Source organism: Natrialba swarupiae, from assembly GCF_008245225.1.
In the GTDB taxonomy this organism is placed as follows: domain Archaea; phylum Halobacteriota; class Halobacteria; order Halobacteriales; family Natrialbaceae; genus Natrarchaeobius; species Natrarchaeobius swarupiae.
On sequence record NZ_VTAW01000014.1, the window covers coordinates 57,672 to 115,342 of the forward strand.

The following is a 57,671-nucleotide window of genomic DNA, read 5'->3' on the forward strand; positions in this document are numbered from 1 at the left end:
TTCTCGCTCAGACCGAGACGGAGATCGACACGGAGACGTTCCACGAAACCGGCCTCGGTCGGTTCGCGGCCTTCGACCTCCAGTTCCTGCTCACCAGCCACCGCTACTACGTCTACTCCGAGGAGCTCGACGCAGTCTCGCCGCCGGAGCTCTGCTGTCACACGCTGTTGATCGACGACGGCAGCCGCCATCGCTCGTACTGCCTCCTCCTGCTCAGCCACGTCGACGTCGACGAGGCGGACCTCCGAGAGCAGGCGGCGAAGTATGACCTCGAAGACGAAATCGACGCCTTACTGCGCTACCTCAAGACGCACGGCGAGGTCGACAACGAACAGCTCCCGGAGTGGGACGGGTTCCAGGAGCTGGCGGCTGACTACGAGGTGCCACTACCATGAGACCAACATTCGGACGCGAGTATATCGAGAACGAATTCCAGCGAATCGCGGATGGCCTATCTGAACCGCTCACGGTCTACCTGATCGGTGGTGGTGCGATGTCGCTGCGCGACCTCAAGGGAGCGACGAAAGATATCGACCTGGTCGTTCCAGATGGCGATGCGTACGGCCAGCTGTGGGCCGTCCTGATGGATCTCGGGTACGCGGAGGAGGAGTGTCATAGAAAGAGTTGCATGGCGTTCCCGTCGCTACTCCGAGACTAGTCTATCCGTTCGCTGTATCTATAAAGGGATCTTCAACCGGTTACGAATGATAAGTCTCTTCGACTTTCAGTTTGGAATCACCTACCTTTACTCGATAATCTTCAATGTTGAAAAGAATAGAAACGTCTTCATCACTAGAAACTAGCTTATCGAGGGCATCAGGATCAACGTAGTCATGTAATCTAATACCACAAGCCGTTGGAAGAGTTTCTGGGTCAACCCCCTCAAATGTTGCTAGAGCTTTGGCTATTACGATGCTCGGTTTTGAGTCTATATTTTCATCTTGCAGGTTAACCTCAATAGTCTCATTAGAATCCCCCATGAATAGGGTTATCAATAGAAGACGATTGTTTGTTCTGGTACAATCATCGAAATCGAGGAATTGATCGGTGTGAGTTACACTTGCTGGTTGATGAGAAACCATAGAGATAGTATGCGAACTGGCTATCTCACTAACTTATGAATAATTGAGTGAAATAATTTAACGACGGGTATCACGGCGTCATCTACTGGCTACGACAACCAAAGCCAGCCAATCCCTCGATAGACGTCGTCCTCCCACAAGAATATCTAGCTGATAGGGATTATCGTAGCCAACCGGTGCGTTCGAAACCCGTTCCTTTGACCGTGTCTTGCTTCTTCCAGGGAGAACTATGGACTCCTCCGATACTCCCTATGAGCACAGCAAGATTCTTCGTTGAGCATGGGAGTACGGGAAGTTCGATCAGAGAGGCCAATCGGACTGGAATGATCTAGGATTCTGGTGGTTGAGTGTCTCGTATGACCCGTACCAGAAGTGGATCAAACTAACCGAGACGTCCGACGGGCGGACGATGCTCCAACTCGGAAAACAGGTCAACGGCACTGAGCACGTTCTCGCTCCAGTCCAAACCGAGCACTCTCGGAATCGGGGTAAGGTTCACAGCTTAGCTTACGAGGTTGATTCAGCAGATACCTCCGCTGCCGAATGGGCAGATATCGAAAAGGCGTGGCTTGAAACCGGGGTGCAGAGTACTTCGGTTATCTTCAAGCTCGTTGCAACCCCGAGCGGGGATCTCGATCTTTCGTTGGGAAAGTACAAGGAGAACAGCGACCACAGCGAATTCATCACTGTATCTACCGAGTTCAACCGCAATCTCAAAGAGAACCTCCACGACCTCGCCAACCTTCTGGGTTGACCTCACTCGGGCTGAAAACTCGCCCACAACGGTAAATGGAAGGACTACAAACAGCAGTCAATAATGTCGGACAAAGCTGACGATTTGTATGATAAATATATCGACTACGATGGCAGAGATCTCGACACTCGGAATGTCGGTGATGGGAAAGTAATTCGGCCGATTACGGCCGAGAACTTCGAGATGGAGAAACAGACTCTGGGCGAGGTTCTCACCGATCAGAAGTTCAACGTACCAGAGTACCAGCGACTGTACTCGTGGAAGAACATCCACCACGAACAGTATTGGTCGGACATCGAGCAGTTCGTTAATGCCGACCTGGTCACTGACCGACGCGAGGTGTCTGACGTGTTCTTCAGTTCGATGTACTTCGCGGTCAACGACGACAAACAGGTGTACGAGGTCATCGACGGCCAACAGCGGCTGACGACGACACACCTGCTGTTGCGCGTCCTTATGGAGCACCTCGAGGATGTCGACACAGCTTCTATCGAGGACGATACTCTGGCGAAATTTCGGGACTACGGGATCGGACGAATCACCGATATCCTCTATGTAGAGGAATCGTTCGGGAAACGTGAGCCCCGCCTCACGCTGAACAAACACGACGCTGAATTTTTCAAAGCTCTCATGATGGGCCCGTCCGCCCAGGTGGATTACCTCAAGAATGAAGCCGACTTCAGCATTCACGGGAACAACAGTGACGCAGTGCAAGTCTCGGAATGCCTGGACCGGTTCGGCACTACGGACGGCGAACTCGCGGACTTAGATACGGATTCCCTCTCATCGGGGGCGTTCTTCAAGCTATACCGCTCACATCGGCGGTTGTTGAACGCCTACGAGTTCTATGACGAGAAGATTAGCGACGTCGTCGCCGACGCTGAGACGCCAGATGAGACGGTGCGAGCGCTTGTGAACGTCCTCAATTACGTCTACAACTCCTACCATGTCGGGGAATACCTGATTCGAGAGGCGGAATCGGACTTCCGGATGCAGATTTTCGAGATTTTGAATGACCGTGGCGTCGATCTGACGAAGATTGACCGTATCAGGGCCGCAGTCGTGAACGCCTTCTTCGATACCGACGTGAAAGACGAGTACGTCGACAAGTGGGAAGACATCGTGGTGGCGTTTGCAACTGATGATGATGCCATCGACGACTACCTCTCTATCTATCTGAGTATCGTCGACGATGGCATCGACAGGATTGGTGACGCGAGTGCCGAACTGACCAACGCCTTCGACACTCGGAACATCGACTCGGATGTCGTCCCGCGCCTCCGAAATCTCGATGAAGCGAAGGCTTTCCTCGACTACGCACACGACCTTGTCGGCTACTATCAAGATATCACAACCACGGAGCTCGCCGCTACCGACCTTGAGTTAGCCAGCCACCGAGAGCAGTGTCGGGAAATCCTTGTTCGCCTCAATAACCAACAGATGGACCAGTGGCGGCCATTCGTCCTGGCGCTCTACTATCACACCAATCCTGAATCGGAGCATGATGCAGCACAGTTTTACCGCGTATTAGAGACCATCGAGAAGCTCAACCTTCGACGCCTCCTTATTTCTGAACGACCAAGTATTTTCCGCGAGGTCTTCATTGCGGCCGTCGAAGAGTTCAACCTTGCACCAACCGCCGACGCCACTCCAGATAGTGTGTACGAGGCTTCTCGAGAGCATCTCATCACCGAGATGCGTTCCTCTACACCAACGCTGTTTGGCGATCGGTTCATCGATACTGTCGTTCAGACTCAGTCCTGGAGTACCGGAACGGCGCGACTGCTCTTCGGGAAGATCGCTCAGGATCACTTCGACGACGGTAGTCATGCCGTCGAGCGAGACCTGAATATGGGGAACATCCATCTCGAACACGTCCTACCGCAGACTCCCGTCAGCGACCCAGACGACCCTACGTGGCTTCGCGAGTTTTTCAAACTCGATTCGGAGCCGGATATCGAGATTGCGTCAGAGATCAAGCGCTATATCGAGCTGGTGCAGCGCTCGGATCTCGATGAAGAGGAGGAGCGACTGAAAGACAACATCTCGGAGTTCATCACACAGGGGTTCATCGACGATATCGGGAACTTCCTCCTACTCCGTGATTCCGATAATATCGGAGCGAGCAACCGGCCACTCGCCGAGAAGGTGACGAAGTACTACACCGAGATCGACGGTTTCGCGAGTATCTACCCCAATCGGTATTTCACAGCCGAATATGGCAACGTCGATCGCGAACCCCTTGACAAACTCCGTGAGCAGCACGATGGCGGTGATGTTTCGAATGTGGACGCCGATGTAGTGGCGTATTTTAATTCCTTCTGGACTTATGAGACTCTACAGGATCGACGGATCGAGCTCCTGCTGGATATTTTGACGACGCTTGGATTCGATTCGTTTGAAGACGAGTTCGGGATTGAATCCGACCAAACCGAGGTACGTCAAGAAATTCGAGAGAAGACTGACCAAGAGTTCGAGAAACGTCTGTCCGTCCGATCTCTTTGATCTCTCTAAGAAGTCAGCTTTGTGAGGACCTGTAGAACCCTTCTCAACGGACTCTCTTTCCAGCTTCGCCATCCTCACAGAAGGTACCGACCACTCTTTGCCGATCCTATAGAAACGAACGAAACGAATGGAACGAAGAGAATGAGCTAAACGAGGGTGATGAAATGAATTCTCCAAACGAACCGGTTTGTCCATGATTGGTCCGTGGTGGAAACGAACAAAACGAACACAACGAAGGTAGTGATTGAAACGAAAGGGTGTAGTTCAACGAGCGGAACGAACAGTTGGTTTTATTATCGTAGTAATCCACTCAGCGAGTGAAACAATCTCACCGAACGCACCGAACTAAACGAACAAAACGAACGTAACGAAGGTAGTGATTGAAACGAAAGAATACAGTTCAACGATCGGAACGAACAGTTGGTTTTATCATCGTAGTAATCCTCTCGGCGAGTGAAACAACTTCACCGAACGCACCGAACTAAACGAATTAAATGAACGAAACGAACAAAACGAACACAACGAGAGAAACGAGGGCAATGACCGACACCAATACCGCACGAATCACGGTGGCGAATCAGAAGGGAGGCGCGGGGAAGACAACAGACGTCATTCATACTGGCGGTGCACTCTCCGCCCGAGGCCACGACGTCCTCCTGGTCGACATCGACTACCACGGGGGACTCACCTGCTCGCTTGGCTACAACGATCTGTACTACGACACCGACCGCACAACGCTGTTCGACGTCCTCGACTTCGACCAGATGGAGTCGGTGAGCGATATCATCGTTAAGCACGAGGAATTCGACATCCTCCCCGCGAGCGAGAAGCTCGCGAACAACAAGAATATCCAGACGCTCCTTGAAGCGCCAAAGAGTCGAGAGCGGTTGGGGATGACACTCGACGAACTCGAGAGAGACTACGACTACATCGTCGTTGACACGCCCCCATCCTTGAATGTCCTTACCGATAACGCTCTGGTCGCGACTGGCAACGTCGTCATCCCTGTCATTCCCGAGAAACTCAACGCGAACAGTCTCCAAATTTTCGCGAAGCAGTTGAGTTCTCTCGAACAGGCGTACGGAGACATCAATCGGCTCGCGATTGTTTGCAACCGTGTCGAGCAGAATGCCGAACATCGTAAAACTATCGAGGAGATCAAATCGGCGTATTCACTGCCTGTTTTTGAGATCCCAAAGCGGACCGACCTCTCCCAGTCGATTGGCGAAGGAGTGTCCGTCTTCGGCTTCGGCAAGGAGAACCAGCGCGTCGAGGATGCACGCGACTTGTTCAACGAGATTGCCGACCTGTTCGACGAGACGTTCGAGAAGACCGCACCTGTGGAGGTGGAGGCATGAGCAACGGCTGGGGTGATGCGTCCGGCATCGAGGGCAACTACGAAGAGGAAGCAAATAAAGACGAGTCCAACGAAACCAGTGGAGCGAGTGAAACGGTGGAAACCAGTTCATCGACCGAAACGACCTCAACGAGAGAAACGAGCGAAACGAATAAAACGAAGACAAATATCAAGGACGAGTGGAACGGGCGAACGATCTACATTCCGGACGATGTCCTCAATGAGATGGAGGATACCTACCTCGAGACCCAGTTGAAGCTCCGAAAGGCAGGCCAGGACGAATTCAAGAAAAATCGTCACTTCTACCCACTTCTTGTACAGTTCGGTGCTGAGGCACTTTCTGATACAGAAGCTGAGGAAATTCAAACCCAACTTTCGGAACTTGGTGACGATTGACATCCTCCTCCGCGTTCACGCGGAGGAATCCCGAGCGGACGGAAATCAAAGATTTCCGGACATCGCGGAATCTTCGATTCCGCTCAGCGGTGGGAGTTTCAGGTTCGCAACCAAGGACGCCGCCACTTCTCGGGAACCCGTTTAACCCAGTCGTCGTGGTCGGTGGCTGACTGGCGGTGCCAAACCGCCGTTACTCCTATCCTTGGCGTCGTCGGCGTTCGTGGTTGTTTTTGCCCAGCGAACACCGAGTCAGCGTCAACAGACTCAGAGGTATCGTGGGGTTGCTGAAACAGGAGACACGCGACCGCACTCTTCTGGAATGCGGTATTCATCACCTGTCTGTCGGATACTGCCTTGTTACATGGGCGGACAGGCCGCCTCCGACGGTCGTTCGGAATCCGCTCCGTTCCGACCTGACCTTACCCACGTATAGGGAATCTTGTAACTTGAACGTTAGGATCGGAAAATCGGCCATGCTCTTGACGGTGGAACGTGGCACTAAGTGACGGCGCGTATCCACGGCTTGAAGACCGTGGTATTGCGCCTGTTCAGCGTATAAAACCGTACCGGTTGATCAGTTACCCGGCCTTCCGACGAGTTATAATAAAACCGACAATAAGTAGAGCGAGTGCAGTGATAGCAGTTCCGGTACTAAGTCCAGGAGTGGCATCTTCATCTGTGTCGCTGATGTCTCCGGCATCGTCGTCGCTGGGGTCCGGTTCGACGGACTCGAGCGCGATCGACACCGACTCGTCGCCGTCGACAGTGAGTGATGTGTGCTCTTCGTGGTAGCCATCAGCAGCCGTCTCGAGGGTGTACGCACCCTCCGCGAGATCGAACACGGTTGTGCCGCTGTCGTCACTGGTAGCCGTTTCGTCGCCGACGTCGATCGTCGCGTCCGGAATCGGTGCTCCATCCTCGTCGGTGACCATCACCGTAAGTTCGGACATTGTCTCTTCAATCGAAAGCGTCCCTCGAGCTTCGTCGTCGTCGAGTCCAATGGTATACTCGTACTCGCCGGGATCGAACTCCTCGAGCGCGATATCGGTGAGTTCGACGGTCTCGTTTTCGCCATCTTCGAGGTCGACGGACTGGCTGACGAGCACCGCATCGTCGACGATGAACTCGAGATCGGTTTCGCCCGATGCGTCACCAGTGTTTTCGACCTCGGCAGTGAGCCGCCCGAGCGAATCGTTGACCTCGAGGATGGTGTCGCTGAGTTCCGTCTCGGCGAGTTCGAACGTCGCGGTTCCCGCAGAGGCTTGCCCACCGCCAGTTCCACCACCACCACTACCGCCACCATTGTCGTCATCGTCGTCATCGGATGCTTCGCCGAACACGCCAAACGTCGAGAACTCGGTGACGTTTGCAGTTACGACGTTCTCGTCGGTATCGACACTGGATTCTTCGAGTGCCGTCCAGTTTCCATGGCCGTCGTCTTTCCACAGGCCAATCGTCGATGGATCGATATCGTTGGCAGGATCATAGGACAGTTCGAGGTCGGACAACTCGCCGTCGTCGCTCGTATTGGTTGCCTGGAAGTGTCGGTCGAGCGGCTCGTATCCCGCAGGCCCGTCCGCTGGATCGTCTACCGCCCCGACGACGACGTCCGTTCCCTCGAACGAGAGCGTCGTCGGTGGCGACGAATTGGCGCTTTCGAGTGTTACCGACGCTACGTTGCTCTCCGAACTGCCAGTTAGATCGACCGCGTGAGCGTCGGGATCGTGAACGACAGTCAGATTCGAAATGGTCACGTTTTCGACGCCCTCCGCGTCGATACCAGTATCCTCACCCTGGTACGTGATTGTGTGGCCATCGCCATCGACGACGACATCGTCACTCGAAATTTCGAGGAGTGTTTCATTACTGAGAACGTCATCGACGTACTGGTATGATCCTGATTCGTGAATCTCTCGGGTGTCGTTGATCTCTGGATCAGGGTGTACCGTGACGACGTCAATATCTGTCTCATCGTCACTGCGAACGGTCACCTCGTCAGTTCCAGCGTCGCCAACTGCTGGTGTCCAATTGAGCGTCCTTGTCTCTTCGTCGTCGCCGTCGAGGGTGAGTGACGTGTCATCAACCGTGTCTCCGTCGAAATTCTCCAGTTCGATATCCTGGGTGTCGCGCTCCTCGCCGGTGTTCTCGATGGCTAGCTCAACCGCTAGTTCGTCGCCTTCAGTCACCGGCTCGTTCGTATCGACGAGTTCGATATCGAAGAACGGCTCTTCTGGCTGTTCCGCGACGGTGAAGGTCTCGTCGCGGTCGACGGCGTCGGCGTTGTCTGCTTCAGCGGTCACCGTCGCCGTGTACTCGTCGGCCGCCTCGATTGTCCCGACATCGAAACTGAACTCGTCGCTCTCGCCTGCGAGTTCATCGTCGTCAATTCGCTCCTCGAAGAGGAGGCCTTGCTCTTCGCCCTGAATTTCGAGGGATACGTCGAGATTCTCTGTTTCGATGCCCTCGGTCTCCTCGATGGCGATAGCGACCTCGCCGTAGTCGTCACCTTCCTCAGCGTCGGGCAACTCCTCGGCGAACTCATCGATACTGAGTATCGCATTGGCTTGCTCGAACGTGGCGCTCGCAGTGTCAGTTCCGGCGTCTGGCTCGGTGAATTCGACAGTGAACTCGCCGGCGTTGGCCGAGGTCGCGGTGAACGTCGCTTCGCCATCCCCGTCGGTCTGAGCTTCGTCACCGGCCTCGATGCCGCCGAGGTCTGCAACGTCCTCGCTTCCGGTGACTTCGATCGTGATACCCTCGAGTGGGTCGCCGTTGCTGTCCTCGATGGTGACGGTGAACTCGACCTCATCGTCACCGTCGGCGGTCGCCTCGTCGGCGGTCACTCTGGCGTCGATCGTCCCGGTGATCGCCTCGACGGTGACGGTGAACGAATCGTCGGCAGGGGAATCGTCGGCACTTGCATCGATCTCGTCGTAGGTTCCGGCATTGACATCCTCCGTCGCCGCGCTATCGAGGACCTCGTCCGTCGACGCGCCGGTCTCGTCGAAGTCGACGGTGATTGTTTCAGGGTCGTCGACTCCATCGAGAGCGTCAACGTCGACGGTCACTTGCTCCTGTCCATCGAACAGTACACCGGCCAGATCCTCTGCGTCACTGAACTCGACATCGAGTGGCTCGCCTTGCTCGATCGTCACGTCCTCGACTGTGAAGTCGTTCAGGACGGCATCGACAGTCACGGTGAACTCGGCTGTGGCGTCACCGCTCTCGACCGACCGATCGGTGTAGGTGTCCGCCGAGACAGCGTCCGTCTCGGTGTCTTCAAGTACTGTCAACGCAGTCGCCTCGCCGCCGCTGAACGTAACGTCGTCGGTCGATGGGTCAAGCCCGTCGACGTCATCGATTTCGAGGTCGACCGTTCCCTCGAAGTCGTCGTCGGCTGCGTCGAGCGCATCAGTCACGTCGATCGTGAGCGAGTCGCCCTGATCGATCGCCTCGTCGTCTACCGCGAAGTCGGTGAGGACGGGTTCGACGGTCGTGGTGAACAAATCCTCCGCAGGTGCGTCATCAGCGCTCACGACGATGTCATCGTAGGTGTCCGCGCTGACACCTTCCGTCTCTGATCCATCGAGAACTTCATCCGTCGACGCACCGTCCGCGTCAAAGTCGACGGTGATCGTCTCGTCCTCGTCGATGCCATCGAAGTCGTCAACGGCGACGGTTACCGCTTCTTCTCCTTCGAAGGTCTCTTCGGCCAGGTCCTCTGCATCGCTGAACGCGAGTTCGAGTTCATCGCCTTGGTCGATCTCTTCGTTGCCAACTTCGAAGTCGTCGAGTACGGCGTCTACGGTCGCGATGAACGAATCGTCGGCAGGTGCGTCATCAGCGGCTACACCGATGTCGTAGGTGTCCGCACTGATACCCGCCGTCTCGGATGCGGCGAGAACTTCGTCCGTCGACGCGCCGTCCGAATCGAAGTCGACCGTGACCGTTTCAGCCTCGTCGACTCCATCCAGCTCGTTGATGCCGACGGTCACATCCGCTTGCCCCTCGAACATCTCTTCAGCCAGATCCTCCGCATCGCTGAAGTCAACGGCGAGTGATTCGCCCTGTTCGATCGTCACGTCATCGACCTCGAAGTCGTCCAGCACTGCGTTCACGGAGAGTGTAGCGTCGTTCCGCGTCGCGCCGTCCTCAACGTCGGGCTGGACGTCACTCTCGATGGTGTAGTCTCCAGCACGGGTGGTCGCGAACGTCATCGTGTCTTCTGCATCGGTTACGTCATCGATGGTGATGGAATCACCCTCTCCGGTGAACGTCTTGCCGTCGAGGTCAGCCTCGTCCACGTAGCCTTCGGGGGCGTTCGTCAGCGTGTACTCGACGTCGAGTTCGTCGATGTCGTCATTATCGAGCGTCGCAGGAACGTCGTCTTCGAGAGTCAGATCGAGGCTATCGGTGTCACTGTTGTCCGCCTCGGTTTCACTGCTATCGAAGTCGACCGCAACCTGATCAGGGTAAACCGTGATGTCGCCGTCGTCACTGTCCTCGGTTGCGTCGATTTCGGCGATGACGGTCAGGTCACCGACGGCGGTTGCAAGGTCGTCAGCCCCGGCAGCATCCTGATCGTCGATGGTGACTTCGGCGTCGCCATCACTGATGTCGACCTCGGTAACCTCGTCGGAGTGTTCCTCACCCTCGATGTCGAGAGTTAGCGCGCCGGATTCGTCCTCAACGGGATTGCCGAACTCGTCTTCAGCCTCGACAGTCACTGTCGTCGATCCGGCGTCGTAGGCGAACTCCTCGTCGGCGACATCGACCGATGCGATCTCATCTGCCGCCGCCGGGTCGATATCGAACTCGTCGGTCGTGTCCGTGTCGCTTGATTCGACGTTCCCATCACTCTCGTCGATGGAGAATTCTAACTGATAACTGTCGTCAGCATCCTCAATAACGAGGTTGCCGAACGTCGCTATGCCATCGCCGCCAGTGGCGACTTCCGTGTCTCCCTCGTCGATTGTCCCACCTTCTATGCCAACTTCGTCGACCTCCACGTCAACACCTGCGACCGGATTCCCGAATTCGTCAGTCACTTGTGCTTCTGGATAGTCATCGTCAACACTCTCGATCGACTCACCGGCGATCGTCCCGTCTAGCTGGGTTTCGACCGTCACCGAGTCCGCATCACCGGCCACGAACGTCGCCGTGGCAGTGGCCGTGTTCTCGTCTTGCTGGTCTTCGAACTCGACGATGAACTCGCCAGTGTCGGTCGAGGTGGCGGTGAACGTCGCCTCGCCGTTCTCGTCGGTCGCTGCGTCGTCGCCTGGCTCAATGCCGCCGAGGTCAGCAACGTCCTCGCTGTCGGTAACTTCGATCGTAACACCCTCGATCGGGTCCTCGTTGCCGTCTTCGGCGGTGACGGTGAACTCGACCCCGTCCTCGCCGTCGGCGATCGCCTCGCCAGCCTCGGCGTCGATGCTCTCGACGCCCGCCTCGATCGTCACTTCCTCACTTGCGGTGTCGTCGTCGCTTTCGACAGTCACCTCATCCGTGCCCGCGTCGCTGGTCTCGGTGTCCCACTCCAGGGTCTCCTCGCTGGAGTCGCCGCTGTCGAGGGTGACCTCGGCGCTGTCCTGCTGGTCGTCGTCGAAATCCAGCAGTTCGATCGTCTGTTCGCCGCCGTCAGCGGCCAGGTTGGTGACCTCGGTGATCACGTCGAGGGTGTCACCCTCGTCGACCGGCGCGTTCGTCTCCTCGATGGTCACTTCGTAGAACGGATCGGTGTCCTCCCAGGCGAGCGCGGGGTAGGAGTCGGTGACGTGCCAGGTGCCCTCGCCGTCTTCGGGGAACCCGAAGCCGTCCATGTTGTCGGTGGCATTCGGGCCGGTCATCTGGTCGGTCGTGAGTCCGGTCACGTCACCGTCGCCGTCGCCGATGCCTTGGTCGTCTTTTTCATCCTCGCCTTCGGTGACTGTCGCCGCCTCGTCGTCCCAGTAGGTGTTGGCGATGTCCGCTTCGTCAGCGCTGTTTTCTCCGATGAGACCGCCCACGTCTTCGTCTTCGCCGCCGTCGACATCGCCGGTAGTGTAGGAGTCCTCGATCGTGCCGGCGAAATTCTCTCCGACGAGGCCGCCAACTCGCTCGTTGCCGTCGACATCGCCGGTGGCGTAGGAATCAGCGATTTTGCCGGCGTTGTCTCCGACGAGGCCGCCCACTCTTTCGAAGTCGCCGGTGACATCACCGGTGGCGTAGGAGTTCTCGATTTCGCCGGCGTTGTCTCCGACGAGGCCGCCCACGAACTCGTCGCCGGTGACATCACCGGTGGCGTACGACTCCTCAATAGTGTCGGCGTTGTTCTCCCCGACGAGGCCGCCTACTTCGAAGTCGCCAGTGACGTTACCGGTGGCGTAGGAGTCTTCGATCATGTGATCGACTTCGGTCAAGCCGACGAGGCCGCCAACGGAGTTGAAACCGTCAACATCGCCAGTGACGGAGGAGTCCTCGATTGTGCCGTCTTCGCTCCACCCGACGAGACCGCCCGCTCTATTGTCACCGTCGACATCGCCGGTGGTTGAGGCCCCTCTGATCTCGCCGTAGCTGTTCTGGCCGACGAGACCGCCTACATCGGAGTTACCGTCGACATCGGTGGTGGTAGAAGAGTCCTCGATCGTGCCGTGGAAGTTCTCCCCGACGAGGCCGCCCACAAAGAAGTCGCCAGTGATGTCGCCGGTGACGAATGAGTCCTCAATTGAACCGTCGTCCTTGAAGCCGACGAGGCCGCCAACACGCTCGTCGTCACTCTCTATGTCGACATCCACAACCTCGACATCGGTAATCAGCGCATCGTCGGTGTTGCCGAACAGAGCGACGCCATCGTCATCGCCCGGATTCCGGTCGATTTCGAGGCCGACGATCTCGTTACCCTGGCCGTCGAAGGTGCCGGTGAACTCCTCATCGGAGTCGCCGATCGGCTCGAAGCCATCCTCGGGATCGCCAACCAGGTCGTTGTAGCCGTCGCTCTCCTCGTCCAGATCGGCGTTCAACGCGAACTCGCTATCGAGATTCTCGCGGACGTTGTCGAGTTGCTCCCAGTCTTCGATTTCGTAGGGGTCACTCTCGCTGCCGTCACCCGCGGCGAAGCCGCCGACGGTCACAGTCATCACGTCGTCGGGGTCGTCTTCGGCACTGGCAGTAACATCGACAGTCGCGTCGATCGCACCCGAGAACACAACGTCCTCGAAGGTGGCAACGCCATCCGAATCGGTCGTCGCCTCGTCGTCGTCGGAGAGACCGTTGACCGTGACATCGTCACCACCGTCGTCGAGGGCGTCGATCTCGATTTCCCGGTCCTCGATCGGCTCACCGGTTTCGTCTTCGACAGTCACGTCAACGTCTACCGTCTCGCTGGTCACCACCGTCGGTGCGTCGTCGTCGTCGATCGTCGCCGTCACCGAGTCGGTGCCTGCCTCGATGGTCACTTCCTCGCTTGCGGTGCCGTCGCTTTCGACGGTCACGTCATTCGTGCCCGCGTCGCTGGCCTCGGTCTCCCACTCCAGGCTCTCCTCGGTGGAGTCGCCGCTGTCGAGGTCAACGGTCTCAGTGTCCTGCTGGTCATCGTCGAAATCCAGCAGTTCGATCTGTTGCTCGCCGCCGTCGGCAGCCAGGTTGATGACCTCGGTGGTCACGTCGAGGGTCTCACCCTCCAGGATCGCTGAGCTCGTCTCCTCGATAGTCACTTCGTAGAAGGGATCGGTGTCTTCCCAGGCGAGCGCGGGGTAGGTGTCTGTGATGTGCCAGGTGCCGTCCTCGCCGTCTTCGGGGAACTCGAAGCCGTCCATGTTGTCGATGGCGTTCGCACCGGTCATCTCGCTGGTCGTGAGCGCGGTTACGTCACCGTCGCCGTCGCCGATGCCCTGACCGTCTTGCTCCTCGTCGCCTTCAGTGACTGTCGCCGCCTCGTCGTCCCAGTAGGTGTTGGCGATGTCCGCTTCGTCAGCGCTGTTTTCTCCAACGAGACCGCCCACGTCTTCGCCGCCGTCGACATCGCCGGTAGTGTAGGAGTCCTCGATCGTGCCGGCGAAATTCTCTCCGACGAGGCCGCCAACTCGCTCGTTGCCGTCGACATCGCCGGTGGCGTAGGAATCAGCGATTTTGCCGGCGTTGTCTCCGACGAGGCCGCCCACTCTTTCGAAGTCGCCGGTGACATCACCGGTGGCGTAGGAGTTCTCGATTTCGCCGGCGTTGTCTCCGACGAGGCCGCCCACGAACTCGTCGCCGGTGACATCACCGGTGGCGTAGGACTCCTCAATATCTCCGTCGTTGTTCTCTCCGATCAGGCCGCCTACTTCGAAGTCGCCGGTGACGTTACCGGTGGCGGAGGAGTCCTCGATCGTATCATCGAAGTCGGTCAAGCCGACGAGACCGCCAACCACGCTGACACCGTCGACATCGCCGGTGGCGGAGGAGCTCTCGATTGTGCCATCTTCGCTCCACCCAACGAGGCCGCCCGCTCTACTGTCGCCGTCGACATCGTCGGTGGTTGAGGCCCCTCTGATCTCGCCGTAGCTGTTCTGGCCGACGAGACCGCCTACATCGGAGTTACCGTCGACATCGGTGGTGGTAGAAGAGTCCTCGATCGTGCCGTGGAAGTTCTCCCCGACGAGGCCGCCCACAACGAAGTCGCCAGTGATTTCGCCGGTTGCGGACGAGTCCTCGATAGTACCGTCGTCATTGAACCCAACGAGGCCGCCAACACGCTCGTCGTCACTCTCTATGTCGACATCCACAACCTCGACATCGGTAATCAGCGCATCGTCGATGTTCCCGAACAGCCCGATACCATCGTCGTCGCCCGGATTCCGATCGATTTCGAGGCCGACGATCTCGTTACCCTGTCCGTCGAACGTGCCGATGAACTCGTCACCGTCGGAGCCGATCGGCTCAAAGCCATCGCCATCCTGGAGGTTCCCGTCAGCGTCGAGGACAACGCCCTCCTCGCCGTCGCCGCCGTACCCGTCGGTCTCCTCGTCCAGATCGGCGTTCAACGCGAACTCGGCGTCGAGGTTCTCGCGGACGTTGTCGAGGTGTTCCCAGTTCTCGATCAGGTACGGATCTTCGTCGGTCCCCTCGCCGCCAGCGTAGAGTTCTTCGGTGGTCTGGCCGGGTGCTGGCTCCTGTTCGTTGTCGACGAGGAACGGATAGGAGACCTCGAGTTCGCCGTTCTGGTCTTCATTAACCACGTCCCACGTCGAGCCGAAGTCGAAGCCGTCCATGTTGTCTTCGGCCTCGTCACCGGTCATCTCGCTGGTCGTGAGCGCGGTCACGTCACCGTCGCCATCACCGATGCCCTGGCCGTCTTGCTCCTCGTCGTCTTCGGTGACTGTCGCCGCTTGGTCATCCCAGTAGGAGTCGGTGACGGTGCCACCAGAGTCGTGCCCGACGAGGCCACCCACATCATCGTCGCCTGTGACGTCGCCGGTGGCGTAGGAATTCCCAATCTCACCGCTGTTCCACCCGACGAGGCCGCCCACATCATCGTCGCCGGTGACGTCGCCGGTGGCGTAGGACTTCTCAATGTCGGCGTTGTCGTTGTTGAACCCGACGAGGCCGCCCACGTATTCGGAACCGGTGACCTCACCGGTGGCGTAGGACTCCGCAATGTGGCCGTCGTTGTTGTACCCGACGAGGCCGCCAACACCCCGCGCATCTTCTTCGCCGGTGACGGTGCCTGTGGCGGAGGACGCCGCAATGTGGCCATCGTTGTTCTCCCCGATGAGGCCGCCCACGCTCTCGTCGCCGGTGACGGTGCCGGTGGCGGAGGACGCCGCAATGTGGCCATCGTCGTTCTGCCCGACGAGGCCGCCCACGCGTTCGTCGCCGGTAACTGTGCTACTCGCGGACGTATTATTGACGTCTCCCTCGTTGACGCCAATGAGACTACCGATACCCCCACTGAGAGTATCCCCCTTTCCAGTCACGTCTGCGTTCTCCAGGTGGACGTCCCGGATTTCAGCGTCGGATTCTGCCGAAGCGAACAACCCGACGCGGTCCTCGTCTGGCCGATCGATTACCAGCTCCGCGATGGTGTTGTTCGCGCCGTCGAACCCGCCCGCGAAGTCCACGAGATCCGCGGCGATCGGCTCGAAGCCATCCTCGGGATCAGCAACGTATTCGTTGTATCCGTCGGTCTCCTCGTCTAGATCGGCGTTCAACGCGAACTCGCTGTCGAGATTCTCGCGGACGTTGTCGAGGTGTTCCCAATTTTCGATTTCGAAGGGGCTGCCCTCACTACCGTCACCGCCTGCATAGAGTGGTTCTTGAATCTCAAATTCGTCTGTCGTGACCTCGTCGTTCTCCTCTACGTTCCCATCACTGCCGTCGATGGAGAACTCCAATTCGTAGCCCTCGTCAGCTTCCTCGATGACGAGATCGTCGAACGTCGCTACGCCATCACTGTCAGTCTCGACCTGGGTCGTGCTTTCTCCGTCGACAATAGCGTTGGTGTCTGGCTCTTCGACGGTCACTTCGACGTCTTCGACCGGGTTCCCGGAGTCGTCCGTCACTTCGGCTTCGGGATGGTCGTCTCCCTCACCGTCGATCACTTCACCCGCGGTCGTATCGACAGGCTGGGTTTCGACATTGACTGAATCCGCATCGCCGGGTTCGGTCTCGAACGAAACGGTCGTCGAGTCAGAACCGCCGCCGGATTCGTCGAGCGTCACTTCGATACCTTCGGTCTCGACGCGGTCTGAGTTCGTAATCGCACCGGCGTCATTATCGTTGAGGGAGACTACTATTTCCTCGCCAGATTCTACTGCCTTTGGGTCAGATGGGATGGCATCCGCGGCAATCTGAATTTCTTCGCCGTCTTCGAGTTCGATCGTAACGTCTTCGTCTACCGTTACGTCGACGGAGTCGATATTATTTTCATCATACTCTTCTTCATCGGTCCCGACCTCAATCGTCACGTCCTCAGGGTCCATATCGTCTATGCGCGTTAAGGCGTCGGAATCTTCCGAATAATCGAACTCGAATTCGGCTATTTCACCGATCTCCGAACCATCATCCAATTCGATCGTAAACTCGTGCGTCGAGTCCTCATCCACTGTCGCGGGGTCTGCCTCGACCTCGGTCTCGTCATCGTCAATCTCCGCCTCTTCGGCCACGGCCGTGGCAGCGAACCCGCCGACCGAGAGCGCGACGACCGCGAGTGCGACCGCCACCACGACGGCCCAGCGCCGGCTCATCGCACCCCCTCGAGTAGTTCACTCCCAGCCCGGAGTGCTATGCCATCGGTGTGTCGCCGGACAGTGCCCACACCGGACTGTCTCCACCGCTGTCGGCGCACGCCACAGCAAGGCCCGCTCCAGCACCTAGTCCTCCGATACATGTCCCGCATCCCCAACGGCGGTCGCCACAGCATCCCCTCGTTCATTGTCACTGTAATGAGAACCGGTTGTAAAAAAAAGGAATATCTGCATAGGCAGATACTAATTTGATACGCACCAAGAAACAACTGTTACAACACATGCTCTGGCACGAACGCCCGGTTCTGCCATCGCGTCCAGCTGTTCGAGAGGGCCCACCATGAGCGACGCCTCGAGCGACTCGCTCCCGTCGTTCGAGACTCCCGTCGACGTGTTGCTCGTCGACGACGACGAGGCGTGGGCCCGAAGCACCGCTCGGCTACTCGAGCACGATGTCGAGGCCGCCCGCGTCGAGACGGCTACCAGCCTCGCGGGAGGCCAGGACCGCTACGCCGTGACCGATCCCGACTGCGTCGTCTGTGACTACCAGCTCGGCGACGGCACCGGGTTCTCCCTGCTCGAGACCGTCCGGGAGGCCGACCCCGACTGCCCGTTCATTCTCGTCACCGGCCGCGGCGACGAACACGTTGCCAGCAAGGCCACCCGCAAGGGCGTCACCGAGTACGTCGTCAAACATGACGGTGGTGCCGATCTGCTGGCCACTCGTGTCGCCAACGTCGTCGACTCGGCCCGCACCCAACGCGCCCTGGAACGCGAACGCGACGCGAAAAACGCCCTCCTCGAGCTGCTGACGACCACCAGCGACGAGACAACTCTCTGTCAGGAGTTTTGCTCACTGCTGGTTGAGGCCCACGACTATGCGTGTGCCTGGGTCGGCACCGAACGCGAGGACGGAGAGATCGTAATCCAGGCCAGCGCCGGACTCGACGGATTCCTCGAGACCATCCTCCACGGCGGCGATTCCGCCCCTGATCCGACCGATCCGGCGGTCACTGCCCTTGATGCCGACGAGCCCGTCGTTCGCTCACCGGCTCCGTCGGCGGACGACGAAAGTGGCTTGCACGCGGTCGCCACTGACTACGGCTTCGAAACGGCTGCGGGTGTTCCAATCCGTTACGATGGCGTCCGATTCGGCGTCCTCGGAGTGTACATCAGCGACGGCCCGACGTTCGATGACCAGCGATGCCGCCTGTTGGCCGAGTTCGGTGAAACACTCGGGTACGCGTTCCACACAGCCGAGTTCAAGCGGTCGCTACTCTCGGAGCAGCCAGTCCGGATGGGTGTCGAACTCACGGATGGTTCGGCCCCGCTTCTCGCGCTCTGGCGAGCGCTCCCGTCGGAGAGTCGCCTCCTCGTCCGATCGGTTGTCCGTCGACGTGACGACGACCTCCTCTGTCTGACTGCCGTCGAGGGAACGACAGAATCCGACCTCGTTGACGCCGTCCGGGAAATCGATGGGATAACCGTTGCCGATGGTGGTACGTCGGTCCAGAGTCGAGGCCGCGGTGACCAACTTCACTGTGCACTGTTTCTCACCGGGGAAACACCCTTCTCGAAGGTTCTCGATGCCGATGGGACGGTCCTCGAGGCCGCCGCCGGGGGGAACACGATGGAACTGCACGTGCAACTGCCGAACCACGAGTCTGTCTCCGCCCTCGAGACGGCCCTCGAATCGACGGGGGCCGACGCCACGATCACGTCACTTCGCCAGGACCCACGATTGGACGCTTCGGAACGGATCGATCACGTACTCGAGCCGCTGACGGACAAACAGGAAGATGCCATCCGACACGCCTACTATCAGGGGTTTTTCGAACACCCGCGAGACACGACCGCGACCGAACTCGCCGAGCAGTTTGGCGTCACGCGCCAGACGATCACCCACCACCTCCGGGCTGCCGAACGCAAACTGTTGCACGGACTCCTCGAGGACTGACTCACCATCAGAACCAGTCCGTCTCGTCCAGTTCGACGTCCTCGACGGTCGTCACGACGAAGCGCGCACCGCCGTCGTCGCCGTCGACAACTTCGATCGACCAGCTGTGGGCTTCGACGATACTCCGGCAGATTGCGAGACCGATGCCCGAGCCATCACCGGTACTCATCCCGTACTCGAAGACCTCGTTGCCCGCGCTCACACCTGGGCCATCGTCTTCGACCGCAAATCCAGTATCAAGGGACTCGACTCGAACCGTCGTCGCCGTGTCCGCGGGCGCAACGCCGTCGACGGCGTGTTCGACGACGTTCGAGAAGAGATTCTCGAACAATTGCTGGAGCCGCCGGGGATCGCCATCCAGCCGTCGGTCCTCCGCAACCGTCAGTTCCAGTGATTCCGTCTCGACGACCTCCCAGGCATCGGTTGCAAGGCGTCTCAGCGAACAGTCGGTCGACTTGTGGACGTTCGTCGTCTCACGTGCCAGTTGCGGCAGATGGTCGGTGAACCGACGAAGGCGCTCGTGGGTCCGTTCCAGGTCCATCAGTGACTGCTCGACCGGCTCCGCTGGATCCTCCAGTTCGATCTCGAGTAGTTTCAGGTGATTTTCTGCGGTCGAAAGCGGCGTCTTCAGATCGTGCGAAATGACCTTCGCCAGTCGTTCGAGCCGCCGATTTTGTGACTCGATTCGCCTCTCGTAGCGCTTGCGCTCGGTGATATCGCGGGTGAGCGTCAACAGCCCGTATTGCGTGCCGTCGTCGTCGGTGATCGGGGCGGTGTACCGCTCGAACCAGCGACCATCCGACAGCCGAAGTTCCATCTCCAGTGGCTCGAACGGGGGCCTGTGCAGGTCCTCGGTCGCCGCGACGAACCGATCCGGATCGGCGAGGGAGTCCAGAACGTACTCGACGGCTTCCCGATCCCTCCCGGCGGCGAGGATTTCCTCCGGAATGCCCCACAGTTCGCGGAATCGGTCGTTGTACCAGAGGATTTCGCGGTCGGTGTTGGTGACGAGAACGCCGATATTCGTCGACTCGTTGAGCGCCTCGAACAGCGCCGTCTGATACCGGAGTTCCTCCTCGCGTTCTTTCTGGGCTGTAATATTTGCTCCAGCCACGATCACCCGCGAGCAGTCCTCAACATACGGGTCCGGAACGAATATCTCAATGAGTTCGTGCCTCGTGTCCCCGTCGAGCGTCCGGTAAGTGGTCTCTGCCCGGAAGTGCCGGTCGCCATCGATCAGTCCCTCGAACATCTGTCTGCTCGCGGCCAACGCCTCGTCAGTGAACAACTCGCCCATTCGGTCGATGAGCTCGCTTTTCGACTCCGCGCCATAGGCCTCGACGGCAACCTCGTTGACGTCGAGTATCTCAACAGTCTCTAACAGCTCTTGGTGTTGTTCCGGATGTGCTTCGAGATACGCAGCAAGGTCGTCTGTCTCCGCAGTGATCGTCTGTGCCTGCTCGATCGTCTCGGAGAGGTCCTGTTCCCACAGGACGAGGGGGCTGTTCTCGAACAGTGACCGATAACGTTCACGGCTCCGCTCGAGTTCACGCTGGTGGATGAACTGGGCAGTCACGTCCCGTAAAATGACGACGGCGGATTCCGATTGCTGTCTTCGCTCTCCCGAGTCCGTGTGCCCGGTGTCGATTGGGGAAATCGTTACGTCGAACCGACGTGTCGTTCCGGACTGTTCGAGCGTGATTTCGCCGGGCGTTCTGGCGGTGACCCGGTCGGCCAGTTCCGGATAGGATTCGAAAAACTGTGAGACCGGTATCCCATGCCACTCGGCGGACGACGTGGCCAGTCGTCGGGCAGCCGGATTGCTGTCGAGAACGCGATTGTCCCCGTTGAGGATAACGACTGGATCGTTGATGCGCTCGACGACACGCTCCCGACCGACAGGAACGATATCGAAGAAGTCGACGACGAAGATGCCCCACAGTATGATGCCACACCAGCCGAGCATGCCAACAGCTGCCAGATCGAGGGCGGGGTGTACGGGTGCGGTCGACTGCCAGGCGAACCCGACTATACCCACACCGAACGCCGAGAGGATCGCCAAGGACTGTTTGCGATGGATCCCACTTGAGGTGAGAAACGTCCCGAGACAGAGGCCGGTGGCCAGGAAGACAATTCCGAGGGACGCGATCGTATGCACCCAGAACAGCGGCCCGGCCGTCCCGACGACCACGCCATCGACCAGTTGCTGGGCGGTGATGAACTGGTTGTGAAGCGGATCGGTCATCGCGACGACGAAATTGACCATGACAAAGCCCGCGAGAAGTGCCCGAATCCATCCGTTCTGTAATTGATCTCGTTCGCTGAACGCTACCACGACAAAAAACGAGCCGACTGCGATCGCTGCCCCGAGTGGGTACCGGATGTTGTTAACCAATCGCCACCAGAACGGATCTGTGACAAAGGATGACACCGCAGCCAAGAGGGCGTACAGACAGGTTCCAACCGCCATAACGACAAGAGGGCGACTGGCTCGTATCCGACGGTGTTGCCAGGTAATGATGGCAACAACCGCAGCGGCCATCCCGATCGTCACTTCGATCAGTGCCGACACGATGACCGTTGACGGTGACATTACTGGTATGTGAAACTGTTTTCACTTCAATTGAGGGTATATTGCTATTGTCTGTGCGTTGCATCAGACCTCTGGAACTGCATTTATGGACGAAATTCTGATACTACTATCACTGGTAACCGCTGTTTGGGGGGCATGATCCAGTAGACGGCCAGAATCAACTTCTCAGTGCCGACAACCTGAATTCGCCAATAGTTGGGACAGGAACTCGCCTGAACCTGTGCGAGTTATAGTCATTTGATAAAGTATGTTATAATTAGTGGTTTGTAGAAATCTACATCCCGAACGTGTGTGGGTTCCGGGAAGTGAACTACCCCACCCTACTCGCTCACGGCTGACGCCGTTCGCTCCTTGAGGGTGGGGCTTCCTGCTTCGAGGACGCGCTTTGCAGGAACCGAAGTGGTTCCCGTAGGGAGCGCAGTCTCCACAGGCGTTGATTCGGAGCGTCCCGCTCCTACCTGCTTGATACCGCGAGAAAGAATGTTCCACGCCGCATTCCAGTCCCGATCAGCGGTGAACCCGCACGACGGACACGAGTGTTCGCGGACCCACAGCGGTTTCTCGCTCGACACACCGCAAGCCGCACACTCTTTGGTCGTTCCAGCCGGATCGACGGCCACGAAATGCGTACCCTCGCGTTCGCACTTGTACTCGAGCATCCGCAGGAACGTCCCCCACGCTGCTCCAGCACGGTTCCGAGAGTTGCCGTCAAGTTGGACCAATCCTTTCGCGTCAAGGTCTTCGACGGCCACGAGATCGTACTCTCGAGCGTAGTAGTTCGAGAGCTTGTGCAGGAAGTCTCGGCGCTTGTTCTTCAGGTCGGCGTGACACTCGGCCACGCGACGTCGTTGTTTCTCGTGGTTGTTCGACCCGTGCTCTTTGCGCGAGAGGTTTCGTTGCTCTCGCTCGAGCCGTTCGCGTTCGTCCGAGAGGTCGACAGATTCGACCGCGTGACCGTCGGTGTCGTGGGCGTACTTCAGGATGCCTACGTCGATCCCGACGACGTTCTTCGGCTGGTCGGGCTTTTGCGGTGGCTCTCGGTCGACTTCGACACCAAAGGTGGCGAACCACTCGCCGGTTGGCTCCTTCTTGAGCGTGACCTGTTTCAGTGCGGCGTCGTCGGGGATCTCTCGGTGGAGACTGATCGGTATGTCCGCGAGTTTCGAGAGGGACAAGACAGTCTGACCGCCCTTCTTGTCGAGCTCGAAGCCAGACTGGTTGTACGTGAAACTGCGAAACTCCCGTGGCGGCTTCCATTTGAGTTGACCGACGCCGTAGCCGTTCTCTTTGAGTGCGGAGAGGCTACTGAGGTTGTTGAACAATCGTTCGACGACAGTTTGGAGTACCTTCGAGTACACGTCATTGAGGCCGTCCCACCACTTTTTGAGGGCAGGTAGCTCCGACCGAAGCGTGGTCATGGACGGGAGTTCGCCGTGGTTCTCTCGGTACTCGTTGAGCCGGTAGCGAGTGTGATTGTATAGTTGCCTACAGATATCGCGGTGGCGGTCCAGCTCCTTGCGTTGGGCGTCGGACGGCTCGAGGCGATACTTGTAGGCGTAATACATCAGTTTTCGCGTTCTTCGATGAGTTCGTCGAGCTTCTCCTGAACGAACGACGACAGATTCAGGTGGTTGTCCTGTATCCACTCCTCCTGGTCGTCTCGGATTGAGATTGTCTTTCGCGTTGCCACGCCATAACTTATGCAATTTGCATACAAAACACTTCTGGTTTCGTGGGCCTTTGGGCCTGCTGTAGTATAGTCCAGAACCTCTCGCGGCGCTGTATCCCCTCCCTGCTCGCGCCTCCGGCGCTCGCTGAGGAAGGGGGCTTAGCGCCTCGATTCAGCTAATTACTCAGAGTTGCGCTCGAGTCGTCGTTTCAGGAAGTAGGTGACTCCCCCAATCGCGCTAACTGCTCCCACGATCCCGGGCCCGGGCATCCCATCCTCATCGGGTTCTGCTGGGTCGTCCACTTCGTCGTCTTCTTCGGCTGGATCGTCCATTCCATCGTCATCGTCGTCCATCTCAGCATCCTCGTCGTCCATTTCCTCCTCGGGCATCTCGACTTCGTCGTCCGTCACGAGCAGAGTGCCGTACATCCCATCGTCGTCGTGGGGCGTGCAGAGATACACGTACTCACCGGGGATCTCGAAAGTCCACTCGTGGTCGTACTCCGGTTCGTACCGGTCCTCGACACCCTCCCACTGGCACTCTTCGGGGATGTCGATCGGCACGAGGTTGTGGTTGCCCGAAATCCAGTCCCAGGTAACCGTTGTTCCCGAATCGACGGTGACCAGCTCTGGCTCGAATATGTTCTCGCCATCAGGCCCGCCCACGTCGATCGTGGTCTCTGGCTCGCCGGTTCGATCGTCCATGACGAAGATCATCCCGGCCATCCCGTCGTCTTCGTGTGGCGTACAGACGTAGCCGTAGCGGCCAGGAACCTGGAAGGTCCACTCGTGATCGTACTCCGGTTCGTACCGATCCTCGACGCCGTCCCAGCCACAGTCGTCGGGCATCTCGGTCGGCACGATGTTGTGATTGCCGGATTCCCACTCCCAGTTGACCGTCGTCCCAGCGTCGACCATGATCGCAGCCGGGTCGAACAGGTTCTCGCCATCGTCGCCGCCGACCTGAATCTCGACTTCCTCCTGGCCGGTGTAATCGGCGACGTCGTACTCGTTGGTGACGAAGACTGTCCCGATCATCCCGTCTTCGACGTGGGGCGTGCAGACGTACTCGTAGGCACCCGGGTGGACGAACGTGTGCAGGTGGTCGTATTCAGGTTCGTACCGTTCGTCGACACCTGCCCAGTCGGATCGCACAGGGTGTTCCTTGGGAACGAGGTCGTGATTGCCCGAGACCCAGTTCCAGTGGATCGTCGTCCCGGGATCGATCTTCACGAACTCCGGATCGAAGAAGTTCTCCCCGTCGTCGCCGCCGACGGAGATTTCGACGACGTCTTCGTCGGTTCGATCGTCGAGGACGAAGATCATTCCCGCCATCCCGTCGTCCTCGTGTGGCGTACAGACGTATCCGTACCGTCCTGGAACGTCGAACGTCCACTCGTGGTCGTACTCCGGTTCGTACCGGTCTTCGACGCCCTCCCAGCCACAGTCGTCGGGCATCTCGGTCGGTACGATGTTGTGGTTACCAGATTCCCATTCCCAGTTGACCGTCGTACCAGCGTCGACAACAATCGCGTCGGGCTCGAACAGATTTTCGCCGTCGTCGCCACCGACCTGTATCTCGACTTCGCCTTTTCCAGTGTAGTCGGCGACATCGTAGTCGTTCGTGACGACGATGCGGCCGACCATCCCGTCGTCCTCGTGAGGCGTACACACGTAGTCGTACTCTCCCGGGTGGACGAACGTGTGCAGATGTTCGTAGTCGGGTTCGTACCGCTCGTCGACACCCTCCCAGTCACTTCGGGCTGGGATGTCGTCCGGATAGAGATCGTGACTGCCAGACTCCCACGTCCAGCGGACGGTCGTTCCCGAATCGATTCGGATCTCCGCCGGATCGAACAGGTTCTCGCCGTCGTCGCCGCCAACCTGAATCTCGACGATGTCCTCTCCGGTATACTCCTCGAGGTCGTCGGGCGATTCGCCGATCTCGTAGGCAGCACTTCCGACGCCAGAGAAGCCGACCGCTGCCGCACTCGCACCAGTTAATGCGAGAAATCCTCGTCGGTTCGTCGCGGAGAGAGGTAATTGGGTTTCGGCCTTCGGCGTATCAGCTGACGGCTGCGAATGATTCGACGACATAGCTATCCGACACTACTGAGAAAACCACTTTAGCGATTTTCCGAAGTCGGTCCAACGAGTTTCCAAACTCAGTCCAAAATTCGTCCCAAATTGTGCTGGGACCAGTCACCACGATCGAGACCGCTGGATCGGATCAGGAACCGGTATCGGCTCACCGCCAGGTGATCCGAACGAGAAAGAGTAGCGCAATCGTCTGCAATCCACAGAGGCCGACGATGCTCAACTGGAAACTCCAGTCACCCCTCCCGAACCATCTGATGAACTGCGGATCGAAGAGGTACAGATACAACCACAGGAGGTTCTGGACGATCAGGAACCCCGCGAAGATCAACAGCCCGAGCGTGTGGTCGGCCTGATGGCGGCGATAATTTCCACCCCAGACGTAGACGAGCGACAGCAACAGCAGTACGTTGACTGCGGCTGCCGCCCGCGCGAGTTCGAGCAACACGCTCATTGTCTCTCCTCCAAGCAGTTCGCCCTCTTAATGACTTTCCAAAATTCGTCCAAACTCATGATTCCTGTGGATCGACTGTCTCGAGGATTTCCTGCAACGTTTCTCGGTCGTGTTTGACCTGTTCGGTGTAGACGTAGACGTCCCCGTACCCATCCCCGATTTTCTTCACGACGTTGTTCTCCATCAGCACATCGAGGTGATGGCGTATCGTCGTGTAATCGAGATCCAGTTCCTCCGAAATCTGATTGGCGTTCTTCGGACGGTCCTCGAGCGCGCGGAGGATCCGCGCTCGAGACGTCCCACCCCGGGAACTGGCTAGAAGATACCAGAGGATATCTTCCATCGTCGGCGACTTCACAGTACAGGTATGTAAAACGATTCATTATTGTGGGCGACCTGAATTTCATCCAGCAGTTCGAGTCGTCGTCGACACGGTCGTCTCGCACCGTGCGTACGATGGCGGCCAGACAGTCGGACGGCGTTCGTGGTCGATCTGGGGAAAACCGCCCATCGGCATCAGGACCCTCTCCGTGAAACGTCGAATTCGAATCGTGCGCCGCCGGATTCGGATTCAGTCACGATGATCGACCAGTCGTGTGCCTCGGCGATACGAGCGACGATCAACAGACCGAGCCCGGATCCGTCGGTTCTGGTGGTGTACCCACGCTCGAAGATGGCCTCTCGATCCCCGGGCGGAATTCCCGGCCCGTCATCAGCGACGTAGAACCCGTCCCGGCTCTCGAGTGGACCGACAGAAACCGCTGGTGAGTCGCCGCCGTGCTCGACTGCGTTCCGGAACAGGTTCTCGAGAAGCTGGCAGAGGCGGCTCCGATCCGCCGCTATCGTCAACCTGTCTTCTGGGAGTTCGAGGGTTGCCGATTCGGTGTCTACCAGCTGCCAGGACCGGACTGCCACCTCGGTGAGTGGAACTGGTTCCCGTTGATCGATCGTGCGACCGGCACGAGAGAGCGAGAGTAACTCGTCGACGAGCGTCTCCATTCGATCGTGTGCGATCTTGATCTCGTCCAGTGACGGATCGTCGACTCGCTCCTGGAGTTCCTCGAGGTATCCCCGTGCGACGTTCAGCGGGTTCCGAAGATCGTGGGACACGACACTCGCGAACTCCTCGAGACGGTCGTTCTGTGCCTCGAGTTCACGTCGTTTCGCACAGAGCTGTTGTTCGTGTCCCACGCGATCGAGAACCGTTTCGACGGTCGCGGCGAGTAGTCGTGCCGTCTCGACGTCGACCGTGTCGAAGGCACCGGGAACGTCCGAGGCGGCGATGAGCACACCGTGGTCGCCCAGTGGAAAGATCAGTTCACTCCGAACCACAGTCTCCGGATTGTACCGGCCGTCGTGATTGTGCACGTCGGTCACGAGCAGCTCACGTCCGTTCTCGAAGGCTTCCCATGCCAGTGCGTCGCCCGGATCGAAAGCCGGCTGCTCGTCGATCATTTCCTGGGCTTCGGGCGTTGCCGCCACAGGCTCGAGCGTACCGCTCGAGTCGTCGTGAAGCCAGACGCCGCTTAGCGGAAGATCGAGTTCGTCGGCCGTAATCTGGGTCACTCTATCACAGACGCCGTCGATCGTCGATTCGTCGACGAGCACGTTCGTCGACCGCTGGAGAGTCTCGAACCGATCAGACCGACGTTGAGCGTGGGCGTCGTAGACGCCAAGGACGAACCCAGCGATTCCGCCGCCAGCGAGTGCAGTTGCGAGTTGAAATACCGCGTCCTCCGGCAACTGGCCCGCTAACTGCTGGTGGACTCCGATCGTCCCGAGTAACGCACCCATGGCCACGCTTCCGAGGAACGTCCACCGGAGTATCCGTTGAACGTACGACAGACGGTACGGCGAGGTGATAGTCCAGTAGCCAGCGTAGACGAGCAGGAGCGACACACCGAGAGGAACGAGAGCACCGATTACCATCGCGAGAAGGGGTTTCTCGTGAGCGACGACGTGGTACCCATGGGTCAACGCGAGTGCGACGCCGAGTCCTGCAATGAGAATCCCAGCACGACGCTTCGACCGTGGGCGATCACCACACCAGCCACCCGGCCTCGTGATCGCTCGAACCCAGTCGCTGGTCGCGTCGATCCCCATTACTACCCCACCTCCCGCTCATTGAGGGCGTTTTCCGCGACGGCTGGCTCGATCGCGGTTGACGTCCCGAGGGTGGTTTCGGTTATCGAGTCAATCATTCGTGGTCACGGGTCTCGAGACGGCCGTCTGCGATTCCCGATCGAAATGGGTCCCGATCGTCGGTCTGTGTCGGTGTCGGCAATCGAATCGTCACCGTCGTTCCGGTCTCGGGGTCCGATTCGAACTCGAGAGAGCCGCCGGAGTCGTCGACGATCCAGTAGGTCTCCCAGAGACCGAGGCCGCTCATGTGGGCCAGTTGCGATTCGTCTTCACCGAGAGCCTCAAGTTCGTGCTCGGGGATTCCCGGCCCATTGTCGATTACCTCGATTTCGACCGCTGGTTTCGGGTCAGTAGTTTTCGAGCCGGAAACGTGAACTGTAGGTTCGTCGCTATCGTTGTGCTCGATCGCATTCGAGAGAACCTGCTCGAGTGCCCGTTCGAACTGGACCGACATTCGAGCTGTGAGCGTCGGTGGGACGTCGATCGTCAGCGAGGCATCAGGATGTGCCGACCGCTTCGTGTCGACGTGTTCGTTGAGCATCTCTGCGAGTTCGACGGTCTCGATCGGGGTGGCCTCTGCCATCGTTTGCTCGATAGATCGTGCCTGTTCACTGAGACGCTGTAATCTGCTGATTTCGTCTCTGATCATCGATACGCTCTCTGTCGATCCAAACTTGTCCTCGAGAATGGCGGCATGCCCCTGAATAACCGTGACACCGGATCTGATGTCGTGACGCAGAATCCGGTTGAGGACCGAGAGGCGTTGTCTGAGTCGCTGTGCGTTGTTGCGTTGCTCTCGGAGCTGTCGTTCGCGGTTTTTCAGCTTCGTGACGTCCTGATAGATGCCGACGAATCGGGAAATCTCACCCTCATCGTCGAAAATTGGTGCGATCGTCTGGTGAATAACGAAGTTATCACCGTTCTTCTTCGTATTGACGACTTCTGCTTTGAACGTTTGGCCCGAAAGAATCACATCCCACATTCGCTCGTAGAATTGTTCGTCGTGTTCCTCTGACTTCCAGATGCGTGGGTTACGACCGATCACTTCGTCTTTCTCGAATCCTGTCACCTCCTCGACTGCAGGATTAACGTATTCAATCGTTCCTTCCTTGTCAGTTATGACAACGGAGTGGCCCGCGTGTTCGATCGCTTCCCTAAACGTCTCAAGGGTGTGAGACTGGTCTTGTAACTGCGTGATCGCATCATTCATCGGCCTGAATATGGTGAAAAAGAGAATCGGGAAAACGAGCAAGACGAGGAGCGTACCGTCAACGAACGCCTCAGTTACGGGGTCAATGTTGGGGAACCAGTAGTGGATCGCGAACATGATCCCCACCTCTGCGGTGAATATCGTCACCAGCGAAATGAGGAACATCTTGACGGGAGAGTACGTGCTCGCACCGGTGTCCACATCACTCAACCGAGATTCCGCTCTCGAAGTCTCAGCTTCATCTGCCACAGGAACCACCCCGGAAACTACCTCTTGTCGGTAGAATTACTTGGATAGTACCGGTGGATCCGGAGACGGAGATACGATCTGTTATTTCGCAGCCACCCAACGTTTGACGGTAGTTCATACGACTGCCGAGAGCCCAACCGTAAATCTTCATTTTCCGAAGTCCTTCCAAAGACAGTCCAAATTTCACTTACAGACTCTCTTAGCCAGAAATAATGTATTTGGGTCGAATCCCGCGTAGAGATTCAAAAGATTCGCACATTGAAGCAGATTGGATGAAAGAGTGAGTACAGAATATGAAATTCTATTGACTTACCATCCCAAATCTTTCCAAATTTCATCCAAAGTTATCAGATAGCCAATAAATATATGGTCCCGTAGTTTGACGGTTCTTGTAGTACGGATGGACGACGACACATTCGATTTTCTCGAGGAAGCCCTCGACGAAGAGGCACGAAAAGCCGCGTTTCGGGAGGTTTCCCAGGATGCAAAGGAAACCTTCGAACGAATGCGCAAAGAGCGGATGGTCCTCCCAGAAGATTCGCGGCGGACCTTCCTCCAGGCTGCTGGTGTAGCGGGTACGGCCTCGGTCGCTGGCTGTCTCGGTCTCACTGGTGACGAAGGCGATGAAGAGCAAGAGGAGGGACAAACCCGAATGGTCTACGACTGGGTTCCAAAGCAGATTCTCAAGGAACTCGAGGTACAGGTAGCGTACAACGCCGAGGAAATCTTCTTCAGATTCTCGTGGGAACAGCCTGACCCCGGCGGGTGGCTACATGATATGATCGTCTATCAGGATGGAGAGTGGCGACGATTCGACGGCGCAAGTCCGTGGGCACCAGCTGATCCAAATCCCGACGAACACACGGGGTATTACGAAGATCGACTGAGCTTTTTCCTTGACGATGGGTCGGTACACGGATTCGAGAACTTCGGTGGCTGGATGACCGTTCACAAAGGAATGCGTGATCTCCCGGACGAAGTTCCGGCAGAAGACGTTGAAGAGCATTCCCACCTCGGCGAGGTTCTCGAGCGTAGCGACGTTAGAAAGTACCTTCCGCAATCACGAGAGGGGCAATGGTGGGAAAACCCGTGGGACGATATCCGGCCACAAGAAGAGCTCGATCAGTTGAAAGAAGACGGTGTGTTCCTCGACCTCGTGATGTGGCGTGCCCACCGGAGTAATCCCGTCGGCCTCTGCAGCGACCACCACGTCCTCGAGTATCGACACGGCGATGAGGGAACGAACGCTCACACCACTCAGGAGTGGGGTCCGGAGGATGGGCCAGAGTATATGTGGGATCCCGACATCGTTGAGAACGGAGCACTCGATTACGCCGAGATTCAGAACGGAAATTTACCAGACCAGCAGGAAGACGTCTACTGGCTTGAGCGCGGTGACGACGGAAACATGGTCGAGTTCGACCCCGACGTCGCAGAGTGGGAGGGGGCAATGATTCCTCGTCGCCCGCTCAATCCGCCAGAGTTGACCGAGGGCAGCGCTGTCGACTGGGCGGCCCCATCCGGGATCTGGGAGAACGGTCGCTGGACCGTCGTAATGCGACGGGATCTACAAGTAGGACACGTCGATTCCAAAGACCTTGAGCCCGGAGGCACTTACACGTGGGCACCAGCGATCCACCATGGTATCGGCTCTCGATGGCACTGGGTAGCCTATCCGTATCAACTCGGCCTGGGAGAAGAGACTGATGCTGACATCACCGCCGTCGAGGTCACGGACGAGCCGAACTGGGACGAGATTCCGTCGGAGACGATCCCGTTGTTGTATCCCGGGCAGGTCGACTGGACGTGGCTAACGAGCGACGAGCATCCGGCGTTCAATCTCGTTCGTAATAACGAACTGGGGATCTGGGACTTCCACGACGATCCGACCAATCTCGCTGCTCGGCTCGTTGGGTTGGAAGTCCAGGAAGTGCCGCGCGAGTAACACCTATGACCAGTCTGAAAGACTTTCACTATTCGCTCCCGATCGCACTCAAGATCGGCCTGGTATTCGTCCTGTTACTGGCGACTGTCGGCGGCATGGTTGGAATCGTCTACTCGACCCAGTCCGACGTCGAGACAGACTCGACAGCGATCGAAACAGCTGGCGAACAGGAGATGCTCATCGAACGGATCGTCAGGGAGTCAAATAGCATCGCTGCCGCAGACGAAGGTGAGGACACATCTGTCGAGCGACAGGCGCTCAGAGCTGCCATCGACGACTACAACCGTAACAACGAGTTGCTTCTCGAGGGTGGTGAGCGCAACGGCGAGCGGGTCGAACCGGCCCCTGATGCCGTGGATCAGGAACTAGAAACCGTCCAGCACGAGTGGGCGGTGTTCGAGAGACACGCGGAAGACATCTACGAGCACGAGCCGGGTGACCCGGAGTTTGACGCCGGACTCGAATACTTGCAAGAGCATAGCAACGAAATGGTAGCTACGAACGCCGCACTCGGGACCGCCCTCTCGGAAACGAGCACCCAGCAAGTCGTCACTATGCAGCGTACTCTCCTCGGACTGTTCGGGCTCGTCATCGTCGTTGCAGCAGGAGGGTTCGTCATGATCCGCCATCTTGTCTCGACGCCGATCGAACGTCTCACCGACGCCGCCGACGAAATCGCTGCGGAACGACTTGACGCGACTATTCCAACGTATGGCGACGATGTCGAAAACACCCGAGACGAAACCGCCCGGCTATCTTCGGCGTTCGAAACCATGCGCGCCAACATTACCACACGGATCGAAGAGATCGAGTCTCAGCGAGAGACCGCCCAGGAGCAGAAGGCGCGGGCGGAAGAACAGAAACAAGAGGCCGAGGCCGCTCGGGCGGAGGCTGATCGCGCCAAACAGGAAGCCGAACAACTCGCACGTGATCTCGAGCGACAAGCTGCTGAGTTCGGCAATGTGATGGAACGAGCGGCAGATGGCGATCTCACGGCGCGGATATCGACCGATGTCGAGAACGAATCGATGCGGTCGGTCGCCGTCTCGTACAACGAGATGATCGACGAGTTCGAGCGAATGATCGTCGACCTGCAAGTCTTCGCAGACGCTGTTCGCCAGGCCAGTGACGAGGTTACGACGGGAACCAAAGAGACCGAAGAGGGTATCGACGAAGTTACGCGTTCAATCCAGCAAATCGCAGCCGGTGCCGACCAACAGAGTCGCGATCTGCAGAACGTATCCCGGGAAATGGATCAGGTTTCGGCAGCCGTTGAAGAAGTCGCCAGCCAGGCAACCATGGTCGCCTCCCTGTCGGCCGAGACTGCGTCCGTCGGAAGAGACGGGCGCGAATCAGCTGCGACTGCAGCCGATGAGATGGAGGAAATCGTCGAGCTCACGCGAGATACTGTCGAAACCGTCGAAACACTCGAAGATCGATTCGCCGAGATCAATTCGATCGTGACGCTTATTTCGGATATCGCCGACGAGACGAACTTACTGGCGCTGAACGCCAGTATCGAAGCGGCTAAAGCGGATACATCTGGAGACGGGTTTGCAGTCGTCGCTCACGAGATTCAGTCACTCGCTGAAGAGACGAAAACGTCGGCAACCGACGCCGAAGCGATCATCAGTGACGTTGAGAACCAAGTCGAATCGACCGTTCAGGACGTCGAGAAGACTCGAAACCAGATCGAAAATGGCGTCGAGACTGTCGATGAGGTTATCGACACTTTCGACGAGATGGTCGAACGGATCAACGAGACTAACAGTGGTGTACAAGAGATCAACGATGCGACCGACGAGCAAGCAGAATCTATCCAGCAAGTTGCATCGATGGTCGACAGCGTTGCCAGTGTGAGCGAAGAAACGTCCGCAGAAACCGAAACCGTCTCCGCAGCAGCTGAAGAGCAAGCAGCGATTGTCGAACAGATCCGATCGAATACCGAGCATCTCGACCAGCAGGCCAGCGAACTTACTACCAAGATGAGTCAGTTCACTGTGGGTGACTCAACAGAGATGAAACACTACACGCGGTGATGAGCGGTTAACCGTTTGACAGTTACACACGACAGCGAGTGTTCCGGTAGCAGGTAAACTCCTTCTGAGTGGGTTTGGTAAATCGCTAGATGGTGGCGACCATAATTGAACAATCATATTGATCGAAGCGCCACGTTGAAACGATCGTGAACACTCCTTCAAACAATCCGAGGTGACAAACCGATTGACCGATCTTAACAGACGATGAGAAGCTCGATCTCCGCACAATATGCCGATTCATCAAGCCGTTTCAAGGTAATTCTGGGATTAAGAAAATATCTGTCAATAACACCTAAACAAACCAGGTATTATTATAGATAAAATAAGTTCTGATCCACCGACACGGATGTTCCGTACTCAATCATTTTTGGCAGCTTCCCCTTTGGACCAGCTGAGATCGGCAAATTTCGTATCAATGCCATATGGAATCTAGTGGTTTGTAGTAATCCGCATCCCGAACTTGTGGTGGATCGCAACCCTATTCAGTACTTCCGAATGTAGGGGGAATTGTGCACGAGTTTCGTCGTCTGAGAACAGAACGCTCAGGATTCTCAGCTACCAAACGTTAACTCTCAAACATTAAAAGGAAGAGAAAAACAACTCTGATTGATTCCTAATTCGAACCCGACGAAAATAGAATAAAGTGAGATAGTCTATGCCTGATGGGTCACGTAATTCAACGAGTGTATACTACACGCATCCGCCCCACAAATCGTTTCCCTCGCACTACGGGTGCATGGGAGAACTCGCGGTCAAGGCTCTTCTTTACCAAGAAGTCCACGAGTCGCCACATATTGTACAGTATCATGGCGAACGCAAAGTGGAACATCCGAACGACATGCTCGTTCGAGGTCGTCCACGGAAGGAACTGTTTCACCGACTTGAATGAGGTTTCAATTCCCCAGCGCTTCCGATACCTGTTTAGCACGCGGTCGGTTGCACGCCTGTCACGCGCAGTTTCATCACTGATGTCTTTATTCGTGTAGAAAGGGATGGCCTTCAGTTCCTTTCCATCCTCATCCCGTTTTGATGGGAGCAGAACAAGCGTCGTCTCAACACGGTCATTAGTCGGACCATCAACAGTCGAACCATAGAACCCGTACTCGTGGCGCACCTCGATGTAATTGTTCATACGGTCGATAGCCCGCTTGATGCGTTGATTTCTCGGAACAGGAATCACGTACTCAACCCCGAAATCCTCTAGTGACTGCACAACGTCAGTCGTAGCGAATTCACGGTCAGCATAGACGGTCTGAACGTTCACATACTGGTTTGCTTCCGAGATTAACTCCCGCACGATTTCGCCCCGTGGAACGTTCTCCCGAACGGGGCGCATCGCCAGGAAGAATTTCGTGTTATCGCCCACGATAGAGATGGCCGCAAACTGGTAACACCACTTATATTTCTCATCTGATGGCGAACCCAGCACTAGCTCGTTTCGTTCATCACCATAATACGCAATGTACGTGATGTCAATTGCGACAGTCACGCAGCGGTCGAATTCGAAGTGGTCTTTTGCCCTGCTGAGTATCAGGTCTGTCGTCTCATCCATCATCTCCAGAATATCAGATTGAGACAATTGTTTGATATAGTGAAGATGGGTATCGGCTGCGGGTGCCCCCGACTCCCGAGGTGTGAGGTCACCATAGGATTTACAGCCTGTCTCGGCGGCCTGTTGTTCAATTCCCATCGTAGACTCGGCTTCGATGAAGGCTGTCGGAGGGTACGTCGCATTCTCCGCCCGTTGAGGGAGAAAATCGAGTTCTGATTGGAGAAGTCTTGCCGTCTCCTGCGGGACCGACTGGAGTTTTTCCTTGATAACTCGCTCCTTCGTCCGTTCCGACCCGCCACGCTCCTCGTCTGGGGCGAGGGTGGTACCGAGAGGATGACCGCTCTTGCGGCAGTACTCACGAACCCAGTTCGCATTGCGGCTGAGATAGGTACAAAGGTCGTCACTGAAGCGATTGAGCCACGTTCGTCTCAGTGCTGAACGGGACGGCGGAGACTCAAATCCAAGCTGCTCCGCTGTATCCGCGGCAGCTACTCGGCGAGCCGTCTCACTATTATTATCTTCGTAAAATTCCTTCAGGAAGAGCGCTCGAACCATTGGGTCAAGCGGTTTCGAGGGGTGCCAGCTTGGGTACTGGTCGTCGTTATCAACCAAGGGAAACGAGAGTTCCGTTACAAGCTCGACTGCGGAAATCGAGTTGTCTGCGTCCAACAGTGCTGCCGCTTCTTTCTGAAGGGATGTACGCGGCTCAGGCGGCTCTTCGGTTCCCATTAGTCTATCAACCGAGAGAGTCTGATGTGTTTCGTGCAAAATGTAGTACAATCAGCGGGATAAGTGCTGTTCAGGAAAGTATTCATGTAAGAAGTGAAATTTTCTACCCGAAAACCCGACTTCGGAACATATCGCTCAACAAGCCCAGAGAGGCCGTCGAACGTACGAGGGCGGAGGTCGCTCATAGAACAGCTGTCGCTGGGAACGAGTGTAAGTCTAGGAGTGTCGTTTCCGAGTTTCCGAAACAGTAGATAGTAGCACGATTCCTTTATCCAGTCTTGGACCTGAATCGAAACGGGCGGTTCGATAACTACGTGTGCGAGTAGAATAGCTTAATCCGAACAAGTGCGGATGTCTTCATCATCGTCAAGGAACTGTACCTCAACTGCCGCATGAGTCGGAGGACTAGTCATATTTCGATTCCACACGTTCAGTATAACCCTGTTTACGTATGGGTCCTCAAGTTCGCTCGGCCACTCTTCAAACGGAAAGCGAAAGACGAACGTATCCCCATCAATCTCTCTACGAGGGCACCATCCTTTGAGATTTCCCTGTGGGGTGAATTCTCTCGTTGACGCACATACTGCGAGAAATTGAGAGTCTGGGTCGAAATTAATAGTCTCTTCTAGTCTATGCTCATACGGCTCGATTCCCGTATTCAGAGCATCTTTAGCCTCTTCTGGCGTTGAAAACACGTCTGCTTCGAATGGTGAGTCCTGCCACCGTTCTTCGTTATCATTAAAGATGGGCTCTTCTAGTGTTCGTCCACTTAGGCTCTGAGAGGACGGGAGACGGTCGAGACACCCAGCAGTCGTGAGCGAGATACCTGCTGTCGTAGCGAGAAACGCGCGGCGATTCATATCAAGAGGAATGAAGTCGCTAGGTAAATGCTTTCTGTCGTTCTTCTTCGCTGTTGGGATTGGTTCGAGTGAATTGGACTGCAAATAGGTCGCGCACAGATTTTGACGTTCGGAAGTACTGCCTATCGAATCCCTATATCACTATATGGTTTATTACTTCTAGGAATACCCTTGCCAGTTAATTACTTATTTCTCGTGTCTCCATCGGACACGCGTATAACCGATAATATTATTATGCTGTCAGATAGACGCTACACTATGAAATTACGGCTCTTAGAATCACCACAGGGGGCGGGACATGGGGTACTTCCCCGGGATTTCTATGAGTGAACAAACCTACCGATGGTCGAGCAAATCACTCGATGAACTCGTCACCTTCTACGAGCGCGAAATCGCGCCTGAACGCCGGCGAGACGGATACAATCCAACTGAGGACGTCCCCTCCTATCAGTGGCTCGTCGAGCATGGGTACAGCGGGTTACAATACGCGGTCCGAGAACATCACCAACTGACGCTCTCTGAATTTTTCACACAGGCTGTTGGAATCGGGGAAGATAATTCCGAAGACGACTACGAGTGGGGTGTCCAGAACGACCAGGTAATTGAACACCTCGAGCAATACTTTCGGTCACAACAACGGGGATCGGCTGCAGAAAGTACCCTCCGATCCAAGCGCTCGCGACTTGCGCAGTTTCTTCGTTACTACGAGGACCTCCACGGGACGGCGGCGATCGTTTCCCGCATTACAGATGTCGCTGACCAACCTGAGGAGATCCAGCGGGTGACTGCTGTCTTCGACGCCCTCGACGAGGAACTCGAGAGTAACGATGCGAAACGTCGGTATCGGTCTGATATCGACGATCTCTACAGTTGGCTTGTCGATCGCGGCTACGGTGCGTTTAATCCCGTTCGGTACGACCACGAGTGGGACGTCGCCGAGCAAGATAATCCGGCGCTCTCACCGGTACAGGTTGGTCAACTCGCTGCAGCGACTGAAGACGCCGAAGAGCGACTGGTTGTCTTCGGGCTGTGTGCGTGGGGACTCCGCCGGAGTGAATTAGCGAGCCTTCACGCCCGAAATATCGAGTTACAGGTCGATTCGCCGCATCTCACGTTCGAAACCCGGAAAAACGGTCCCGGAACTGTAGCACTGATTTACGGCCAGACAGCTCTCGAGGATCAGGTCACTCGACTGTCTGATCGTGACGACTGGAATGGGTACCTCTTCTCCTCTTCAGATACCCGCCGTGACCATGTGACTGGCGAGACGATTAATCGCCGCTTCAAGACCATCGCAGCACGTGCTGATGTGCGGGTCCAAGGAAATCTCCCGACTTCGAAGATGGGTCGTCGATTCTGGTACAGTACGTATGCAGACGCTGTCGAGACAATTATCGACCGTCTCCAGAGTGTAGCTCATGAACAGGGGAGTAGTGATCCAATGGTGGTGTTTCAGAACTACCTCTCGGAAGAGAAGCGCCGTGGATATCTGCGCGACGCAATGCGAGATCGGCTTGAAAAAGCGTTTGAAGACAAAGTTGGTCAAGAATTCTCTGGTACGACTGATTCGAGGTAGTCATTGATGACTCCAAGAGCCTCACCGAAACGTTCAGAAGGCGATTGGCGATCGCTCTCTATATCTCAAGGAGTGCCTTGCGGAGGCAACGTGTGCCATCTTTATTTCCAGTGAGGCAGTCATCGTCCCGAAAACCTGAAAGAATGGGTGACGGGATGACCTCACTGTTTGGAGGCTGTTCTTCGTTCGCTCCGGGTCCTTCCGAGGACGGCATCATAATCGGTCCATGACATCACCGAGAATTTGTCGCCCGACCACACGGTCGAGCGGATCATTCTGATTTCCACAGTGTTCAGACATAATGCAGAGCGGACATCCACGTCGTCGTTGACAGTCACAAGTGTCCAAGTGGTCGTAGGTTCGTTCAGCGATGTTCTCGAAATTGTTGTAGATAGCCCGGGAGAACCCGATCCCGCCGTCGATGCCGTCGTGGACAAACCACACCGGCCCGGGGATTCGCTCATCCGGATGTCTGGGGGTTGAGAGACCACCGACATCACTATTATCAATCATCAACTCAAGCGGAGCCAGTTGGATAATACCGTGTTCGGCGGCATGAATACCGCCAGCGTAGGTGTATTGCTCTGGTTCGGTGAGTCCTGTGTCTTCTTCGGCGTGCTTGGTCGGTTGCAGAAGCGGCTCATCAAGTCTGCTGATAGTAGTGGAAAGATGGTCGCTGGGTAGTGAAACCCACATGAGCTCGGTGTCCAGCGACAACGGCGGCGATCCCGTCGGGTGCGGCCCGCTTTCGACTTCGCCGGTTGAGATGTTGTGAACAAGATATTGTGCGTAGTCGATATCGACGTTGGCACGACCGAACCACAATTTGTAGCCGTTGCCGAGGTCTTGGGACATCTCTGGACGGAGGTTCGAGATACGTTTATCGGACAGTGTTTGTGTGTAGCGCCCTGTTCTCCGTTCTTCGACCAGGATTCGTGGGGTCTGAGCATCGTGTTCGACCTCTACGACCTCATACTGTTCACCGTCGTGCAGAAAGAGTGCGCCCTTGTGGTAGTCGCGGTAGGCACGCTCTTTCGCGACGGGATCATGGTCTATCTCGCCATCGATGCAGTTGACGATGTACTGCCGCCCGCTGGTGTCGTAAATCGAAATACGGCTTTCTGGCCGCGTATCTCCCGTGTAGTGAACGCCGTTCTCGAGGCCGACACCACGCTCAAGGACGCCAGCTTCTTGCCACATCGACACCATCTCGGAAAGTCGATCCCCTTCACCGAGGATTCCGGCGTCTTCGTCAGTTAATGGTCGCTCCTTCGCGGCGACACACAGGTGATCTGCGTAGACCTGTTCGTTCTCGATGGAAACGACCGCATCCTCAACATCGTCTTCGAAGAGATACGACGGATTGTCGAGAATGTACGAATCCATTGCGTCAGCGCCGCCGACCAATACCGAAAGTGCGTCGGTTTGCCCACGACCGGCACGCCCGATTTGTTGCCAGAATGACTGTCGGGTGCCCGGATAGCCACTCGTGACCGTTGCGTCGATCCCGCCGATGTCAATGCCAAGCTCGAGTGCGTTCGTTGAGGCGACCGCGTCGACAACGCCATCTTGGAGTTGGGCTTCAATCCCTCTTCGGGTGCGCTTCCCGAGCCCGCCATGGTAGGCCTTTGTATCGACGTAGTAATCCCGAGGATGATCCCGAGCGGCACCACCAATTTTTTGGGCGGCAATCTCTGTCCCCTGCCGGGCCGAACAGAACTGGAGCGTCTGCCGCTCGTTGATAGCAAGATGGGCCGTGACCTTTGCGGCTTCCTCCCCCGTAGAGATACGGAACTCTTCGAGTCCGCCCTCTGAAGGATCCATGTTGTATTCCTCGGCTTCACGAAGCGCCTCTTCATCTATCGGCGGCTTCCACAGGACGATATCACGCTCCCCGTGTGGTGATCCATCCTCGTCGATAACGGAGAACTCCTCACTTGTGAGTCGGGTCGCGTGTTCAGCAGGGTTCCCGATGGTCGCCGTCGTTAAGACGAATTGCGGATCCGCATCGTAGTATTTCAGTAACCGGCGAAGTCGCCGAAGTATCCAGGCAACGTGGGTACCCATGATGCCAGAGTATTGGTGGGCCTCGTCGACCACAATGAGTTCCAAATTATTGTAGAACCGCGCCCATCCGCTGTCGGTATTGTGCCGCGGAAGGTAGACGTTCAGTCCCGCAGGATTCGTGAGGATCGTGTCGGCATTACTCCGAATATCTCGTTTGCGGTCCCGCCTCGTATCCCCATCGTAGACCTCCGTCCGGGTATCAACATCCCACTCGCCGAGCCGGTCGTTGAGTGTTCTCTCCTGATCCCGAGTCAGTGCTTTCATCGGGTAGATACACAGTGCCGTCGCGTCGGAGTTGTCCAACTGATTCCGGGCGATCTGGAGTGCATAGATGCGAGTCTTCCCGGAGGACGTTGACGTCGTCACCACGATGTTTTCATCGTCGGCAAGTGCCTCGAGGCCTTTCGCCTGATGTCGGTACAGATCGTTATCGAGTTGCTCGGCCAGCTCGTCTCGGAGGATCTCCTCGGCAGGGACGGTATCTGCATCCCGTGCTGGGACGTGTTCACTCGCGGTTACCTGCCCGGAGTAATCCGGGAACGATTCCTTCAATGCCTCCTCGGAGAGGACATCGTCATGTTGTGGTGCGTTTCGGCTCATGAATATTATGAGAAGTCCGAAAGCGACCCTTGTGTACTCTGTTCACCCGTTCGAGTCTTTGGTGTCTCTGTACCTTGGGGCCGGCGACTGGCATCCTGAAGAGCTTCATAAATCATCGCTAATGCCCGCACATCGTCTTCGCAGTAGGCCTCGAGGCGCTCCCAATCCGGCTGATAGCCGTCGGGTTGGTCCGCGGTCCGCTGCCATGTATTGTACTCTCTCGCGGCTGTACCACCATCGATTCCAGTGGTCGTCGGCTCCCATCCGAGTGCTGCGGCGACGGCCTCTAACCGGTTGCTCCGGGCAGGGAATGTAGCGTATCCCTGCGTCGTAGCGTAGTACAATGGGTCGAACTGATAGCAACTCTCCCAGTCATCGACCCATTCCGGAGCATCTCGTTCGAGGTGGCGTTTGATGATCGGGAAGTCGAAATTGTAGCCGTTCCAGGCGACCACGGGTCGACCTCCCGCTACGCCAGTCAACCACGACATGAACGCATCGACGTGGCCGATCGGATCGTCGTGCTCCTGCTGGCGGAACGGGAGATAGTGGCCTTCCTCACTCCCGCCGTCGAGGACGCCAACTAGCCATGCGATTTCGCCATTAAGGCCGTTAGTTTCGATATCGATGAACACCGGGTCGCCGTTCGGAAGCGTCCCACCGTCTCTCGGGACGACCTCGCCGGTCGCGATGGCCGTCGCCGATTTATGGACTGTCGCCGCCGTCTTCTCACCGAATCCGCGGATCTTGGCAAGCATCTGCGGCGTTGTCCTCGCAATTGCGTCACGAGAGTCGAATCCGTGTTCTCGAAGCCGGTCGGCTTTTGTCGGCCCGATACCCTCGAGTCCCTGCAGCCCAAAGTTCGTTGGGTCATGTGTCTCGACCCTGATAGCTCCGTTTGAGTAGATCGACAACTCGATGAGGGGGCGTTCGTTCTCGTCGATAGCAGCGCCGACAGAACTGGTTGGCGGGCCAGCGCCATGAACTGAGTAGGTATCTGTCGCCGTCTCGTATCGCGTATGGTACTCTGCCCGAAGCCCGGTTGAGAGATGTGTAATTAACGACTCGTCGTGCCAGCCATCTGGAAGAGAGTTGAGATACTCATCGATCCCTTCGAGTCGAGTTTCACGGTGATGCGGGTCGATAGTCAACTCAAGACAGTTGCTCACGAGATAGCAGTGTTCCAGTCCTGCGACATCTCCGTTTTCCCCCGTCTCTTGAGGAACGTCCGTCGGCGTCGGTGGCAAGTGGTCCGGTGTAGGAACCATCGCAAAGAGAACGCTCGGGTCCTCCACGACGTGATAGCTGGCAGACCGGCTCGGGTCGACGACTGGTACATCAGTAAGCCCCGTCACTGGCGGAAAGGCGACATGTGCCGAGTTCGGTGGTGTCGCGATAATAATATTGGGGTCAATAGCCTCGATTGCATCAGTAACGACATCGTGAACGTCGTACTGCTCCACCACGGGTCCCGGAATGGCGAGTACCGTCGCCGGCGTCTCCCCTTCTTGTGGGAGTCTCGTACTCCGTAGGGCGTCTGTTTCGCCGGGGGCCATTTACTATCTACTGTCTGATTTCGACAACTAAGTACCTGTTCCCAGTGTGGTGAAAGTGAAGATAAAACACGATAAAATTCAGAACGGAAGCTATTCACTGAGATGGACGATTAGTGGTATGACAGTCGAAAAGGAAGATTCTTCAACAACTAGAGCCTGTGACTACTTGCAGTCCATGTCACGGCTTAGCGAAGAAGCGAAGACCCACCTAGAACAGGCTCTCCAAGCGGATGAACCTAGCGAGAAAGATTTCCACATCCGAAATGTGTTGCAAGCAGATTTTGGACCGGATGTGGATTTCGACGACTAGCTGTCTTCGCTAAGCTGCTCCATGGTGCTTCCCTTACTGCCCAAGCAAATTTGATTAGGCCCAACTGTAACGACCTCACCAGCATATTTGAACTGAACCACAACATCAGAGTCTGTGCCTACCAGTGAGTCCAAGGCGTCAGGCTCGATGGACTCATAAATCGGCTTCAATTCGTCATGTCGGACCCCTTTGTGGTCAGCAACAGCTTGGACAACAGCGGTAGCTGTGGATTCGTCGCTGTCTGTTTGGTATTCCATTGTGTACGTGGGCGAAATGGAGGAATCCCCCATCCCCCGAGTGGAGGTAGTGACCTGATCCGTATAACGTTGATGGATCAATCAATTAGTCAACTATTTGTGTACATAAAAAACATAATGTCTAAAAAAGTGCTTTTGACCATCTTGTGTTGTCCTTCGCACGATGACCAAGAAGACCGTGAAGGTGCGTGGTCGGAAAGGCACTGCGACGATGGATATCTCTATCCCTGCATCTGTAACCCGAGAGCATGATATCGAGCGTGGGGACGTGTTCGCTATTGAAACTGAAGTGGATGATAAGGGAAGGATTGTGCTGAAATATACTAGAGTCTACAATGGAGACTAACCCCTCGAGCAGGCATTGTCTAGTTGCGCACCTCTTGATAGGCGCGTTATGAAACTGGAAGCAGCGTTTCGCATGGTATCGACCTGATCGGGTATGGTCCAGATATCGGCTTGCTTGGTTCGAGTTACCGAATTCAGCAACAAATAAGATATTCGTCATTATAGTCTTTCTCGATACTACGAAGATCGTTACCCGTTTCGAATTTGATGTCGCCCCACTACTAAGTGAGGTAACTGGCTAAGTCAGTTCAATCCCTATTGAGTTGACTTAGAGGCGAAATAAACGTCGCTAAATCAACTGTAATCATTTACGAAGGTCTGAGGATTTCACTGAAATATTCTACACTTCGATGGTTTTCAAATGACGAACTAAGACCCGTGTGGACCAGGTGCACGATGGCCCCAGATAGTCTCACGAGTTACAAAACTCGGCGTCATGACCTCGAGGTTATGGGTCGATCGGATCGACGTCGTCGGTCATGGTCCAAACCTCGAGAACTTTCGATACATCCGTTTCCACCGACGGAAGGCCGTTTTCGCGGATTTGAGCCCGGCAAGTACTTTCGCGAGTGACGAGGGTTCAGCTTCGGCTTCCGTTATCGCCGTCGGTGCGACCCCGTTCCTCGAGTGAACGGCGTCGTGGCATGGTTCACACAGCGTTATCAGATTTTCGAGCCTGTGAACTCCACCACGTGACTTTGGGACGATATGGTGTGCGTGCAACTCGACGTCACCATACGGTCCACCTCGGCGACGGCAATTTTGACACTGGTGGTCGTCACGAGCGTATACCCGTCGTCGGCGCCGGTTCCAGTCAGGTGGGTAATCCTGGGTCGATTGGCGAACTAACCCCGTTGGGGCCTGGTTCCGTTCGACGGTCACGGGGGCATCGAGGACGTCCTCTAGATCGACATCGTCGAAGTCAACCGTTTCACCGTCGGCAGAGAGGTCCAACTCGACGACGTCCTGAAGTTCCTCGAGACTCTCAAGGTCGGTTGGGTCGACACCGACCTCGTCGAGAAACTCACGAACCGTCTCGGTGTCGTCGCCTCCACCTGGGCCATTTTCGGCGTGAACGCCGGTGGAACCACTCGGCGTTTCGTCGGTCATGTTCCCCGAGTTGCCTCACCGTTTACGATTTCTGTCGTCCCCATGCACTCTCGACATCCATGCACGTTACCGTCGTTATCACCGAAAACCCGTTCGAACCGCGCCGTAACGTGTGATCCACAGTTTTGACATTCAGGCATGGTCGTCCCTCCAGAGACCCACAGTGTCCGCTCTTTTCGAGTCGGTCGTCCTCTTCAACGAGTTATTGTGATTACTTGTACATACAAGTACCCCATCACGAATAGGACTACTTTTTTCAGCGTGATAGCCCTCGTCGTAGCCAATGAACGACGTGATTCGCGTGCTGTACGTCGCCACCGGCGACGACGAGTTAGGTCGGTCTCTTGATGCCCAGCACGCAACCCTCAACGTCCGGATAGCGGCGGATCTGAGGGAGGCGATGGACTGTCTCGACACCGAGTCGATCGACTGCATCGTCGCCCGACAGAACTTCTCTGGTGGGACAGGGATCGATTTCCTAAAGGCCGTTCGAGCTGAGTTTCCAGAACTTCCATTTGTTTTCTTCATCGATGAGTGTTCAAACGAACTGGTCCAAGAAGCGCTCGCTGGCGACAGGACAGCAGTCCTTCCCCGAGTGGAAGACGAAGCCGCGGCGATGTCGTTGCTCGCCGACCGAGTTGTCACAGTGGTCCAAAAGCAGCGTTCCGATCGGCGCAAAGACGAACTCGAACGAATCACTGACGTGATCCGGAGTCTCAACCAGGCGTTGGTGTATGCGCGATCCCGAGTGGATATCGACCGACAGGTCTGTGAGATCATCAGTGGGTCGGACCCATACCGTTTCGCCTGGATGGGCGAGCACAATCCAGACGAGCAACGTGTACTCCCGAGAGCCAGTGCCGGCGTCGAAGAGGACTACCTTGAGGAAATTACCATCACGACTGACGAAGCTCCGACTGCGCAGGGACCAACCGGGAAGGCGGTCCAGACCCACGAGATTCAGGTCATGCAGAACATCCCGGGGGATCCCGCCTATGAGCCATGGCGTGAGCAGGCACTAGAACGTGGCTATAAATCAAGCGCCGCAATCCCGTTGGTCCACGACGAAACGCTTTACGGCGTGTTGAACGTCTACGCCGATCGAGCCGACGCATTCGACGACACCGAGATTGATCTTCTTCAGGAGGTCAGTGACGACATCGCCTATGCGCTCAATACGGTCCGAATGCGAGAAGACTTACGTCGATTCGAGCGCGCCGTCGAGCAGGCAGCCGATGCGATCTTTATCACCGACGTAGAGGGCACTATCGAGTACGCCAATCCGGCATTCGAAGTCCTGACAGGGTACGACCGTGAGGAGGCCATCAACCAGACCCCTCGCATCCTCAAGTCCGGCAAACAGGACGAGACGTACTACGAGCAACTGTGGGAGACAATTCTCGACGGCGAGATTTGGGAGGAGGAAATCGTAAACGAGCGAAAATCGGGTGACTACTATTATGCTGAACAGACGATCGCACCTATTGCTGACGAGACAAGGAATATCAGCGGATTTGTCGCCATTCAGCGGGACGTCAGCCAACGCAAGAAACGCGAGCGTGAGCTTGAGGAATCACGTGAAACTTATCGAACACTCTATGAAAGTATTCATGACCTGGTATTCGTCCACGACCATGAGGGAGAAATCCTTTCGGTGAATCGGGCAGCGGCTGAGATGCTGGGATACGATCGCGACGAACTGGAATCGATGCATATGGACGATATTCACCCGGCAGATGTGCTGGTTCCGGAACGAGAATACAGGGACACCGAGGAGGACGTGATCGAATCCGAGTTGGCGACGAGCGACGGTCGAACCCTAACTGTAAGCGTTACACGAACCCCAGTGACGTTTTTCGGCGAGGGGGCAATACTCGGGGTGGCACGAGATGTCACCGAACGCAAAGCACGTGAAGAGGAACTCCGGGCCCGCAAGGCGCTGTACGAGGCGGTCGTCGAAAATGTCCACGACGGGCTCATGATCGTCCAGGACGACACGATCGAGTATGTGAATCCCAGGGTAGATGAACTCACGGGCTATCCAGCAGACACGCTAATCGGAGAATCACCGGCAATGCTCGCTCTCGAAGACGACCGGGAAATGGTGATCGATCTTTACCGTGCCCACGCTCGTGAAGATGTGCCCAGTGGTCCCCATGAAATTACTGTGGTGACCCGCACCGGCGAACAGGTTCCTGTCGAAGTCAATATCGGAACCCTCGAGTACGAGGGGGCTCCCGCGACAATCGTTGCCATTCGGGATGTAACCGACCGCGTCGACCGGACCCGACAGCTCCGAGTCCTCGATCGGGTGCTGCGTCACAATATCAACAACGACATGACGGTCATCCAGGGATATGCGGAGACGATCCGCGCTGAGACACCCGATGCGATTGCGTCCTACGCGGAGGAAATTCTCTCACAGAGTGACGACCTCCTCGAGATGATTCAGAAAGAACGAGCCATTGTCGAGGAGATTTCCGATCCCCCAGAACACGTCGAAATCGACCTTGCCCACTCGGTCAATCGCCTCGTTTCCACCCTTCGTGAGCAGTATCCCGAAGCAACGATCGATCTCGACTGTCCAGAGCAAGCGACCGCAACCGCGACAGAATCAATCGATCGGGCGATCCGAGAACTCGTCGAGAACGCAATTAACCACTCTGATCGGGAGACCCCAACAATTGCTGTCTCTATTCAAACGCATGGGGAGCAAGTCCAAGTCGAGATTGTCGACGACGGGCCTGGAATTCCATCAGAGGAGACCAAGGTGCTAACCCGAGAACGAGAGGTCAAGCCGCTGTATCACGGTAGCGGACTCGGATTGTGGCTCGTCAACTGGATCGTCCGTCGGTCGAAGGGGACGATTCGGTTTGCGGAGAACGAACCTCGTGGGAGCGTCATTACGATCGAGCTTCGTGCGACCTGAGCAGTTCTGGCCGCGTGAGTTCCCTCATTCTGCAACCGGTAGCGTAACGACGAACACTGCTCCTTCGGGATCGTTGTCTTCAATCCAGACCTCGCCACCGTAGTTCTCGACAAGTGTTTTCACGAGGTACAATCCAAGGCCAGTTCCAGGACTGTCTAGTCCCTTTTCGCCCTTCCCGAAGACTTCTTCCTTTTGATTGTCTGGGATACCGGGACCGTTATCTGCGATGTTCACGTGTACAGTTTCGTCGTGAACATCGGCACTGACCGTTACTTCCGGGACCCCCTTGTCGTTGTGGACGATGGCGTTCTGGAGCAAGTTCCGGAACACGGCCTCCAGCATCTCGTCGGCTTGAACATCGACTGTAGGGAGGCGTCCATCGGTCCTGATTACTGCCCTGTCGTGCTGTGAGCGTATCTCCACGATTTGCGAACTGCATTCCCGGTCGAGAGAGATTGGTTTCAGGTCTTCCTCTTCCCGGAGCATCGTTTCGGTGAGGTCCCGGGCGGTCTTTGTCAGCTCAATCGCTTCTTCCGTGGCGTGGATGACTTCTCGAAGATGCTCCTGTCCGTCGTCGTCAATGTGATCCTCAAGGATCTGAGCCCGCCCGTGAACGACTTGCATGTCGTTGCGGACGTCGTGGCGAACGACCTGGTTGAGAAGATCGAGGCGGTCACGTTGCTCCTCGAGTCGTTGCTCGTACTCGACGTGAAGGCTTCTATCTCGACCGCTTCCGGCCATCACCGGCTCGCCATCCGGAGCTTCGAACACATTGGCGATGAACTCGTAGGGGATCGCCTCGCCGTCTCTGGTTCGAAAGTCCAGTTCGACGCGAGTCCGTCCGCTCTCGAAGGCCCCTTCGACGGCTGCAGCGGCGGCCTCGACGTCGTCGCCGGCGAAGAACTCAGTCGCGTTCATCGAGGCGACCTCGTCGCTCTCATAGCCAGTAACCTCCTCGAACGCTGCGTTCCACATCTGGAGGTCGCCGGCGGTATCGAGCACGTACACGACGTCTTCGATGGCATCCAGTAGATCGTCGACAAACTCTTTTTGCCGTTCGAGAGCATTCCGCTGCTCGAGCTGGTCGAGTGCGACTCGGACGTTTCGAGCGAGAGTTTCGGCGACTCTCACCTGGCGGTCGGTAAAGTCGACGGCACCTGTTGCAGCACACGCGAAGATCCCGTGTGATCCGATCGGGAGGACGATCGACGATTGCAGCGGTACGTCGGCTGCTAACTCCTCCCGGGACATCGGGCTCCTGACGACGGTGTCGCCATCCTCGAAGACATCCCAGACCCAACTCCCTCGAGGATGGGACGGGTCGGGTGTCCCGGTTTCCTCGAGCAGCCGTTGATGGTCGTCGGAGTTTGCGACTAACGAGAGTTCGTCGTCTTCTGGGAACCAGACCGATGGTAGCGAGAAGTCAAGCAAATCACTGGCGGCCTCGACTGCGATGTCCGCGACTTCTATCTTCGATTCGGCATCGATGAGATCACGAGTCGCATCGTGTAGCGCACTGATCTGTCGTTCGTGTTCTTTCCGTTCGGTGACGTTACGGCTGCTCAAAAGAAGCCCGTCGATGTCCGGATCATCGAGCAAATCGCGTGCAGTGGCCTCGATCCAACAGTAACTCCCGTCGGCACATTCGAATCGGAACTCCAGGACAGCCTCACCCTCGCTCCCCTCGACGAGGGCTTCGATGTCGTCGGTCCGCTCGTCGCGGTCATCGGGATGGACGTACTCGAAGCCGTTCTCACCGATCAATTCCTCGGGGTCCCACCCGAGCACGCGCTCGATAGCGGGACTGACGTACTTGATAGTCCCGTCCGAGTCGATCAGCGTGATCATGTCGGTGGCGCTTTCGACGAACTCTCGGTGACGCTCGAGTTTGCGCTCCCGTTCTCTGCGATCGGTGACGTCTCGACAGATTGCGACAAATCGGTCTCCTTCGGAATGTCTGTTTCGGCTGACCCATACCTCTACAGGATATGTCAAGTCGTCCTTTCGCCGATGGGTTCCCTCAACTTTCAGCGGTCGATCTTCACTCATTCCCGTCCATCCCTCTAGGAGAAACTCCTCGTCGAACCCGACCTCGAAGTCGGCGACGTTCATCGACAACATTTCGTCGTGATCGTAGCCCAGATTCTCGAGGAGCGTTTCGTTGGCGTCGATCACGTTCCCCTCCTCGTCGTGGATCACGATACCGTCCGGAGCGTGCTCGAACAATGTCTGAAGACGTTCTTCGCGGTCCTCGAGTTCGGCCTCGTACTGGTGGTGCTCGATTTCGTATCCGATCCACTGAGCGAGAACCTTCACCGTCGACTGGGTGACATCGCCTTCGAGCCCGTCTTGGGGGTGTTCATCCGCGAAACAGACTGTTCCGTATACCTCGCCATCGACGATGATGCGAGCTCTGATGTAACACCGAAGGTTATACCGCTCGGAGGCAGGATCGTCGCTCACGTTCTCTTTGGAGGCGTTCTCGAGAACGACCGGCCTGTCGTCGTCGATCGTCTTTTGGCAGGAGGTGTGTCCCAACGGATCTGTCTTACCTGGTTGGATCGCCTCGTGATCGCCAGTCGCCGCCAGAATTTTCTGGGTGTCCGACTCGATTCTGGTAATATATCCGATTGGAAATCTCAACTTTTCAGCTCCTGTCGATATTACTCGCTTGAGCTTTTCTTCGAGTTTGAGGTCCGTCCCGGTCGTGGTTCCAGCAATAGTGGTTAATGTGTTCGCAGCCCATTCGAGTTGGTCCTGGGGCCCCTCTATTGTCTCCCCCTCATCGTCTTGCTGAGCCGTAGCGAGGAACGATCTGATACGATGAGCGACCAACTCTCCGTGTTCTTGAAAGTCAGTTTGCCGAATGTAATCTATGACACCCGGTTCGAGAAGCCCATCAGATGGGATGTCTTCGCCTGAAGCAATCACCATTACTGGGATATTGGGAATCCTGTCCTGGATGTCGGCGACGAACGAGATAAGTTCTCTCTCAGATGGGCTAGCTAACACGACATCAACTGTTTGTTGATCCCGTCCCCCGAGTTGGGTACAGTCAGCTACCTGATTGTGAATGACAATATCAGCTTCGCTGAGAGCAGCTTTTGTATCTGGTGGGACCGATGTCCCGATGACAAGAAGCTCTATCTCGCTCATTATCCGCCAGATTGTGTACCTAGCGTAGTCTGTTCTGTAACCGATACTGTCCGGAATCGATTACTAATATTGCAGTTTTGAAACACCAGTAAAGGTTGCCGCGACATGTCTCGTTACACTCAGCGAATAAAATAATATTTTTCTATATGACTGTATTAGTGGACTACTATTCTGCATATTTCTTGTGGCCCAGTTTTTGGAATATATATGTTAAGATTAAGACAATGGATAACTGTCGGCAGTGAACTGCCTCGGGTCGGCCCTGAGGAATTCGGCCTGCGCTGCCCATAGATGTCTCAGTTTTGTTGTGTCCGAGAATATCTGTTTGTAGTCCCCGTTTGGAGTGAAGCGAGTCGTAATGTGGTGATGTGACATCTGGAAATGCTACGGCTGGGATGTATCGTATTCCAAAACTAACTGATACTTGCGTGGTAGCGAGGGACCGCAACCGCCTACTGATTGGTTCAGTGGTCGCTCTGTGACGACACAGCAGCGACGATGAGACAGTTGTGCCACGCGAGCTGCTGCTATACAATTCCGATATGAGATCCACAACCTTCGAACAAGCAGTATTTGACCGCTGGGGCTGCGAATGCGTGGTCTGCGGTCGACGACCAGAAGAATGGCTCGACACCGATCTTGGTGACAGAAACCAAGACAAACTCTCGTTTCATCACGTGAACGGCAACGAGGACGACGATCGCGTTGAAAATGTGATTCCAGTCTGTCAGAGCTGTCACGTGCATATCCACCGACGGGACAAACCCCCCTACCGAAAGTGGCACCGCCAACTTCCGCTCAAACATCGCCACGCCTGGAACGCTCACCACCACGAGTACTACGAAGGCCCAAGGCTGACCCGTGAGGAGGCTGAACGGCGCTTCGGTGATGATGAGGGAACACCAGAGAGCGTGAAATACCTCGAACACGAACGCGAGGACTTCGCCTTATCAGCGTTTACCAGCACCCCCGAGGACAAATCTAAGGAGACAGCCGGCACAGGATCCAACGGAACCACCACCGATACCGATGATACCATCGCAAACGGCGGGAACGAGCGTGACGAGTTAACTGACAGTGACGATGTCGACACTGAAAGCAACGATCCTGACACCGATGATGACACTGGTGGTGATTTGGATGACTGAGGAACCGCCAACGGACTCAGATCGTGCTACCACACCGGGTCGTGGACAGGGGCAGGGGAATGGCTGGAACTACGGCTCCAAGAGGCACTCGAAGCATGGGATACGCCACCGAACGGCGGGTCCGATCATCGCTCAGAAAGCAGATCTCGTTGCCCGTCGGTAGGAGCTGGCCGACGAGTCAAGTGACTACCTGGTCGACGAATGCAAAGACTGGACGTCCCGACCGATCGACGAGTCGGTCATTATCCGGCTGTGTCTGCTTGCGTTCATGGGGCGAGCGATGCCGGTGCTGTGTCACACCAGCCGGCTGACCGACCGTGCATGGCGACTCGCACAGGCCTACGACGTCCGACTCCTCTCGCTGGAGGACCTCGAGGGCGACCACCTGCCGCCGCTGACACGAAAACCCCCTCCGAAGGATGCCCAGGCGCATCGCCAATCAGTTCCCCCAGGGGCGCTCCGGGAGACGCCTCCAATACCTCTCCAGCGACTCCAGGACGACCCACCAAAAATGAATCTCGAGGGCCCTGTCTACCCGGGGGCCGAGACCGCCCCCTGCTACGTCGCCGACCGGACGGGCCATGAGAAGTATACGGATACTGGATTTGAACGCTATCGCCGTCGCGAACGGGCTAGACGGGATACATCCCCTGAAGAGAGGTCGGATACCGAACACTAGGACGTATCGATTCAATCTCACATCTGGTGATCACTTGGACGAACTGCAGCGTGTATTGCGAGATTCCAACTAAAGAACCCTCTCCGTTGCGTCTGAACTCGGTCGTAAGTCTCAGTTTCATTTAAGTGTCTTGTGCACAGTAGATTTTATTGCCGTGGTAGCACTATGCTTCAAGGAGGATTGGCGTGGCTGGTGTTGCTTGAGGATTGTTTGTGCCCACCGTCGGAAGTGAGTGAGTAGAAATGGTCTGTCCCGTCGCAGAACTCACGCAGACTGCTGAAGGTGAAGTGGTATTTTCCGATATTCGTCCGTCGTATTCGCCCACATCGAGAACATCTGTTGATGAGATAGCGCAGTACCAACCAGGATCTCGGACAGATATTTTTGCTTGCGAGGCCGACGAGAGTGATCAGTATGGTCGGCGCGGTGAGAGTGCCGAAGCGTACTACACTCGACTCTGGCGGTACCACCAGCGTTGGGACGACGACCGATACGGTCGTCGCGAATTCAAAGATAAAATAGCCGTCACACGGGCTCTTGGTAGCTCTCTTCCTGTTTCAACATACGAACGACGCGAGGCAGTTGTGTTTGTCCGGTCGCACAATGGCAGACGATTCAATCAGTATGGTGGTATTCTCGCGATGGCACTCGGGGCGTTCGCTGCGATTCGTGATGAAGTGATCTCGGCCCGGTCTCAGCAGTTGAGCGATCAATTGGAAAATCCACTAGAGCGTCGGTTATCCACATATGATTGCTTTATCGATGTTTGTGAACAGCACGACGTGGACTGGTACAGCGCATACACGAAGGTGAAGGCAATTCGAAACCGGGAGTGACTGTTTATATTTCCCGGGTGGAAACGAGGTGGGGAGTGAAAGTGCTTGCCGCTCACGCAGTTGTGTGATGTAGGCAAGGTCGGTATCTCCTGCCTCGGAGCTCTGAGCACCTGGATATGTCCAGATACCAGTGGCGACACATAGCTGAGTACATGTATCGGCGACTGAAGCAGCCCATAATCCCGTTTCGAGGACAGCGATGACCGAAGGTGAGCATACCGACGAGATGAAAACGACTCGCGAAGAACTCGAGATGCATCTCGTCCAAGCGATCACCCGCTGTGAGTCGGAGGTGGTTCGTAATCATCTGCAGGCAGCATTGCAACACTGTCGCGCTCTCCCGCCGACACCGCTCGTTGAGTGTCCTGTGTGTGGTCGAGTTGGCCTTCCAGAACGAATCCATATGCACGACTGCTCAAAAGAATCTCGAGCCAACCAATAAAGAACCCGCAGCCAATACGACCGTCTCAGAGCGATACTTCGATGGGAAAGAGGCGGTCGTCCTCGCATACGACGATAGCAACAACGAGATCGCTATCATCCCACTCGATGAAGAATACGACAAATCCAACGTCCATCCCCTCACCTGGAGCGGAGAAAACGCCGGCATTGCATCTGCTGGCTTCGTGAAAGACAACGGCATCAGACCTGAACACACAATCCGCTACACCCCAGAGTGGGACGACGACCTCGGCGGTAGCATCGCCGATGGTGGGCTACGAATCGATCTCGGCCAAGACGGCGAAGTGATCGAACGCAACGCGAGCGACGACACTGACGACACCGACGTCGACGACGGTGCAGCCCCCGACGAATAACATCGGCCCCGCCCACATCCATTCTCACAGCGGCTTGGTACTCCCATCGGACACTGCCGCCGTGCGATCAGTAGCCCCATTTCCTCCAGCAGCCGTTGACCACAGTCTACCAACGTTTTGAGACTCGAATCGATACTGTCCTCACAATCTGCCCTATGGATTCCATAGCGAACTCTTGGCGCAGTCTTCACGCACTCCTGGTGAATTCCTCGCGCACTCCTCGCGCACTCCTTGTTCACTCCTCGCGCATTCTTCGTGCAGTCCTAACGATTCCCTGCTGCACTCTTTGCTCAGCACATTCGGGCGCGTATCGCTGCCCTCGAGATCATACATCCAGCCACCAGCCATGAACAGAGCTGGCCGTCTCTCCAGAGTGCCATCGTGACCCCCGGAAAGACGAATTCACACCACTCAAGACCACCCATGTATCAGAATGTGTACTATTGCACCCCCGGAAGACGGTTCTTCTTCACCAGACGGTAAGGGTATTTGAACGTACTATATTCACTCCTGTATTCACTAGCCGGTAGTCGAATTAGAAGGGTCTATATTCACTCGTCGAAATTAGACTAAATCTCTCTTCTTCACCAGAAGGCAGTTGAATTCAGGCACTCTATATTCAATTCTGTATTCGCAAGACAGCGCCCAGATTCTACAGGTCTATATTCAACCCCGAAAATATAGCTAAACTTTCTCTATTCACAAGACGGCGGTCGAATATAGTTGGTATATATTCAATACCGTATTCGCCAGAAGGGGCTCCAATTCGGGGGATCTTTATTCACTCACTATCACTCACCGAAACCCACCCTATTCACAAGACAGCGGTTGATTTTGGAGCCTTTTTCTTCATTTACGTATTCTACCTTACAATTCATCTATTCGCAAGACGGCATCCGATTCGCGGGGGGTTGTATATAATCACCCTCCCCCATATTCCGGCGTCGTTGTTTAGCCACGCCCTAAGCTTCCTTTAGAGGTGCTATAGACAATTCTCCATCCACCGTCGGAGTTTGGCCGAATTCACACAAATAGGGTTCAGGGAGTCCAAACATCCAGTAGGTTAGTCGCGTAGCGGGCAATCGGGGCGGAGCCAAGAAACAGACCCAGAAGTGGAGGGGGGACACAGGCAAAAGGAGGAGTGGACTAACAGAAATCTGATACAGGTGGGAACCCTGGGCTGGCGACACGGAACAGAGAAGACAATCCGGCGATCGGCACCTGAGGAATCAGGACGAGCATCGAAACGAGGACGAACCAGTCATTGACCAGCGCGGATAGATCGATCAACGAGAACGGACCAGGACGAGCCGGCGACCAATCGACGACCAGCACGACCACAACTGACGACGACTGGTTCAGGAAGACTGACCGACGAGCGAGAACCGACGAACGAACGAGCAGCGGAACCAGTACCGAGGGACGAACAGCACCATCGATCAGCACCGACAACGAACCGTTCCACCAACGACCAACGGACGACGAACGGCGAACGAGAAGACAGTACCAACTGACGACCAGCTGGAAACCACCGAAGCAACCACCAGCGACAACACCCGATCGGCGACGAACGACAACGACCGACCAGCGATCAGCAACAACGACGACCGACACTCCACAGCAACGACCGGCGACCGACGACGACAACCGATCAGCGAGACACCGCAGCGACGACCGACTGGCGACATGGCGACCTCGAGGCCAACAGGAAAACGGCGATGGAACTCTGGCGATCTCGAGGACGATGGGGAGGGGGCGGCGCTCGCGCGCGCGAACGGCAGCGGGGGCCGACAGGCTGAGCCCGCCGGATACCAGTCAGCATCGAAACGACGGATGACCCGACCCGGTAGTAGCGACGGCTGACCCGACACTGCTGAGACCGGCAGGAGACCAGACCGAATCGCAGCAACGGACGGACAGACTACAACCAGCCCGACAGGGGGGTAGCTATGCAACTGGAAACGGCAGGGGGACGACGACGCAACGTAGCGGTGGTGGGGGCAATCTATAACGAGCAGCGAAGTGGGGGCAGTCAACGAGAAGCGACGAGGTGGGGACACATCTACAAGCGGCGGGGGGGGGAGACAATGCAACAGCATCGATCCGGGGGCACCATGGAACAGCGGAGACCACCACCGGCGAACAGCGAACGACGAACAGCGGACACGGTGGGGTGGTGGGGGACAACTCGAGTGGCGACGGGGGAGGTTTGGCAATGGCGATAACGAGGGCGACGAGGACGTCGACGACTCAACGACCAGCAGCGAACGAGACCAACTCGACGACCAGCCGCAAACGACGACCGACGACAGCAACGGCGACGGCGACAGCGACAGCAACGCAACAGCGGCGCGGGGCGTGGCGGGGCGTGGCGGGACGGGGGCAACAACCGCTTCCCTATTCCCTCTTCTCTGGGGGAGAAGGAGGGAGTGGAGGGAAGGGGTGGTTGGTGGGGGGGAGTGTAGGGGGCAGGGAGAACTTACCCCCCGTTGCCGTGGGCAGGGACTTTCGGGGCGGAGCCGAGGGACCGTCTTTCAGGGCGGGGCCGGATGTCTTTCAGGGCGGGGCCAGATGATAGCGCAGAGGCGGGGAGTAGCCGGGGCCGGCAGAGCAGTTGCAGTCGGTGGGAGTATCGTGGGGAGAGATTGTGCTGGCACCGACAGGGACCCTACCACGATCGTCGACCCAAGGGGAACTCGACTGACCGCTCAGTGTAGGATCGGTAAACGATCCGCAAGGGTCGAAGAGCGAGGGCGACAGATGAACGGGGACAGATGACTAGGGACGATGCAGGTGCAGCCGAGGGAGACCGGCGACAGAAGGATACTCCATGCAGGCAAGTCAACCATTATCGAAGCAGTCGCAGAGTACCATGGCGTTCGGAAGAGCCGGGCGGTCGAACTGCTGCTCCGGGAGGGCGTCCAAGCACGGGAGATGCGCTTCCGGTTCGAACAGTTGGACGCGAAGCTTGACGTCCTCAGCGAGAGCCTTGGTGGACAGCCCCTCGCGGAGGACGCCGGTGAGGAAGACGGCTGGACAGCAGGCGGATGAGTGACTGGTTCTGATCCTGTCGAGTCGGAGAACACCCAGAAAGCCCTTAGGCCGCTCGCGGGCGCTCAGCAGGATATCTTCCAGTAGGATGATAGGGCCTGCTGAGACGACCACGGTAAACGCGAGCGGCCCTCGCCCTTTCAGTCCACCAGGAGGATCGCTAGTCCGGGACGCTACAGAGGTCACGAACCGAACGGCGACGATAGAAGTTTCTGTTTCTCGGTTGGACCGAAGGGCGAATACCAAGACGAGCACCACCAACAACAGTGGGCTTGTTTCGGTCGTTGATCGTGCCAGTGATTTTCTTACTGGACCAGCTGTTGAGTTGCTGGCAAAGAATTCTTGTCAACACTACATACAAAAGAAAGGTACGAAAGTGCAATCAAACTCAAACATAGACTGAGTATAATACAGATGAGCAATACAAAACCAGCCAAGGAAA

General features: G+C 56.6%; 37 protein-coding genes and 2 pseudogenes (2 of these 39 cut by a window edge). 20 read left to right on the plus strand and 19 right to left on the minus strand.

Annotated features, from left to right (window positions below; translation table 11 throughout):
- Together FYC77_RS12010 and FYC77_RS12015 are read left to right on the plus strand one after the other, a co-directional pair.
- On the plus strand, positions 1–395 hold the final stretch of the coding sequence (locus tag FYC77_RS12010) for a MarR family transcriptional regulator (RefSeq protein ID WP_149081732.1). The gene continues 529 nt to the left of window position 1, outside the view; 395 of the gene's 924 nt are visible here — the last part of the coding sequence; the start codon falls outside the window, past its left edge; its stop codon occupies positions 393–395.
- Positions 392–604: pseudogene (locus FYC77_RS12015) on the plus strand (hypothetical protein); the annotation flags it as partial. The gene FYC77_RS12010 and the pseudogene FYC77_RS12015, both read left to right, overlap by 4 nt.
- 94 nt (positions 605–698) lie before the next feature.
- Here the strand turns inward: FYC77_RS12015 and FYC77_RS12020 are convergent.
- A complete protein-coding gene (locus tag FYC77_RS12020) occupies positions 699–980 on the minus strand; it encodes a HalOD1 output domain-containing protein (RefSeq protein WP_149081734.1) in 282 nt (93 codons plus the stop codon).
- A gap of 511 nt (positions 981–1,491) precedes the next feature.
- Here FYC77_RS12020 and FYC77_RS12025 point away from each other — a divergent pair.
- The 4 genes from FYC77_RS12025 to FYC77_RS12040 all read left to right on the plus strand — a co-directional run bounded on the left by FYC77_RS12025 (position 1,492) and on the right by FYC77_RS12040 (position 6,094).
- Complete coding sequence (locus tag FYC77_RS12025; protein ID WP_202911824.1) at positions 1,492–1,836, plus strand: hypothetical protein; 345 nt, start codon at positions 1,492–1,494, stop codon at positions 1,834–1,836.
- A 183-nt stretch (positions 1,837–2,019) separates the two neighbouring features.
- Positions 2,020–4,341 carry a DUF262 domain-containing protein gene (locus FYC77_RS12030; protein ID WP_162354517.1) on the plus strand — a complete coding sequence of 774 codons (2,322 nt, stop codon included), beginning with the start codon at positions 2,020–2,022 and terminating at the stop codon, positions 4,339–4,341.
- A 539-nt stretch (positions 4,342–4,880) separates the two neighbouring features.
- Positions 4,881–5,699 (plus strand): ParA family protein, encoded by an 819-nt coding sequence (locus FYC77_RS12035; RefSeq protein ID WP_149081771.1) that lies wholly within the window; start codon positions 4,881–4,883, stop codon positions 5,697–5,699.
- A complete protein-coding gene (locus FYC77_RS12040) occupies positions 5,696–6,094 on the plus strand; it encodes a hypothetical protein (protein ID WP_149081736.1) in 399 nt (132 codons plus the stop codon). Before FYC77_RS12035 ends, FYC77_RS12040 begins: the two co-directional genes overlap by 4 nt.
- Positions 6,095–6,672: 578 nt before the next feature.
- On the opposite strand, the gene FYC77_RS12045 is transcribed toward FYC77_RS12040, so the two are convergent.
- Positions 6,673–17,295: a GLUG motif-containing protein gene (locus tag FYC77_RS12045; protein ID WP_149081737.1), complete on the minus strand. Its 10,623-nt coding sequence runs from the start codon at positions 17,293–17,295 to the stop codon at positions 6,673–6,675.
- Between the two features lie 340 nt (positions 17,296–17,635).
- Here FYC77_RS12045 and FYC77_RS12050 point away from each other — a divergent pair, with 340 nt between their 5' ends.
- Positions 17,636–19,252, plus strand: a complete 1,617-nt coding sequence (locus tag FYC77_RS12050) for a helix-turn-helix domain-containing protein (RefSeq protein ID WP_149081738.1) — start codon at positions 17,636–17,638, stop codon at positions 19,250–19,252.
- A gap of 7 nt (positions 19,253–19,259) precedes the next feature.
- Here the strand turns inward: FYC77_RS12050 and FYC77_RS12055 are convergent, their stop codons facing one another.
- The 8 genes from FYC77_RS12055 to FYC77_RS12085 form a co-directional block, all read right to left on the minus strand.
- Positions 19,260–21,845 carry a histidine kinase N-terminal 7TM domain-containing protein gene (locus tag FYC77_RS12055; protein WP_149081739.1) on the minus strand — a complete coding sequence of 862 codons (2,586 nt, stop codon included), beginning with the start codon at positions 21,843–21,845 and terminating at the stop codon, positions 19,260–19,262.
- Between the two features lie 320 nt (positions 21,846–22,165).
- Positions 22,166–23,410, minus strand: coding sequence for an RNA-guided endonuclease InsQ/TnpB family protein (locus FYC77_RS12060; RefSeq protein WP_149081740.1), 1,245 nt, complete (start codon positions 23,408–23,410; stop codon positions 22,166–22,168).
- Positions 23,410–23,535: a hypothetical protein gene (locus tag FYC77_RS20905; RefSeq protein WP_006430615.1), complete on the minus strand. Its 126-nt coding sequence runs from the start codon at positions 23,533–23,535 to the stop codon at positions 23,410–23,412. The genes FYC77_RS12060 and FYC77_RS20905 overlap by 1 nt, the downstream gene beginning before the upstream one ends.
- Before the next feature lie 159 nt (positions 23,536–23,694).
- Positions 23,695–25,611 (minus strand): plastocyanin/azurin family copper-binding protein, encoded by a 1,917-nt coding sequence (locus tag FYC77_RS12065; RefSeq protein WP_149081741.1) that lies wholly within the window; start codon positions 25,609–25,611, stop codon positions 23,695–23,697.
- Between the two features lie 151 nt (positions 25,612–25,762).
- Complete coding sequence (locus FYC77_RS12070) at positions 25,763–26,065, minus strand: hypothetical protein (RefSeq protein WP_149081742.1); 303 nt, start codon at positions 26,063–26,065, stop codon at positions 25,763–25,765.
- A gap of 55 nt (positions 26,066–26,120) precedes the next feature.
- A complete protein-coding gene (locus FYC77_RS12075) occupies positions 26,121–26,408 on the minus strand; it encodes a winged helix-turn-helix domain-containing protein (RefSeq protein WP_149081743.1) in 288 nt (95 codons plus the stop codon).
- Between the two features lie 173 nt (positions 26,409–26,581).
- Positions 26,582–28,168, minus strand: coding sequence for an ATP-binding protein (locus FYC77_RS12080; RefSeq protein ID WP_149081744.1), 1,587 nt, complete (start codon positions 28,166–28,168; stop codon positions 26,582–26,584).
- Positions 28,169–28,262: 94 nt separating this feature from the next.
- Positions 28,263–29,618 (minus strand): two-component system sensor histidine kinase NtrB, encoded by a 1,356-nt coding sequence (locus FYC77_RS12085; RefSeq protein WP_238386932.1) that lies wholly within the window; start codon positions 29,616–29,618, stop codon positions 28,263–28,265.
- 448 nt (positions 29,619–30,066) lie between these two features.
- On the opposite strand from FYC77_RS12085, the gene FYC77_RS12090 reads away from it, so the two are divergent.
- The gene (locus tag FYC77_RS12090) at positions 30,067–31,611 is read left to right on the plus strand and encodes an ethylbenzene dehydrogenase-related protein (protein WP_238386929.1); all 1,545 of its coding nucleotides are present in this window, start codon (positions 30,067–30,069) and stop codon (positions 31,609–31,611) included.
- Positions 31,612–31,616: 5 nt separating this feature from the next.
- Positions 31,617–33,650 carry a methyl-accepting chemotaxis protein gene (locus FYC77_RS12095; RefSeq protein ID WP_149081746.1) on the plus strand — a complete coding sequence of 678 codons (2,034 nt, stop codon included), beginning with the start codon at positions 31,617–31,619 and terminating at the stop codon, positions 33,648–33,650.
- Positions 33,651–34,326: 676 nt separating this feature from the next.
- On the opposite strand, the gene FYC77_RS12100 is transcribed toward FYC77_RS12095, so the two are convergent.
- Together FYC77_RS12100 and FYC77_RS12105 are read right to left on the minus strand one after the other, a co-directional pair.
- Entirely contained in the window at positions 34,327–35,931 is a 1,605-nt protein-coding gene (locus FYC77_RS12100; protein ID WP_149081747.1) for a transposase, read from the minus strand.
- Between the two features lie 332 nt (positions 35,932–36,263).
- Positions 36,264–36,791, minus strand: a complete 528-nt coding sequence (locus FYC77_RS12105) for a hypothetical protein (protein WP_149081748.1) — start codon at positions 36,789–36,791, stop codon at positions 36,264–36,266.
- Positions 36,792–37,113: 322 nt separating this feature from the next.
- On the opposite strand from FYC77_RS12105, the gene FYC77_RS12110 reads away from it, so the two are divergent.
- Complete coding sequence (locus tag FYC77_RS12110) at positions 37,114–38,367, plus strand: tyrosine-type recombinase/integrase (protein WP_149081749.1); 1,254 nt, start codon at positions 37,114–37,116, stop codon at positions 38,365–38,367.
- Between the two features lie 213 nt (positions 38,368–38,580).
- Here FYC77_RS12110 and FYC77_RS12115 read toward each other — a convergent pair whose 3' ends face one another.
- Positions 38,581–41,034 (minus strand): DEAD/DEAH box helicase, encoded by a 2,454-nt coding sequence (locus FYC77_RS12115; RefSeq protein WP_149081750.1) that lies wholly within the window; start codon positions 41,032–41,034, stop codon positions 38,581–38,583.
- A gap of 5 nt (positions 41,035–41,039) precedes the next feature.
- On the minus strand, positions 41,040–42,590 hold the full coding sequence (locus FYC77_RS12120) for a ribonuclease H-like domain-containing protein (protein ID WP_238386930.1): 1,551 nt from the start codon (positions 42,588–42,590) through the stop codon (positions 41,040–41,042).
- 118 nt (positions 42,591–42,708) lie between these two features.
- Between FYC77_RS12120 and FYC77_RS12125 the strand changes: the two genes are divergently transcribed.
- Positions 42,709–42,900 (plus strand): hypothetical protein, encoded by a 192-nt coding sequence (locus tag FYC77_RS12125; RefSeq protein WP_149081751.1) that lies wholly within the window; start codon positions 42,709–42,711, stop codon positions 42,898–42,900.
- On the opposite strand, the gene FYC77_RS12130 is transcribed toward FYC77_RS12125, so the two are convergent.
- The gene (locus tag FYC77_RS12130) at positions 42,897–43,190 is read right to left on the minus strand and encodes a HalOD1 output domain-containing protein (protein ID WP_338016494.1); all 294 of its coding nucleotides are present in this window, start codon (positions 43,188–43,190) and stop codon (positions 42,897–42,899) included. The genes FYC77_RS12125 and FYC77_RS12130 overlap by 4 nt on opposite strands.
- 130 nt (positions 43,191–43,320) lie before the next feature.
- On the opposite strand from FYC77_RS12130, the gene FYC77_RS12135 reads away from it, so the two are divergent.
- A complete protein-coding gene (locus FYC77_RS12135; protein ID WP_149081753.1) occupies positions 43,321–43,503 on the plus strand; it encodes a hypothetical protein in 183 nt (60 codons plus the stop codon).
- A gap of 476 nt (positions 43,504–43,979) precedes the next feature.
- Here the strand turns inward: FYC77_RS12135 and FYC77_RS12140 are convergent, their stop codons facing one another.
- Both FYC77_RS12140 and FYC77_RS21180 read right to left on the minus strand, forming a co-directional pair.
- Positions 43,980–44,612: an HNH endonuclease gene (locus tag FYC77_RS12140; RefSeq protein ID WP_149081754.1), complete on the minus strand. Its 633-nt coding sequence runs from the start codon at positions 44,610–44,612 to the stop codon at positions 43,980–43,982.
- Entirely contained in the window at positions 44,609–44,752 is a 144-nt protein-coding gene (locus FYC77_RS21180; RefSeq protein WP_449406747.1) for a DUF7563 family protein, read from the minus strand. Before FYC77_RS21180 ends, FYC77_RS12140 begins: the two co-directional genes overlap by 4 nt.
- A gap of 143 nt (positions 44,753–44,895) precedes the next feature.
- Here FYC77_RS21180 and FYC77_RS12145 point away from each other — a divergent pair, with 143 nt between their 5' ends.
- Positions 44,896–47,541 (plus strand): PAS domain S-box protein, encoded by a 2,646-nt coding sequence (locus tag FYC77_RS12145; protein WP_149081755.1) that lies wholly within the window; start codon positions 44,896–44,898, stop codon positions 47,539–47,541.
- 24 nt (positions 47,542–47,565) lie between these two features.
- On the opposite strand, the gene FYC77_RS12150 is transcribed toward FYC77_RS12145, so the two are convergent.
- Complete coding sequence (locus FYC77_RS12150) at positions 47,566–50,697, minus strand: PAS domain S-box protein (protein ID WP_149081756.1); 3,132 nt, start codon at positions 50,695–50,697, stop codon at positions 47,566–47,568.
- Positions 50,698–51,239: 542 nt separating this feature from the next.
- Here FYC77_RS12150 and FYC77_RS20475 point away from each other — a divergent pair.
- From FYC77_RS20475 to FYC77_RS20155, 4 genes and pseudogenes are all read left to right on the plus strand, one after another.
- Positions 51,240–51,644: pseudogene (locus tag FYC77_RS20475) on the plus strand (HNH endonuclease); the annotation flags it as partial.
- 469 nt (positions 51,645–52,113) lie between these two features.
- On the plus strand, positions 52,114–52,524 hold the full coding sequence (locus FYC77_RS12160) for a hypothetical protein (protein ID WP_149081758.1): 411 nt from the start codon (positions 52,114–52,116) through the stop codon (positions 52,522–52,524).
- A 242-nt stretch (positions 52,525–52,766) separates the two neighbouring features.
- A complete protein-coding gene (locus FYC77_RS12165; protein WP_149081759.1) occupies positions 52,767–53,360 on the plus strand; it encodes a hypothetical protein in 594 nt (197 codons plus the stop codon).
- Positions 53,361–53,731: 371 nt separating this feature from the next.
- Positions 53,732–54,178 carry a hypothetical protein gene (locus FYC77_RS20155; protein WP_162354519.1) on the plus strand — a complete coding sequence of 149 codons (447 nt, stop codon included), beginning with the start codon at positions 53,732–53,734 and terminating at the stop codon, positions 54,176–54,178.
- A gap of 1,146 nt (positions 54,179–55,324) precedes the next feature.
- Here the strand turns inward: FYC77_RS20155 and FYC77_RS12180 are convergent.
- Positions 55,325–55,792 (minus strand): hypothetical protein, encoded by a 468-nt coding sequence (locus tag FYC77_RS12180; RefSeq protein WP_149081761.1) that lies wholly within the window; start codon positions 55,790–55,792, stop codon positions 55,325–55,327.
- Between the two features lie 72 nt (positions 55,793–55,864).
- Here FYC77_RS12180 and FYC77_RS20160 point away from each other — a divergent pair, with 72 nt between their 5' ends.
- The 3 genes from FYC77_RS20160 to FYC77_RS12190 form a co-directional block, all read left to right on the plus strand.
- Positions 55,865–56,041 carry a hypothetical protein gene (locus FYC77_RS20160; protein WP_162354520.1) on the plus strand — a complete coding sequence of 59 codons (177 nt, stop codon included), beginning with the start codon at positions 55,865–55,867 and terminating at the stop codon, positions 56,039–56,041.
- A 924-nt stretch (positions 56,042–56,965) separates the two neighbouring features.
- Positions 56,966–57,229, plus strand: coding sequence for a hypothetical protein (locus tag FYC77_RS12185; protein WP_202911825.1), 264 nt, complete (start codon positions 56,966–56,968; stop codon positions 57,227–57,229).
- Between the two features lie 414 nt (positions 57,230–57,643).
- Positions 57,644–57,671: the 5' end (the start) of a hypothetical protein gene (locus tag FYC77_RS12190; RefSeq protein ID WP_149081762.1), read on the plus strand. It continues 461 nt past the right edge of the window; 28 of the gene's 489 nt are visible here — the first part of the coding sequence; it begins with the start codon at positions 57,644–57,646; its stop codon lies off the right edge, out of view.

Bases quoted from the DNA above. Each gene is read 5' to 3' on its own strand.
- FYC77_RS21180 (WP_449406747.1), bottom strand. From the start codon at position 44,752: ATGCCTGAATGTCAAAACTGTGGATCACACGTTACGGCGCGGTTCGAA.
- FYC77_RS12050 (WP_149081738.1), top strand. From the start codon at position 17,636: ATGAGCGACGCCTCGAGCGACTCGCTCCCGTCGTTCGAGACTCCCGTC.
- FYC77_RS12045 (WP_149081737.1), bottom strand. From the start codon at position 17,295: ATGAGCCGGCGCTGGGCCGTCGTGGTGGCGGTCGCACTCGCGGTCGTC.
- FYC77_RS12105 (WP_149081748.1), bottom strand. From the start codon at position 36,791: ATGAATCGCCGCGCGTTTCTCGCTACGACAGCAGGTATCTCGCTCACG.
- FYC77_RS12150 (WP_149081756.1), bottom strand. From the start codon at position 50,697: ATGAGCGAGATAGAGCTTCTTGTCATCGGGACATCGGTCCCACCAGAT.
- FYC77_RS12140 (WP_149081754.1), bottom strand. From the start codon at position 44,612: ATGACCGACGAAACGCCGAGTGGTTCCACCGGCGTTCACGCCGAAAAT.
- FYC77_RS12070 (WP_149081742.1), bottom strand. From the start codon at position 26,065: ATGAGCGTGTTGCTCGAACTCGCGCGGGCGGCAGCCGCAGTCAACGTA.
- FYC77_RS12055 (WP_149081739.1), bottom strand. From the start codon at position 21,845: ATGTCACCGTCAACGGTCATCGTGTCGGCACTGATCGAAGTGACGATC.
- FYC77_RS12125 (WP_149081751.1), top strand. From the start codon at position 42,709: ATGACAGTCGAAAAGGAAGATTCTTCAACAACTAGAGCCTGTGACTAC.
- FYC77_RS12090 (WP_238386929.1), top strand. From the start codon at position 30,067: ATGGACGACGACACATTCGATTTTCTCGAGGAAGCCCTCGACGAAGAG.
- FYC77_RS12065 (WP_149081741.1), bottom strand. From the start codon at position 25,611: ATGTCGTCGAATCATTCGCAGCCGTCAGCTGATACGCCGAAGGCCGAA.
- FYC77_RS12080 (WP_149081744.1), bottom strand. From the start codon at position 28,168: ATGGGGATCGACGCGACCAGCGACTGGGTTCGAGCGATCACGAGGCCG.
- FYC77_RS12145 (WP_149081755.1), top strand. From the start codon at position 44,896: ATGAACGACGTGATTCGCGTGCTGTACGTCGCCACCGGCGACGACGAG.
- FYC77_RS12130 (WP_338016494.1), bottom strand. From the start codon at position 43,190: ATGGGGGATTCCTCCATTTCGCCCACGTACACAATGGAATACCAAACA.
- FYC77_RS12040 (WP_149081736.1), top strand. From the start codon at position 5,696: ATGAGCAACGGCTGGGGTGATGCGTCCGGCATCGAGGGCAACTACGAA.
- FYC77_RS12115 (WP_149081750.1), bottom strand. From the start codon at position 41,034: ATGAGCCGAAACGCACCACAACATGACGATGTCCTCTCCGAGGAGGCA.
- FYC77_RS12060 (WP_149081740.1), bottom strand. From the start codon at position 23,410: ATGTATTACGCCTACAAGTATCGCCTCGAGCCGTCCGACGCCCAACGC.
- FYC77_RS12035 (WP_149081771.1), top strand. From the start codon at position 4,881: ATGACCGACACCAATACCGCACGAATCACGGTGGCGAATCAGAAGGGA.
- FYC77_RS12135 (WP_149081753.1), top strand. From the start codon at position 43,321: ATGACCAAGAAGACCGTGAAGGTGCGTGGTCGGAAAGGCACTGCGACG.
- FYC77_RS12030 (WP_162354517.1), top strand. From the start codon at position 2,020: ATGGAGAAACAGACTCTGGGCGAGGTTCTCACCGATCAGAAGTTCAAC.
- FYC77_RS12025 (WP_202911824.1), top strand. From the start codon at position 1,492: ATGCTCCAACTCGGAAAACAGGTCAACGGCACTGAGCACGTTCTCGCT.
- FYC77_RS12165 (WP_149081759.1), top strand. From the start codon at position 52,767: ATGGTCTGTCCCGTCGCAGAACTCACGCAGACTGCTGAAGGTGAAGTG.
- FYC77_RS12075 (WP_149081743.1), bottom strand. From the start codon at position 26,408: ATGGAAGATATCCTCTGGTATCTTCTAGCCAGTTCCCGGGGTGGGACG.
- FYC77_RS12110 (WP_149081749.1), top strand. From the start codon at position 37,114: ATGAGTGAACAAACCTACCGATGGTCGAGCAAATCACTCGATGAACTC.
- FYC77_RS12160 (WP_149081758.1), top strand. From the start codon at position 52,114: ATGGGGCGAGCGATGCCGGTGCTGTGTCACACCAGCCGGCTGACCGAC.
- FYC77_RS12185 (WP_202911825.1), top strand. From the start codon at position 56,966: ATGCAGGTGCAGCCGAGGGAGACCGGCGACAGAAGGATACTCCATGCA.
- FYC77_RS12095 (WP_149081746.1), top strand. From the start codon at position 31,617: ATGACCAGTCTGAAAGACTTTCACTATTCGCTCCCGATCGCACTCAAG.
- FYC77_RS12020 (WP_149081734.1), bottom strand. From the start codon at position 980: ATGGGGGATTCTAATGAGACTATTGAGGTTAACCTGCAAGATGAAAAT.
- FYC77_RS12100 (WP_149081747.1), bottom strand. From the start codon at position 35,931: ATGGGAACCGAAGAGCCGCCTGAGCCGCGTACATCCCTTCAGAAAGAA.
- FYC77_RS20160 (WP_162354520.1), top strand. From the start codon at position 55,865: ATGGCGACCTCGAGGCCAACAGGAAAACGGCGATGGAACTCTGGCGAT.
- FYC77_RS12120 (WP_238386930.1), bottom strand. From the start codon at position 42,590: ATGGCCCCCGGCGAAACAGACGCCCTACGGAGTACGAGACTCCCACAA.